The 48,791-nt window shown below is 38.8% G+C and carries 46 protein-coding genes, 2 tRNA genes and 2 pseudogenes (1 of these 50 only partly in view); 33 read left to right on the top strand and 17 right to left on the bottom strand.

Translation table 11 applies throughout. The annotated features are described in order from the left end of the window. The 3 genes and pseudogenes from C5469_RS16390 to C5469_RS16380 form a co-directional block, all read left to right on the top strand. Positions 1-467, top strand: a 467-nt coding sequence (locus tag C5469_RS16390; protein WP_479687572.1) for an endonuclease toxin domain-containing protein, incomplete at its 5' end; no start/stop codon positions are given. Beyond that, positions 467-973 carry a contact-dependent growth inhibition system immunity protein gene (locus C5469_RS16385; RefSeq protein WP_166308890.1) on the top strand — a complete coding sequence of 169 codons (507 nt, stop codon included), beginning with the start codon at positions 467-469 and terminating at the stop codon, positions 971-973. The genes C5469_RS16390 and C5469_RS16385, both read left to right, overlap by 1 nt. A gap of 163 nt (positions 974-1,136) precedes the next feature. Next, a pseudogene (locus tag C5469_RS16380) lies at positions 1,137-1,643 on the top strand (contact-dependent growth inhibition system immunity protein). Positions 1,644-1,974: 331 nt separating this feature from the next. On the opposite strand, the gene C5469_RS16375 reads toward C5469_RS16380, so the two are convergent. The 3 genes from C5469_RS16375 to C5469_RS16365 all read right to left on the bottom strand — a co-directional run bounded on the left by C5469_RS16375 (position 1,975) and on the right by C5469_RS16365 (position 4,059). Beyond that, positions 1,975-2,382 (bottom strand): type II toxin-antitoxin system VapC family toxin, encoded by a 408-nt coding sequence (locus tag C5469_RS16375; RefSeq protein WP_166308887.1) that lies wholly within the window; start codon positions 2,380-2,382, stop codon positions 1,975-1,977. Beyond that, positions 2,383-2,688, bottom strand: a complete 306-nt coding sequence (locus C5469_RS16370; protein ID WP_166308884.1) for a hypothetical protein — start codon at positions 2,686-2,688, stop codon at positions 2,383-2,385. A gap of 378 nt (positions 2,689-3,066) precedes the next feature. Further along, on the bottom strand, positions 3,067-4,059 hold the full coding sequence (locus tag C5469_RS16365; RefSeq protein WP_166308881.1) for a Gfo/Idh/MocA family protein: 993 nt from the start codon (positions 4,057-4,059) through the stop codon (positions 3,067-3,069). A 634-nt stretch (positions 4,060-4,693) separates the two neighbouring features. Between C5469_RS16365 and C5469_RS16360 the strand changes: the two genes are divergently transcribed. Both C5469_RS16360 and C5469_RS16355 read left to right on the top strand, forming a co-directional pair. Continuing rightward, positions 4,694-5,272 (top strand): hypothetical protein, encoded by a 579-nt coding sequence (locus C5469_RS16360; RefSeq protein ID WP_166308878.1) that lies wholly within the window; start codon positions 4,694-4,696, stop codon positions 5,270-5,272. A gap of 10 nt (positions 5,273-5,282) precedes the next feature. Continuing rightward, positions 5,283-5,660, top strand: a complete 378-nt coding sequence (locus C5469_RS16355) for a type II toxin-antitoxin system YafO family toxin (RefSeq protein WP_166308875.1) — start codon at positions 5,283-5,285, stop codon at positions 5,658-5,660. A gap of 187 nt (positions 5,661-5,847) precedes the next feature. On the opposite strand, the gene yfaE is transcribed toward C5469_RS16355, so the two are convergent. The 4 genes from yfaE to ubiG form a co-directional block, all read right to left on the bottom strand. After that, positions 5,848-6,114: a class I ribonucleotide reductase maintenance protein YfaE gene (gene yfaE / locus C5469_RS16350; protein WP_166308872.1), complete on the bottom strand. Its 267-nt coding sequence runs from the start codon at positions 6,112-6,114 to the stop codon at positions 5,848-5,850. After that, positions 6,114-7,244 carry a class Ia ribonucleoside-diphosphate reductase subunit beta gene (gene nrdB / locus C5469_RS16345; protein WP_166308869.1) on the bottom strand — a complete coding sequence of 377 codons (1,131 nt, stop codon included), beginning with the start codon at positions 7,242-7,244 and terminating at the stop codon, positions 6,114-6,116. The genes yfaE and nrdB overlap by 1 nt, the downstream gene beginning before the upstream one ends. Before the next feature lie 12 nt (positions 7,245-7,256). Next, positions 7,257-9,548, bottom strand: a complete 2,292-nt coding sequence (gene nrdA, locus C5469_RS16340; protein WP_166308866.1) for a class 1a ribonucleoside-diphosphate reductase subunit alpha — start codon at positions 9,546-9,548, stop codon at positions 7,257-7,259. A gap of 365 nt (positions 9,549-9,913) precedes the next feature. Then, on the bottom strand, positions 9,914-10,636 hold the full coding sequence (ubiG, locus tag C5469_RS16335; protein WP_166308863.1) for a bifunctional 2-polyprenyl-6-hydroxyphenol methylase/3-demethylubiquinol 3-O-methyltransferase UbiG: 723 nt from the start codon (positions 10,634-10,636) through the stop codon (positions 9,914-9,916). A gap of 155 nt (positions 10,637-10,791) precedes the next feature. Here ubiG and gyrA point away from each other — a divergent pair, with 155 nt between their 5' ends. After that, complete coding sequence (gene gyrA / locus C5469_RS16330; RefSeq protein ID WP_166308860.1) at positions 10,792-13,422, top strand: DNA topoisomerase (ATP-hydrolyzing) subunit A; 2,631 nt, start codon at positions 10,792-10,794, stop codon at positions 13,420-13,422. Between the two features lie 168 nt (positions 13,423-13,590). Then, positions 13,591-16,422 carry a two-component system sensor histidine kinase RcsC gene (gene rcsC, locus C5469_RS16325; protein WP_166308857.1) on the top strand — a complete coding sequence of 944 codons (2,832 nt, stop codon included), beginning with the start codon at positions 13,591-13,593 and terminating at the stop codon, positions 16,420-16,422. A gap of 68 nt (positions 16,423-16,490) precedes the next feature. On the opposite strand, the gene rcsB is transcribed toward rcsC, so the two are convergent. Both rcsB and rcsD read right to left on the bottom strand, forming a co-directional pair. Beyond that, the gene (rcsB, locus tag C5469_RS16320; protein ID WP_166308854.1) at positions 16,491-17,144 is read right to left on the bottom strand and encodes a response regulator transcription factor RcsB; all 654 of its coding nucleotides are present in this window, start codon (positions 17,142-17,144) and stop codon (positions 16,491-16,493) included. A 4-nt stretch (positions 17,145-17,148) separates the two neighbouring features. Then, a complete protein-coding gene (rcsD, locus tag C5469_RS16315) occupies positions 17,149-19,839 on the bottom strand; it encodes a phosphotransferase RcsD (protein WP_166308851.1) in 2,691 nt (896 codons plus the stop codon). 181 nt (positions 19,840-20,020) lie between these two features. Between rcsD and C5469_RS16310 the strand changes: the two genes are divergently transcribed. Next, positions 20,021-20,108, top strand: a tRNA-Ser gene (locus C5469_RS16310). Positions 20,109-20,518: 410 nt separating this feature from the next. Here C5469_RS16310 and C5469_RS16305 read toward each other — a convergent pair. Beyond that, positions 20,519-20,914, bottom strand: a complete 396-nt coding sequence (locus tag C5469_RS16305; RefSeq protein ID WP_166308848.1) for a Dabb family protein — start codon at positions 20,912-20,914, stop codon at positions 20,519-20,521. 387 nt (positions 20,915-21,301) lie between these two features. Between C5469_RS16305 and C5469_RS16300 the strand changes: the two genes are divergently transcribed. From C5469_RS16300 to C5469_RS16220, 18 genes are all read left to right on the top strand, one after another. Beyond that, positions 21,302-21,377, top strand: a tRNA-Thr gene (locus C5469_RS16300). Between the two features lie 1,229 nt (positions 21,378-22,606). Continuing rightward, positions 22,607-23,026, top strand: coding sequence for an antiterminator Q family protein (locus C5469_RS16295; protein ID WP_166308845.1), 420 nt, complete (start codon positions 22,607-22,609; stop codon positions 23,024-23,026). A 405-nt stretch (positions 23,027-23,431) separates the two neighbouring features. Then, complete coding sequence (locus tag C5469_RS16290; protein ID WP_422615865.1) at positions 23,432-23,980, top strand: phage neck terminator protein; 549 nt, start codon at positions 23,432-23,434, stop codon at positions 23,978-23,980. Positions 23,981-23,983: 3 nt separating this feature from the next. Next, positions 23,984-25,450: a DUF3383 domain-containing protein gene (locus tag C5469_RS16285; protein WP_207629093.1), complete on the top strand. Its 1,467-nt coding sequence runs from the start codon at positions 23,984-23,986 to the stop codon at positions 25,448-25,450. Positions 25,451-25,459: 9 nt separating this feature from the next. Further along, positions 25,460-25,900, top strand: a complete 441-nt coding sequence (locus C5469_RS16280) for a DUF3277 family protein (RefSeq protein ID WP_166308839.1) — start codon at positions 25,460-25,462, stop codon at positions 25,898-25,900. Positions 25,901-26,012: 112 nt separating this feature from the next. Next, entirely contained in the window at positions 26,013-26,423 is a 411-nt protein-coding gene (locus C5469_RS16275) for a phage tail assembly chaperone (protein ID WP_166308836.1), read from the top strand. Positions 26,424-26,500: 77 nt separating this feature from the next. Continuing rightward, positions 26,501-26,623: a DUF6889 family protein gene (locus tag C5469_RS24525; RefSeq protein WP_236637447.1), complete on the top strand. Its 123-nt coding sequence runs from the start codon at positions 26,501-26,503 to the stop codon at positions 26,621-26,623. Further along, positions 26,616-28,460 carry a hypothetical protein gene (locus C5469_RS16270; protein ID WP_166308833.1) on the top strand — a complete coding sequence of 615 codons (1,845 nt, stop codon included), beginning with the start codon at positions 26,616-26,618 and terminating at the stop codon, positions 28,458-28,460. Before C5469_RS24525 ends, C5469_RS16270 begins: the two co-directional genes overlap by 8 nt. 2 nt (positions 28,461-28,462) lie before the next feature. Further along, a complete protein-coding gene (locus tag C5469_RS16265) occupies positions 28,463-29,068 on the top strand; it encodes a phage baseplate protein (RefSeq protein WP_166308830.1) in 606 nt (201 codons plus the stop codon). After that, positions 29,053-29,358 (top strand): phage baseplate plug family protein, encoded by a 306-nt coding sequence (locus C5469_RS16260; protein WP_166308827.1) that lies wholly within the window; start codon positions 29,053-29,055, stop codon positions 29,356-29,358. Before C5469_RS16265 ends, C5469_RS16260 begins: the two co-directional genes overlap by 16 nt. Positions 29,359-29,453: 95 nt before the next feature. Then, complete coding sequence (locus C5469_RS16255) at positions 29,454-30,395, top strand: phage protein (protein WP_166308824.1); 942 nt, start codon at positions 29,454-29,456, stop codon at positions 30,393-30,395. After that, entirely contained in the window at positions 30,395-31,150 is a 756-nt protein-coding gene (locus tag C5469_RS16250; protein WP_166308821.1) for a phage baseplate assembly protein V, read from the top strand. Before C5469_RS16255 ends, C5469_RS16250 begins: the two co-directional genes overlap by 1 nt. After that, entirely contained in the window at positions 31,147-31,494 is a 348-nt protein-coding gene (locus C5469_RS16245) for a contractile injection system sheath initiator (RefSeq protein WP_166308818.1), read from the top strand. Before C5469_RS16250 ends, C5469_RS16245 begins: the two co-directional genes overlap by 4 nt. Further along, the gene (locus tag C5469_RS16240; protein WP_166308815.1) at positions 31,487-32,680 is read left to right on the top strand and encodes a baseplate J/gp47 family protein; all 1,194 of its coding nucleotides are present in this window, start codon (positions 31,487-31,489) and stop codon (positions 32,678-32,680) included. The genes C5469_RS16245 and C5469_RS16240 overlap by 8 nt, the downstream gene beginning before the upstream one ends. Beyond that, the gene (locus C5469_RS16235; protein WP_166308812.1) at positions 32,677-33,249 is read left to right on the top strand and encodes a DUF2612 domain-containing protein; all 573 of its coding nucleotides are present in this window, start codon (positions 32,677-32,679) and stop codon (positions 33,247-33,249) included. Before C5469_RS16240 ends, C5469_RS16235 begins: the two co-directional genes overlap by 4 nt. A 2-nt stretch (positions 33,250-33,251) precedes the next feature. Continuing rightward, positions 33,252-34,532, top strand: coding sequence for a tail fiber protein (locus tag C5469_RS16230; RefSeq protein WP_166308809.1), 1,281 nt, complete (start codon positions 33,252-33,254; stop codon positions 34,530-34,532). Between the two features lie 163 nt (positions 34,533-34,695). After that, a complete protein-coding gene (locus C5469_RS16225; RefSeq protein WP_166308806.1) occupies positions 34,696-35,457 on the top strand; it encodes a GNAT family protein in 762 nt (253 codons plus the stop codon). A 262-nt stretch (positions 35,458-35,719) separates the two neighbouring features. Further along, positions 35,720-36,004, top strand: coding sequence for a tail fiber assembly protein (locus C5469_RS16220; protein ID WP_339414563.1), 285 nt, complete (start codon positions 35,720-35,722; stop codon positions 36,002-36,004). A gap of 144 nt (positions 36,005-36,148) precedes the next feature. On the opposite strand, the gene C5469_RS16215 is transcribed toward C5469_RS16220, so the two are convergent. Next, positions 36,149-37,216: a glycosyltransferase gene (locus C5469_RS16215; protein WP_242689497.1), complete on the bottom strand. Its 1,068-nt coding sequence runs from the start codon at positions 37,214-37,216 to the stop codon at positions 36,149-36,151. Positions 37,217-37,983: 767 nt separating this feature from the next. Further along, positions 37,984-38,611 (bottom strand): annotated as a pseudogene (locus C5469_RS16210) (tail fiber assembly protein). Positions 38,612-38,824: 213 nt separating this feature from the next. Here C5469_RS16210 and C5469_RS23690 point away from each other — a divergent pair. Continuing rightward, positions 38,825-39,508 (top strand): hypothetical protein, encoded by a 684-nt coding sequence (locus C5469_RS23690; protein ID WP_242689496.1) that lies wholly within the window; start codon positions 38,825-38,827, stop codon positions 39,506-39,508. Then, positions 39,508-40,365 (top strand): phosphoethanolamine transferase, encoded by an 858-nt coding sequence (locus tag C5469_RS23685; RefSeq protein ID WP_242689495.1) that lies wholly within the window; start codon positions 39,508-39,510, stop codon positions 40,363-40,365. The genes C5469_RS23690 and C5469_RS23685 overlap by 1 nt, the downstream gene beginning before the upstream one ends. Positions 40,366-40,430: 65 nt before the next feature. Here the strand turns inward: C5469_RS23685 and C5469_RS24285 are convergent, their stop codons facing one another. Beyond that, positions 40,431-41,039, bottom strand: coding sequence for a hypothetical protein (locus C5469_RS24285; protein ID WP_166308621.1), 609 nt, complete (start codon positions 41,037-41,039; stop codon positions 40,431-40,433). A gap of 470 nt (positions 41,040-41,509) precedes the next feature. Between C5469_RS24285 and C5469_RS16195 the strand changes: the two genes are divergently transcribed. Then, on the top strand, positions 41,510-41,839 hold the full coding sequence (locus tag C5469_RS16195; protein ID WP_166308803.1) for a type II toxin-antitoxin system RelE/ParE family toxin: 330 nt from the start codon (positions 41,510-41,512) through the stop codon (positions 41,837-41,839). Continuing rightward, positions 41,820-42,098, top strand: a complete 279-nt coding sequence (locus C5469_RS16190; protein ID WP_207629091.1) for a helix-turn-helix domain-containing protein — start codon at positions 41,820-41,822, stop codon at positions 42,096-42,098. Before C5469_RS16195 ends, C5469_RS16190 begins: the two co-directional genes overlap by 20 nt. A gap of 605 nt (positions 42,099-42,703) precedes the next feature. On the opposite strand, the gene C5469_RS16180 is transcribed toward C5469_RS16190, so the two are convergent. After that, entirely contained in the window at positions 42,704-43,834 is a 1,131-nt protein-coding gene (locus C5469_RS16180; RefSeq protein ID WP_166308797.1) for a glycosyltransferase family 9 protein, read from the bottom strand. 104 nt (positions 43,835-43,938) lie between these two features. Here C5469_RS16180 and C5469_RS24520 point away from each other — a divergent pair, with 104 nt between their 5' ends. After that, positions 43,939-44,103, top strand: coding sequence for a tail fiber assembly protein (locus tag C5469_RS24520; RefSeq protein ID WP_422615864.1), 165 nt, complete (start codon positions 43,939-43,941; stop codon positions 44,101-44,103). A gap of 405 nt (positions 44,104-44,508) precedes the next feature. Here the strand turns inward: C5469_RS24520 and C5469_RS16170 are convergent, their stop codons facing one another. The 3 genes from C5469_RS16170 to C5469_RS16160 all read right to left on the bottom strand — a co-directional run bounded on the left by C5469_RS16170 (position 44,509) and on the right by C5469_RS16160 (position 46,988). Continuing rightward, the gene (locus C5469_RS16170; protein ID WP_166308794.1) at positions 44,509-45,204 is read right to left on the bottom strand and encodes a class I SAM-dependent methyltransferase; all 696 of its coding nucleotides are present in this window, start codon (positions 45,202-45,204) and stop codon (positions 44,509-44,511) included. 1,148 nt (positions 45,205-46,352) lie between these two features. Then, the gene (locus tag C5469_RS16165; RefSeq protein WP_166308791.1) at positions 46,353-46,781 is read right to left on the bottom strand and encodes a type II toxin-antitoxin system HicB family antitoxin; all 429 of its coding nucleotides are present in this window, start codon (positions 46,779-46,781) and stop codon (positions 46,353-46,355) included. Positions 46,782-46,805: 24 nt separating this feature from the next. Further along, entirely contained in the window at positions 46,806-46,988 is a 183-nt protein-coding gene (locus C5469_RS16160) for a type II toxin-antitoxin system HicA family toxin (protein ID WP_046397638.1), read from the bottom strand. A 642-nt stretch (positions 46,989-47,630) separates the two neighbouring features. Here C5469_RS16160 and C5469_RS16150 point away from each other — a divergent pair. Together C5469_RS16150 and C5469_RS16145 are read left to right on the top strand one after the other, a co-directional pair. After that, positions 47,631-48,680: a phage tail protein gene (locus C5469_RS16150; RefSeq protein ID WP_339414562.1), complete on the top strand. Its 1,050-nt coding sequence runs from the start codon at positions 47,631-47,633 to the stop codon at positions 48,678-48,680. Beyond that, positions 48,680-48,791, top strand: the 5' portion of a protein-coding gene (locus C5469_RS16145) for a tail fiber assembly protein (protein ID WP_166308788.1). Its footprint extends 515 nt past the window's final position; only the first 112 of its 627 coding nucleotides appear in the window; it begins with the start codon at positions 48,680-48,682; its stop codon lies beyond the right edge, outside the window. The genes C5469_RS16150 and C5469_RS16145 overlap by 1 nt, the downstream gene beginning before the upstream one ends.

The raw sequence follows: 48,791 nt of genomic DNA, 5'->3' as shown, positions 1-48,791 counted from the left end.
ACCCAACAGTAGACATCCGTCATGTGTATCGGGTAGAAAAAGATGGTAGTAAAACTCAAATGGCATGGGGAGAAGGTAACTATAAGCAGGGGTATCCTTTTGAGGATTTTGTTGCTACGCAGATGCCAAAAGGTACTCGGTTGCCAGAGAATTTCAAAACTTTTGATTTTTATGATCCTGCTACACGTACAGCTATTAGTGTTAAAACTGTAGATACACGTACACCAGCAAGGATAAAAGATCCCAAGCAGATATATACGTCAATGAAAGGGAATATTGATTCAGCGGCAGATTTCCAAGGGTACATTAAAGATGGTAAAGAGGTAACATCTTCGATAATTTCACAACGAGAAATTCGTATTGCTGTACCGAAGACAACAACAGTAGAGCAGTGGGAGCAGATTAACCGGGCAATAGTCTATGGTGCAGAAAAAAGTATTAATGTCAAAATTACGGCGGTGAAATAATGAGCGAAAATTTCAAGCAAGGGTTAAATGCAAGAGTTAAATTTAATGGTGATTTCTATTCAATACAAACCTATTCAGGCAATGGATTATTGGGAGCAGATCCCTCAGGAAGTAACTATTTATTACAGCCAATTGTATCTGATCAAGAGTTGGGAAAGGCTGTGCTTGATGCTTTATCAAAAAGCAGACTAATCCCATTGGATAAGTATGGGGATTATTTTGATCATGATGCAAATGCTGAACAGTATAATAATTGGATCACCGAAATGATGGGATCTTATGATTACCGTTCAAAACGGCAGTTATTTAAGAAAATGTTAAGCTGTGGTATCTGTATGCTTGATGGTCAAATAACGATCCGGCCATCCCGCCATGAAAAATTGGAAGGCTGGTCTGAAGATGGTATTTCTGAATCTGATTATGTCGTAATCCCGGCGGATAGTTCTCCTGAGGAAGTGGGTGCAGCATTACGACTGGCTTTTTCACGTTGTAGAAGTTATGTTTGACGATAAGGTAACAGTTTATTTTTGCATTGATTATTCATGATCTTTGATTCATAGAGTTAATTAAGGTGGACACGTAATCACTATTATGTGTCCACTGATTATCTCAAGAAGATTTAAATAGTTATTAAATGAACCTTACCGCTAAAACTACAGTGGTGAAATAATGAGTGAAATTTTTGAATGATGGAAAAATGCCAGATGCGTATTTAATGGTGATTTTTACTCAGTAACAACTTATTCCGGTTATCGTTCGCTTAATTTAGATCCTTTAGGAGGTAACCATATGTTGCCTCCCGATACTTCTGATGAAGAATTAGGTGCTGTGGTCTTTAATGCTCTTTCTAAAAGTCGATTTATTCCCTATGAGAGTCTTGGTGATTTTTTAGATAATGAAAAGAGAAAGGAACGATATGATCAGTGGGTTATAGAGATTATGGGATTTCATCGATATCGTTCAAGACGCCAGCTTTTTAAAAAAATGCATAACTGTGGAATACAATTGCTGGATGGAAATATCACAATCCGTCCTACAGGTCATGAGAAACTTGAGCTTTGGACAGGAAAAGGCATTGTCGAATCTGATTATGTCATCATTCCGGCAGATAGTTCTCCTGAGGAAGTGGGTGCGGCATTACGATTGGCTTTTTCACGTTGTAGAAGTTATGTTTGATTAAAGATCCTAGGTTTTATTTCGTAACTGATCATAGCGATATTTATTATATAAAATAATTGGTAAACAGAATATATGGTATTGTTTTGTTAAGCATAAACCTTATGAATAGTAAAATTGTTTTAGTTGACAAACATGGTAACCTAATTACAACAGCTCTAGGAAGAATAAAATAAAATTGATAGATTTGTTAATAGAAAAAGTATCGTCAACAGTTGCTTCAATCAAGAAAATTATTGTTTTCTGGTGATAATTTTGAGTTACTTTCACTTTTGTATGAAGTGACACCAGAGATCTCACAAATAAAATTCCCCTAAATTGGGGAATTCTGCTATTTGTTGCTCAAAAGCTTAATTGAGGAGTCGTTGAATTGTGTCAATATCTTGTCATCATTCGTAATTAGGGTCATTCCCTCATATTTGGTTTGGGCAACCAACATTAAATCAAAAGGGTCTTTGTGCTCGACTAATGGCAGATAGTAATAGCTGATTGAATGCTCAACTGTCACATTCAATGGAATAAAACCAACTGTATTTTTTGCTGCGTCTGCTACTATTTTTGGCTCGTAATCAAAGTCATTTTTTCCAAGTCTTTTTTTTATCGCTATTTCTTGAATAGTCGCTGCACTAAAATAAATCTCATTGTCAGGATCTCTCAAAATATCAAGTACTTCGTCTGATAATTTTTTAGGTTCAATCAAATACCAAAGAAGAATATGTGTATCTAAGAGAAAGCTCATTTACTTGTCCTCTTCTCCAAACATAGTCTGAATTTCGAGGTCATATTTGGAAAAATCTTCTTCTGTCGGTACTGACATTTTTCCTACCAATACACCAATTGGTCTGAGTTTCTTTGAGGATTTGCCGAGAACGCCGATTGGTCTTTTCCCAGGAATTTTAGGATGTTTAGACACTGTTCTTACCTGAGCCATGTCACTCCCGATTTTTTTACCACTTTTTTTAATAACAACAGTTTGGCCTTCTCTGACCGCTGTTCTCAGACTTTCGGGAAGATCTGTAATATTGATTCTTGTCATAGCGCTCATATAGCCTCCTATAATTAAACACTTGACTTTAATTAATTTCTTAGGAAATGTTAATCTAGATCAGTTCAATAAATATAGCAACTCTATTTATCAGGTATCTGCTTGATAGAGAGTTAGGTAATAATTACTAGGTAACTGTTTACTTACATGTGGTATAGAGGCTTACCAACGGAATACCTTGCACAAGTTGGGGAGCCCTAAGGATAACTACAGCTTGCCGATAATATCGAAGACGAAATTATAGCTAAATGGAATATCTTCAAATTAATTAAAAAGAAGTTAATAAAGGATTTAAGATCATTTATTAACTTCCGATATTTTTAATGAATTCATATATATTTGATTTTTATTTTCTCCTAAGAGCTGATTTATTCATTTTTAATTCTTCATTCTATAATCTTTTAATACCTGGTCTATTACCCAACTGGTTCGTGAACCTGATTCTCCCGTTGATGGGCAAAATCCTTTTTCTTGTAATTCATTAATTATCGTATTAATTAATGGCATTTCTATATTTACCGGATTATCAATATTAAATTGGTGTAATTTATTATTCTGGTCATAATATGAAATGGCTGAATTTCCAAAGGTGGAAAAAGATATTTTTCCTTTGTCGCCAATTATTTCAACATTATCATGTCTGGAATTCGATGCAAAATTCCATATACCCACACCTTGAATATTATTTTCAAACATAAATGACATTGATACGCAATCTTCCGCAGAATAAATATTTCCTTGCGAGTTTGCATGCCCTTTAACGGAAATAATTCTTCCTAAAAGAAAGTCTAATATATCCAGAGTATGGCATGCTAAATCCACAAATAACCCACCACCGGAAATTTCTGGTTTAACAACCCAAGGTAAATGATGAGGGTCCTGATAGCAGGGTTCTATCTCTCTATAAAGTATGCAATTTACTATTCTTGGTGTTCCTATCGCGCCTGATTCAATTAATTCTTTGATTTTTAAAAATCTCGGTAATGCTCTCCTGTAATAAGCAACAAATAATGGGACATTTTGAGATTTACAAGTCGCTATCATTTCATTACATTCTTCGAATGTTAATGCCATAGGTTTTTCTACATATATCGCTTTACCCGCTTTAGCTGCTAAAATAGTATATTCTTTATGAGTAGAGGGTGGTGTTGCAATATATACGGCATCAATGTCTTTATCATTAATCAGTGAGTTCGCATCAGAATACCATTTAGGTACATGATGTCTTTTAGCAAAATCTTCTGCTAAATTAGCGTTACGCCTCATTACTGCAACTAATTCAGAATTATCTAATTTATAAAAAGCAGGGCCGCTTTTTACTTCAGTAACATCACCACAACCAATAATTCCCCATTTTATTGTTTTTTTCATTTTTATTTTCCTAATATATTTGTATTGAATTGTTTATTAATAAAATATTGATGAAGATTATAGTTTAAATCTGGTTTATCATATTTTTTATCTCGAATGTTCATGTATATAACATGCTTTCTATTTTTGAAGCAAGTAAGTTGATATGATTTTTACCCAATATTAATTCAGACGATTTCAATGGGGCTATTTTTTACGGTAGTTGTTTTGCGCTAATCAGTCATCGTCTTTGATTGATATAGTCAATACCAGCCTGATGGAATGTGATTTAGTGAGCTTTTCGACCAGAGTATTTTTTTGTCACCAGAAATTTGGTGAATTGATCGCCGGATTTACAGCATTTATAATTGGTATACCGGGATGACCTTGATTAACATAAGCCCGTTCATAGCGGATCATTTTTTACCTTGAAAATGAGGTGGTCATATTTTTCATTTTACATAAGTTTATATTTGCCACTTTGGTTTATTTCACTGATAAATAGGCAATTTTTATGGTAAATATTGGATGGATGAATTTTTCAAACAGATCATTGAGTATTGCGACAGGAAAAAACCAGAATATCGACAAAATGATGAACACATGATTCAATAGAGCAGATATTCGATATTACTGTCATTGAGAGGGGGTATGTATGAGTAATAAAATCACATCTATGGCAGCAGCAATGGCTATCGCTATGGCCCCTGTACCTGCGGATAGCATAGGGTATCATGATGCTATCACTAGCGCTAAAAACACATTTATATTACAACAGGTTAATGATTCCATTGTTTTTCTTCCTATCGAAGAAGCAACCGCTTTTGTCGCGAGTATGGCTAATCGGATGCGATTCAATTTGAAAAACCTGCGATCCGAGTGGGAATCAAAGCGTATACCTATTGACGATAAAAGTATGTCAAGTTTTGCGAAGGACAACCTTCATTACTTAACTAAAAACATTATTATCTGCGCTAATTTTATTAAAGCTGCAAAAGTCGCGTTAACATCCGTTCCTGAAACCAGCACTGAGCTACGCAGCATGATTACGCGTTTTGGCCGGGCCTCTGCTGACCTGCGTTATACATTAGAAGAAATTATTGCTTTCGTTAAGAGTACTCATGTTCCTAATAAAGTATCAAGTGTAGGGTATGACATGGATAAAAATGCCGTTCATGAGCTTATTCGTGCCGAGCATACCGCTTTAGGTTTGGAAGTCCCAGCTTTCTACTAAAGGGGATGCGGTGATCCACGTTTCTATTCACAAAGATATCGAAATCCCCACGGTAGCCCGGCAATATGCGAAAATTTTGCAGGATTGGAAAAATGGCGGATCTCTTCCGGCTATTTTTGGTGATGAAGGGCGCTGGGAAGACCATGCATCTTTATGTCAATCTTATGTTTTTAAAATCCACATCAAACTGCCTGGTGAAACGCCTTGGCCTGGTCATTTACCGCCCGCTGCACGAAAATCTAACAGTTATTTAGTTTATACGCGGCACTGGTGTGACCAGTCAAAATATCAAATCATTAGTATCATGAGTCCTAATGCCCATGAGCTGGCTCGGACATCGTTTCTCGTTGTGTTGGTTGGCCGCGCCGAAAATTTTCAAAACACCTGAAATATTGTTGAAACTAAAAAACCCGTATTTTCAGCGGGTTTTTGTTTAGTGTGCTGGGCATGTTCAGCAGCTCGGGGGCGAAAGTTCCCTGTCCAGCCTGATGGTGGCGAAGGACTAGTGAAGCGCAAAGACATCATTTCTTGCAGAGCTTGAGCGTAGGGCTGAGGAGTTCCATTCTACTTGAATATTAAAGCTCAATCTCAATATCACTGAGTGGATGACAGCAGCAGGGCAGAATTTCACCTTCATTGACAAAAGCCAGTGGCTTACGCGGATAGCCGACTTTACCTTTTACCAATCTGACACGGCAGGAGCCGCAATAACCTTCACGGCACTGGTATTCAGCCTGTACTTTGCCTTGTTCAAGCGCTTCCAGCAGACTGTTATGCAGCTCAGGAGAGCTGTGAATATGATAACCCTGCATACCATGCAGGGTTACTTTATAGCTTGTCATCAGAGTTCAAAATCACTCAGGTCGTCAGGGTTAACTTCAGCATCAATCTGACCAACCAGATAGGAACTGACTTCAACTTCTTGTGGTGCTACTTGAACGTTATCGGATACCAGCCAGGAATTGATCCACGGAATCGGGTTAGAACGCGTTTCAAATGGCAGTTTTAGCCCGACAGCCTGCATACGAATATTGGTGATGTACTCAACGTATTGACACAAAATATCTCTGTTCAAACCAATCATCGAACCTTCGCTAAACAGATAATCTGCCCACTCTTTTTCTTGCTCCGCAGCTTGAACAAACAGGTCATAACACTGTTGTTCACATTCATTAGCAATTTCTGCCATCTCCGGGTCATCCTGACCAGAGCGCAACAGGTTCAGCATATGCTGAGTACCTGTCAGATGTAGTGCTTCGTCGCGGGCGATCAGTTTGATGATTTTCGCGTTACCTTCCATGAGCTCACGTTCTGCAAAAGCAAATGAACAAGCAAAGCTAACGTAGAAGCGGATTGCTTCCAGCGCGTTAACGCTCATCAGGCACAGATATAACTGCTTTTTCAGTTCACGCAGGCTGACAGTGATGGTTTTACCTGCAATTTGATGTGTCCCTTCACCAAATAACTGATAATTATTGGTCATCTCAATCAGATCATCGTAATAAGCGGAAATATCTTTTGCGCGCTTGAGAATCTCTTCGTTGGTGACAATATCATCAAACACGACAGCCGGATCGTTAACGATATTACGGATGATGTGAGTATAAGAACGTGAGTGAATAGTCTCAGAGAAAGACCAGGTTTCAACCCATGTCTCCAGCTCAGGGATGGAGATCAACGGTAAAAACGCCACGTTCGGGCTGCGGCCCTGAATAGAGTCCAGCAGCGTTTGGTATTTCAGGTTACTGATAAAAATATGCTTTTCATGGTCCGGTAGCGCATTGTAGTCAATGCGGTCACGGGACACGTCAACTTCTTCTGGACGCCAGAAGAAAGAGAGCTGTTTTTCGATCAATTTCTCGAAAATTGGATATTTTTGCTGGTCAAAACGGGCTACGTTTACCGGCTGACCAAAAAACATCGGTTCTTTTAACTGGTCGTTTTTTACTTGTGAAAAGGTGGTATAGGCCATAACTTCCTCAAATTAAATCTTACATGCGCCGCTTTCACAATCGGAATCAGCAGATTCCACGACTTCTTCCAGGTCATCCTGAACGTCTTCCGCACCATCACGTGTATTGTGGTAATACAGCGTCTTCACACCATATTTGTAAGCGAGCAACAAATCTTTCAGCAACTGATTCATTGGCACTTTTCCGCTAGGGAAACGTGTTGGATCATAGTTGGTATTGGCAGAAATCGACTGGTCGATAAATTTTTGCATGATACCAACCAACTGCAAGTAGCCGTCATTGCCAGGCATTTGCCACAGTAATTCATAAGCCCCTTTTAGGTACTCATATTCTGGAACAACCTGACGCAAAATCCCGTCTTTCGATGCTTTGATACTGATATAACCACGAGGTGGTTCAATACCATTGGTGGCGTTAGAAATCTGCGAAGAGGTCTCTGATGGCATCAAAGAGGATAACGTTGAGTTACGCAGACCATATTGTTTGATATCGCTACGCAATGTTTCCCAGTCATAGTGAAGCGGTTCATTGGTCAGTGTATCCAGCGCTTTTTTATAGGTATCGATAGGCAGGATACCTTGAGAATAGGTTGTTTCTTTAAACCATGGGCAAGCGCCTTGCTCTTTCGCCAATTCATTAGAGGCTTTCAATAGGTAATATTGGATAGCTTCAAATGTTTTGTGAGTCAGGTTATTAGCGCTGCCATCTGAATAACGGACACCGTGTTTTGCCAGATAGTAAGCATAGTTGATAACACCAATACCTAAAGTACGGCGACCCATAGCCCCTTGTTTTGCTGCAAGGATTGGATAATCTTGATAATCGAGCAGAGCATCAAGCGCGCGAACAGCCAGAGCGGCCAATTCTTCCAGCTCATCAAGATTTTCAATTGCACCCAGGTTGAATGCAGACAGTGTACACAACGCAATTTCACCATTTTTATCATTGATATCATTTAATGGCTTAGTTGGCAGTGCAATTTCCAAACACAGATTTGACTGGCGCACAGGTGCAACCGATGGATCAAATGGGCTGTGAGTGTTGCAATGATCTACGTTTTGAATATAGATACGGCCAGTAGAAGCACGTTCCTGCATCATCAGGGAGAATAGATCAACGGCTTTCAGACGTTGCTGACGGATATTACTGTCTTGCTCATACTTGGTGTACAGACGCTCAAATTCATCTTGATCAGTAAAGAATGCATCATATAACCCTGGGACGTCGGACGGGCTAAATAGTGTAATATCTTCACCTTTGATCAGGCGTTCATACATCAATTTGTTAAGCTGTACGCCATAGTCCATATGACGGACACGGTTTCCTTCAACACCACGGTTGTTTTTCAGTACCAGCAGACTTTCAACTTCCAGATGCCACAGCGGATAGAACAGTGTAGCTGCGCCGCCACGAACGCCACCCTGAGAACAGGATTTTACCGCTGTCTGGAAATGCTTATAGAACGGAATACAACCTGTATGGAATGCTTCACCATTACGGATCGGGCTGCCTAGTGCACGAATACGACCAGCGTTGATGCCAATACCTGCACGTTGGGAAACATATTTCACAATGGCGCTGGAAGTCGCATTAATGGAATCCAGACTGTCACCACATTCAATCAGCACGCAAGAACTGAATTGACGGGTAGGGGTACGAACACCGGCCATAATAGGGGTAGGCAGCGAAATTTTAAAAGTGGAAACCGCGTCGTAAAAGCGGCGGATATAGCCCAAACGTGTTTCTTTCGGATAACTGGAGAACAGGCATGCTGCGACCAAAATATAAAGAAACTGGGCGCTTTCATAAATTTCACCAGTAACGCGATTCTGAACTAGGTATTTACCTTCAAGCTGTTTGACCGCGGCGTAAGAAAAGTTCATATCGCGCCAGTGATCAATAAACTCGTCCATTTGCTCGAATTCTTCTTTCGAGTAGTCTGCAAGCAAGTGTTTGTCATATTTGCCCATTTCCACCATACGGGATACATGATCGTACAGTGCAGGTGGCTCAAATTGACCATAGGCTTTTTTACGCAAATTGAAAATTGCCAGGCGGGCTGCCAGATACTGATAGTCAGGTGCATCACCAGAAATAAGGTCAGCGGCAGCTTTAATCATCGTCTCATGAATATCTGAGGTTTTGATACTATCGTAAAATTGGATCTGGGAACGCAGTTCTACTTGTGATACCGAGACATTTTTCAGGCCATCGGCTGCCCAGGCAACAACCCGGTGGATTTTATCAAGGTCAATTCGTTCTTTGTGGCCATCACGCTTTGTTACTAGCAGACTATGGTTCATGGACAGGCATACCTTACATTTACTTTCAGACTCACTCCCACCTGCTTTGTGTCTTCAGTCAGACCAAAACGTAACTCCCTCAATGGTGAAGAAACCAACGAGAGAGTAGTGGTAATGGAATGTTAAGGAACACAATATGTAGGGGGTGCACTAAATAATGACAACAAGATAATGTTAAAACCAGCTTTTATCAAGTGTACAAAAACACGGATTTTTGTGGATAACTTGAGGACTAAATTTATCAAAAAGCCGGAAGCCTGCATCATTACTAGCAGTTGACCTGACAGAAATACGAGTAAACCTAAGTAAAAAAATTCTTGAAAATATGATTCATTTGTCGATTTATTAATCTGTCAATGAATATGTCAGACATATTGAGTATGCAGCATATAATTAATGTCTACATTGTGACCAAGGCTAAATTTATCCGTCAGCGGATTATAATGCAGACCAATGATATGCCGTTCTTTCAGGGGAGTTCTGTCAATCCAGCCTATCAACTCTGATGGACGGATAAATTTCTTCGCATCATGGGTTCCTTTCGGCACCATTTTCAGAATATATTCTGCGCCAATCACCGCCATGAGCCAGGCTTTCTTGTTGCGGTTAATGGTAGAGAAAAAGACATGTCCACCTGGTTTTACTAACTGAGCACAGGCTCGAACAACCGATTGAGGGTCTGGTACATGTTCCAGCATTTCCATACAGGTGACGATATCATAAGCCTGTGGATATTTTTCTGCGTGACTTTCTACCGTTTCCTGTACATAAGTAACTGGGATACCTGATTCAAGGGCGTGCAGCCGGGCAACTTGAAGCGGCTCTGTTCCCATATCAAGCCCGGTCACTTCGGCACCTTCACGGGCCATACTTTCTGACAAGATGCCACCACCACAGCCCACATCTAAGACTTTTTTACCGAAGATACCCTCGGAACGTTGCAAAATATAATTCAGGCGTAGTGGATTAATACGGTGTAGTGGCTGAAATTCACCTTCCAGATCCCACCAGCGGGAAGCAACTGCTTCAAATTTTTTTATTTCTTGTTGATCAACATTGTTTGTCGTGGAGGGGGTTTTGGTGTTCATCGACGGTTGTTGCTCCTTAAACTTTCTTTACAGATGGCTGGTAACAGTATACACGGCTTAATTTTTAAATACCCGTATCTGATTTTTATAAAACTGTTGATTTGTGGTATAGTTCTAAACCTTTGAATCCGGAATTATGAGGGATAGTGGGCTCCATGAGCGACATTGCCAGAGAAATCACGCCGGTCAATATCGAAGAAGAGCTGAAAAGCTCGTATTTGGATTATGCAATGTCTGTTATTGTCGGGCGTGCACTACCAGATGTTCGAGACGGACTGAAGCCAGTACATCGTCGCGTACTTTTCGCAATGAGTGTGCTGGGAAATGATTGGAATAAACCCTATAAGAAGTCTGCCCGTGTTGTCGGAGACGTTATCGGTAAATACCACCCACATGGGGATGGCGCAGTCTACGATACGATTGTTCGTATGGCTCAGCCGTTTTCCCTGCGCTATATGTTGGTTGATGGTCAGGGTAACTTTGGGTCAGTCGATGGTGACTCAGCCGCAGCTATGCGTTACACCGAAGTGCGTATGGCGAAAATTGCCCATGAGCTGCTGGCGGATCTGGAAAAAGAAACCGTCGATTTTGTGCCGAACTATGATGGTACCGAGCAGATCCCGGAAGTCATGCCAGCTAAAGTACCCAATCTGCTGATCAACGGTTCTTCCGGTATCGCAGTGGGTATGGCAACGAACATTCCTCCTCATAACTTATCCGAAGTTATTGATGGCTGTCTGGCTTATATTGATGATGAAAACATCAGCATTGAAGGGCTGATGCAGTATATTCCTGGCCCGGATTTCCCGACTGCTGCGATCATTAATGGTCGTCGGGGTATTCAGGAGGCTTATCGGACTGGTCGCGGCAAAATTTATATCCGTGCCCGTGCTGAAATTGAAGTTAACGAGAAAAATGGCCGTGAAACTATTCTGGTACACGAGATCCCTTATCAAGTTAACAAAGCTCGCCTGATTGAAAAAATTGCCGAACTGGTGAAGGAAAAGCGCATTGAAGGGATTAGTGCTCTTCGTGACGAATCTGATAAGGACGGCATGCGTATTGTTATCGAAGTGAAACGCGATGCTGTGGGTGAAGTGGTTTTGAATAACCTTTATTCCCTGACTCAGCTTCAGGTTTCTTTCGGTATCAACATGGTGGCGCTGCATCAGGGACAGCCAAAACTGCTGAATCTGAAAGACATTATTTCTGCATTTATATGCCACCGCCGCGAAGTAGTCACTCGTCGTACAATCTTTGAATTACGTAAAGCTCGTGAACGTGCCCATATTCTTGAGGCATTGGCTGTGGCGCTGGCGAATATCGATCCTATTATCGGACTGATTCGTCGTGCACCGACGCCAGCCGAGGCAAAAGCGGCGTTAGTTGCTCAGCCATGGATATTAGGCAATGTTGCTTCCATGCTGGAACGTGCTGGTGATGATGCCGCTCGCCCTGAATGGCTGGAATCACAATATGGCGTGCATGACGGTAAATATTATCTGACCGAACAACAGGCTCAAGCCATTCTGGATCTGCGTTTGCAGAAACTGACCGGCTTGGAGCATGAAAAACTGTTGGATGAATATCGTGAATTGCTGACGTTAATCGGTGAGTTGCTGTTTATTCTGGAGAACCCATATCGTTTGATGGAAGTGATCCGTGAAGAGTTGTTGGCAGTCAAAGCGCAATATAATGATGCCCGCCGCACTGAGATCACTGAAAATACCGCTGACATCAATATTGAAGATCTGATTAATCAGGAAGATGTTGTTGTCACGCTGTCACATCAAGGGTATGTCAAATATCAGCCGTTATCTGACTATGAAGCGCAGCGCCGTGGTGGTAAAGGTAAATCCGCAGCGCGTATTAAAGAAGAAGATTTTATTGACAAGTTGTTGGTTGCCAATACTCACGATACGATCCTCTGCTTCTCCAGCCGTGGCCGCCTGTACTGGATGAAGGTTTATCAATTACCGGAGGCTAGCCGTGGTGCGCGTGGTCGTCCGATTGTTAACCTGTTGCCGTTAGAGCAAAATGAGAGAATTACGGCGATTCTGCCGGTGCGTGAATATGAAGATGGGCTGTATGTCTTTATGGCTACTGCCAGCGGGACAGTGAAGAAAACCGCGTTACAGGATTTTAGCCGTCCACGTAGTGCTGGTATTCTTGCGGTTAACCTCAACGAAGGTGATGAACTGATAGGCGTTGACCTGACTGATGGCAGTAATGAAGTCATGCTGTTTTCTGCTGAAGGGAAAGTTGTTCGCTTTGAAGAGGGCGCTGTTCGTGCAATGGGACGTACAGCCACCGGAGTACGCGGTATTAAGCTCAATGGTAAAGACAAAGTTGTTTCTCTGATTATCCCGCGTGGAGAAGGAGAGATCCTGACAGTGACTGAAAACGGTTACGGTAAACGTACGGCTGAAAATGAGTATCCAATTAAATCCCGAGCAACTCAGGGGGTTATCTCAATTAAGGTCAGCGAGCGTAATGGTAATGTGGTCGGCGCAATTCAAGTTGAGCCAACTGATCAGATTATGATGATTACCGATGCCGGTACATTGGTACGTACAAGGGTGTCTGAAGTCAGTGTTGTTGGCCGGAATACTCAGGGTGTAACACTGATCCGTACTGCTCAAGATGAGAAAGTTGTTGGCTTACAGCGGGTTGCAGAACCTGAAGATGATGAAGATGAGTTGGTAGAAGAAGGGGAAGGATTGGAAAGCGACAATACCAATTCACCTGATGCTGATAGTGGCAGAGAATCGGCTGATCTGGTTTAAGTGAAAATATTTTTTCACTCAATTAAGGAACAGGTACTTCGGTACCTGTTCCTTCAGGCGATTTTTATTAAATTAGAATTATAACAGATGATTCTTTGTAATTCTTAAGCTCTGGTATATCCTGTAATTCATTACGTTGAATGATGTTTGTTTTTATCAGGTAGCCTTTTGAGATATCTTTCTTCTTTTCGTACAACGCTGAAAATATCCCGTTATCTTTTCCGGGTAATTGGTTTGATGTTGTGGGCATTAGGAGCTTTGTTAACGGCTTTTTACCTGGTTAATATTTTTAATGAAGTAAAATCTGACATCCGGCAAGAATATAATGCTAATTATGATTCTACCCTCTCTTATGTGCGTCATACAGCCAGTATTCTGCGCGATATCCAATATATGACAGAGAAGCATTTACTGAATTCCAATGAAAAAAAGAGTGCAGTTTTTGATTTTCCACATAATAACCCAGCTTTTTCTTATTATCCTTTAAACCAAAGCGCTGACTGCCATACCTTTCGTAAAAACACCCATAGTTACTTAAATTCATTGAATAATCTTATCTTTTATTGGAAAGATAATCTTGCGGCTCCTCAGGGTTTGAACCAGGTTTTTCTGGTGGGTACGCAAAGCATGTGTATGGTGAATTTTTCTATTCGTAATACTACGACTGAGCTTGATACGCTGAAAAAAATAGTCTATGAAAACTCACGTAGACTTATTAGTCTGAAAGAGCAAGGTAAAGAACGAAATGTTTATTGGGTTATGCCTGGTGCAAGATCGGATAGCGGCCATCTCTATGTGTTGGCACCGGTATATGTAAACGGTCAGATGGTTGCCATGATAGGAATTGAACAGTTCATCAGATTAGATACTTTTATTCAAAGGCAAGATCGTCCGATTTCAATAACATTGTTAAATCGTAGTAATCAACCCGTGTTGCACTATCCGGCAAATGATGACTACAAACTTGATTATGATGATTATCAGTTGGCAGCGCCTTATTTTGGCTATGATGATAACTTCACTGATTTATTGTTAAAACGCCGGTTAATTCCATCTTCATTCAGTATAATTTACGCGCTTCCACTGAAAAATATTTTTGAAGGTTTTAAGATACAGATTATTAGCAGCATTGTGCTTAATGTGCTATCTGCTTTTGTCATCATTATCTTGGTATATCTGTTTGAGCGGAAAATGTTTGTTCCGGCGGAAGAAAATGCGATTCGTTTGGAGGAACACGAGCAGTTTAATCATAAAATTGTCGCTTCAGCTCCTGTTGGGATCAGTATATTGCGGGTAAGCGATGGCAGTAATATTTTGAGTAATGAATTGGCTCATAATTATTTGAAAATGCTGACCCATGAAGATCGGGAACGTATTATTCATATTATTTGTGATAGAACCAGCAGCTATGTTGACGTAGTAACCAGTAATAACAATCATCTGCAAATCAGCTTTGTTCATTCCCGTTACAGGAATGAAGAAGTGGCAATTTGTGTATTGGTTGACATCAGTGTTCGTGTACGGATGGAAAAATCATTACAGGAAATGGCATTGGCATCAGAGCAGGCTAGCTATTCTAAGTCGATGTTTTTGGCGACTGTTAGCCACGAATTGAGAACACCTCTTTACGGAATTATTGGCAACCTGGAGTTATTACAATCCCATTCATTACCAGCTGAATCAGTCCGTTTATTATCAACGATGGATAACTCTTCAGCTTTGTTACTGAAAATTATCAGCGACATCCTAGATTTCTCAAAGATTGAATCTAAACAGCTTAAAATTGAACCTAAAGAATTTTCTTGTCAGGAAGTTATCTCTCACGTTATTTCCAACTATCTGCCATTAGTTACGAAAAAGTCGTTGAGCTTATATTGCTATGTCGAACCGGATGTACCGGATTATATCCGCAATGATCCCGTTCGATTACAACAGGTTATATCTAATCTGTTGAATAATGCGATTAAATTCACTGATACTGGATGTGTGGCTATACATGTGGTAGTTGATAGGGATTACTTGTATGTCAGAGTAAAGGATACAGGCGTAGGAATTTCTGATAAGGAGCTTATTCAGTTATTTGATCCGTTTTTCCAGATAATGCCAAATACTGAAAGTTCATCTCAAGGAACGGGCCTTGGTTTAGCGATTTGTGAAAAACTTATCAACTTGATGGATGGTGATATTGAAGTCATTTCACAGCCACAGATAGGCAGTATGTTTTCTATCCGTTTACCTTTATACGGTGCGAAATATATACCAAAAATCCAGCTAATTAATGAGTATCAGCAAAAAGTTATACTGGCTATACGTAATCTTTATCTGGAAGATTTTTTACAGCGTTTTCTGATTTATCATGGTTTACAAATTGTTTTATATCATGGGCAAAATACAGATAGCAGTGAAATTATTATCAGTGACTTCTCTGATGCTGTTATTACACCTATATATGCTTATATTGAATTATCGACGGCCTATATTGGCTCACCAGAACAAATCAGAGAAAACTATTGGTTACATAATACTTACTATTTGCATGATTTAACTACACTTATTGATAGGCTAATTTCACCGGGTAATAATGAAGTATTGAATACAGCACTGCCTGTCTTGCAGGCAAGTACTGAGCTTAATACTATGATGGTTTTGGTAGTAGACGATCATCCTATCAATCGTTATTTATTGACTGATCAGTTGAAATCTATTGGTTTTCAGACGGCGATGGCGAATGACGGATTGGATGCATTGGAATATTTGAAGAAAGGATACGTTGATATCATTCTGACAGATGTCAATATGCCTAACATGGATGGTTATGCGCTGACAACGCATTTACGGAATAAAGGGTGTGAGTTGCCGATTATTGGTATTACAGCAAATGCTCTGGCAGAAGAAAAGCAGCGCTGCATTGATGCTGGGATGAATGATTGTTTATCTAAGCCTGTTTCCCTTGCTACTCTTAAACAGGCACTAACAGAGGTCAGGAGTATTAGCGCTTAAAATAATGCCTGGTACCATAATAGTCCCAGGCATCAGAACTCGTTTCATATTAAAATAACGGACCGCATTTAATGAACATTATCATTGGCATTGATAGCTACAGAAGCAAGATAATTAAGTAGTGCAATATCGTTATTCACACCGAGTTTTACCATTGCCGATTTTTTCTGACTGCTGATAGTTTTGACACTACGATTTAGCTTTTTCGCAATGTCCGTTACCAGAAAACCTTGGGCAAACAGGCGTAGCACTTCACTTTCTTTCTGTGATAATGGTTTGTCACCGTAGCGGGTTTTCGTTACTTTTTTCAACAGCTCAGAAACGCTCTCCGGCATAAATCTTTCCCCTTGTTTCAGGGCAGTCAATACGTCAGATAAATCTGTTGGTGCTCCTTGTTTTAAGACGACTCCTTCGATATCAAGTTCGAGTACAGCACTTAAAATGGCTGGGTTATTGTTCATGGTTAGAACAATGATTGATAGCCTGGGGTAATGGCGTTTGATGTATTTAATCAAATTGATTCCATCACCATATATGTCTCCAGGCATGGACAAATCAGTGATCAGTACATTTGCTTTAATACAAGACAGATTGTTGATCAATGTAGTAGAGTCTTCAGACTCAGCGACGACGTTGATCCATTCGAGTCGTTCAAGTGATTTACGGATGCCAAACAGAACAATTGGATGGTCATCAGCAATAATGATGTTAAGGTTATTCATCTTATTAGTTACCTTGCTGCAATAGCCTTGTGATGAAAAAATCAATGTGGCTAATGCTATTTTTAATCTCTATTTCGCTACTGCTTGTTATGTGTTGTTCCAGTGTTTCGCAAGAAGATTTGAGGAATTCTAAGTCTAACATAGCAAAGACACCTTTTAGGCGATGGGCTGTTTGCGAAAGTGATATCAAATCATGTTGCTCGATATCAGTATACAGTTTATTAATATCTATCGGTACTGTCTCGATAAATAATTGCTGATAATCGCTATCTGCCAGCTGTTTTCGGTAACTGCTTATAACATTTTCAGTATCGTAATCAGTGTCTTCATTGTTAAATGGTGACATTTCTGAATTTTCATTAAATTCGTTAAAACTGAAGTTTCTCTCAATTAATAACGAAATGGCATTGATAACCGCTTCGCTCAGATTGTAGTTACATCTAATATAGTCAGGTGTCATCTGCTCAAAGCCAGCAAGATCACCAACCAACAATATAGTAGATCTGGCGGAATCATACGGCTTATCTGTCAATATGATATCGTAATCTCTACTGATATTTTCTTTCTTTTTATCAAAGTAAGCAGCACCATAATGTCTTAGGTAATTTTGTATGATCTTACGGATTTCTGTATTGCTAATATCCAGTAAAGCGGTAATATCTTCCAGTAGCGGTGGGCATTGGTCTTGATCGATTATCAGTGGCAAACTGATGGTGTAATGTGTACCAAGGTTAGGTTTGCTGTTTATAGTAAAATGACCACTGAGTTTTCGACATAATTGGTCACAGAGATAGAAGGTCAGCCCTGAATTGGACTGATATTTATCTCCAACCGCTTTGTTTAGAAATGGATAATTCAAATTTGCCAAATCGTTTGAATTCAGCCCGGCTCCGGTATCTATAACTTCGATCTGAATTTGATCTTTGTATTTCTGAGAATAATTAACTATGAGTGATATTTTCCCATAAGATGTAATCGTGATTGCATAGTTAACTAACATCAGGATAATTTTACTGATAACAGAGCCATCGCCAATAAATATGGATTCAGGGTTAATATTACAGTGATAATAATAATTTAATCCCTTGTTATTTATTTTTGATAACACTTTTTTAAAAATATCGTCTAACATGTGTGATAATGAAAATGACTCACTTTTTGCTTGCCAGTCACCTAATTCCAATTCATTCAGAAATGAGATATTCTCGACCCAGCCGGATATATATTCGGATTTAGTTAATAAATTATTGACGATATGATCACTATTTTCCTCTATAGGGATTTGTTTTAGTTGGTAAGCAATATTATTTAATTCCTTTATTGGCTGTTTCAGCTCTGAGCTAATGTTTGTTAGCATAAAACGTCGGGCTTGTACGCTCTTATCATGTTCGAGATGTGCAAGTTGTAAACGCTTGTTAATCAATGCTTCCTGGTCTTTATCTTGCAATAAAAATAGATAAGTTTCTGGCAACAGGTGGATGTTGTGCACTTTAATTTCATAGACTGAATCGTCAATTGATGTTTGGATGACACCATGATGTTGCTTTGCCATCATCTTAATTTTGTTTAAGTCGATATCAGGCAATAGATGATCAGCAATTTTATTACTCATGATTATCTGATTTGTCGAGAAATCATAAATCAGTAAACCAATTGGGATATTGGAGATAATATCGTTACTTAACGCATCCTTGACTTGTAGCTCGTGGTTCATAAGAGCATTTGGGGTAATATATTTTTTACGAATGTAAATAAGCCCACCCAGAGACAGAATAATAAATATTGAATCTGCCAGCAGTAGCCAGATGTTTTTGTACAACAAATCGATCAGCAAATCTTTGAGCGATACCCGATACAGTAATTTGTATTTCGTGCCACTGAGTGGTTGAGAGAATTCGAGCCAGAAACCATTTTGTGAGATATTCGCTTTATTAGTTTCATCGGGGTTTTGTTCGTCGTTAGATAGTAAGCTGAAGTTTGCTGCTCCCATATCGATAGGAAGGAGATGGCTAATAGGTAAATCAAAAGCGATAACGGTCGCCAATTGACCTGGTGAGTTGAATGTTGCCCTGTAAGTGTAGAAATAGAGATTCTCGCCACTTAGCTTACGGATTGATGAAATATTTTCCCGTTCATCTAAAGCGGTAGACTGCATCAGCATCTCTGAACGTTTCGATTCTGCTGTAAGTGTCAGATAACTTTCTTTAAATCTTAATTCTGGTTTAAGAATAGAGTGAGTTGTTATTAAAAACAGATTGTTATCTTTACCGTTCAGATAGTACATAGAGTTGTATTCATTGCGGGCGCCCCACAAAATCTCTATATAATTGGAAAGACGTTGTGCCAACGCTGCACTTGTAGTGTTATGGTGACCAAAAATAATAGCGTCGATAGCCTGATAACGACTTTCAAGCCAATAAACATCAGGTCGTAGCTTCATCGGTGAAACAGGCCCCTGTAGTTTAAAAGGTGAGATATTAGCTTGTTCAAAGATAGAATTAGCATGGTAACGATAATCTTCTATCTGCAATACCATTTTGGTTGCAACACTATTTAGCGCGTACTTTTTTCCCATCAGCCAGGCGTTGAAGTAGTTATAGCTATATAAAAATAGGGAAACAAAAAGCAGGGCAATGAACAAGCCATAGTAACGGTTTATGGTTGATGAATTGATTGAAGATTGTCTGTTATACATGCGTTAGGTAAAAACCTTAGTCATTGTTTGGCTATGATTTAGCGAGAAGGTTAATTTTAACAGGATAAGAGCTTGGAATGGTATTGTAGATTGAGGATTGAGCGAATAGTAAAAAAATCACAGATTTTTTGCGATAAAGACTAGACATATGATCCTACTATAGAGCATAATCTCGCGCCATGGAAGGATGGCCGAGCGGTCGAAGGCAGCGGTCTTGAAAACCGCCGATGGGAAACCATCCTAGAGTTCGAATCTCTATCCTTCCGCCAAATACTAACCTTATGCATGTTTTTATGCATAAGGTTTTTTCGTTCCAGAGTATCGTTCTGAATGCACTAAGATCACTTAGCTCTCGCTCAGTTCCTATGAAAAACCACCAGATTATAAACCCATCTATACCCGTTATCTTTCAAGTTGCCTCTTTGTTTGCTTTTAAAGCGTAGTTTGTAACTAGATGATATCAAACGGTGATTAATCCATTTTAATGATAGTAAATAGCCATTCATAATTTGACTTTATTGCCTTTAAACAATCCTTATAGAGTAGCGTTCTATTTTTCACATAGGCTGTTAATTACTGAATCCTAATTTATAAAGTATGCTTTTTAGTGAGGCTCTAAGGGGGAGCAAAGCGAATGACTCCTTATGTACTAACCACCATGCTTTTATGTAGGCTTTGGTTAAACTCCATATAACTTTCCTATTAATTGGGTTAAATTAATTAACTTATTTATATCTATAATAATATCTGAAACCGTCCATGTGCTTATTTCTTTCCAGAGTACCACACCTTTTACATGGTCGGGATGATGTATATATGTATCTAAATCTTGATAACTTTTAAAGTAACCAATTAAACTAAAATCAACGGATTTTTTTCTATCTGCAATACTATGATCACGAATACTACGATCACAAATATTACGACCACAAAACCAACCTTTTATTTCACTTATCTCATTTATATGATTTAAAGTTACTCTCTCTGCTAATATGGCTTTTTCGCTATCCCAGTTTATTCCGTCTTTGAAGGTAAAAAAAACTTGATGTGCAATTAAATAGTTCTTTTCCGGCATGATTCACCTCATAGTTAATATTTCAATCTATAATGACTTATAGAAATAATATGAATTAAACCCAACCTTAGAGCATCGAAGAACTTTATTTTTTGATCTAAATAGCACATTGCATTTATAGCAGTCAACTATTTCTGGGTGGTAATAAATTGAAGAGAAGTGAAAAGGTAGTTGTCTGGGTAGTACCTTCAGTTTTTGCACAATCTTATAGTGGTTGTCTCTGTGTCAGGGTGTTGTTTGGGATAGCGATATGTCATCAATGATCAGATTTTGATGTCAGGGTTTATGGTGTTTTGAATATGTCTAAAAAAATCTATTATTTATGCTTGATTGTTTGCATCAGGTTGTAATACACTTTGCTCGCTTTCGGGGGCTACCCTGGAGTACGCCGGCTTAGCTCAGTTGGTAGAGCAACTGACTTGTAATCAGTAGGTCACCAGTTCGACTCCGGTAGCCGGCACCAAATCACATAAGAAGCCGTTATCTTTTCAGAAGATAACGGCTTTTTTCATGTTTATCTCACAAAATAACTGTTTTTATATACAGCTAATTTTATCACTTTCCATGGCGATCTTTTTATCAGAATGGATATCAGTGCGAAACTCATTGTCAGGCAGGTAAAAATGAAATAGTTGGATCGGAAATGAAGAAATGCGGATTTTTAGTTATTGTAGATTTATCCCTGTTTGTAGAAACTGACGGAAAAATATTGATGCTCGTGGTGTCATTTTTTTAGCATGAAGACATGCTTACTATCGATGTGTATCCATCTATATCGTCTGTAGAGAGTCAGGAAATAGAGATCAGACAGGGTAAAAGATAGCAGCAGGTATTGACGTTGTAAGATCGTGTTAGGCAAAAATAGTTTCATACCAGTAAAATACTTTTTCCGAACTGCCGGTTAAATCGCATGAGTTTAAAAAACTCGTTGGTTAAAAAGGGGTTATTTCTGACAATGTTAAAACTTTCTGCATAGATATTTACCTGATAATCGGTAATTTACTGTTAGCAACATTAATCCTATTTCTGTCTTAAAAATTTTTTCAAATCTGGTTGAGATATTTCGAACACTGTTAGTCAAATCCTACATTTGCGCCGATTTGTCGCTTATCGTTATGTAAACAGTATGATCTCTGTACCTTTGTTATAGGTGTAGAGGACATTTTTAATCGTCATTTTTCTATAGATTTCAGAGTTGATCCAAAGTATTTTTTACACTTTAATATCCATGAGATAAAAATTTTGTGCTACTTTTTATTTAATGTATTTTTTATCTGATAATAAAAAGGGGTTGTTATGTTGTCTGAAAATTCTTGTAAAATAATAAAATCCATTAGCTTTGCTTTAGCCGTTTTAAGTGCTGAACCTTTTAAGGTGAGGTGCATTACAGGATCAGGTAAAATTTATATGAGAAATACTTAGATGAGGATGATAAGTGCTTTATAACTAGTTGTATTAACCAAGATATTATATTTTCCTCTGAGATTAAGCTTGGAAGGAATAGAAGTTAGGTAAGATTTATATTTAATAGATCAAGTAAGAAGATGTATTTAGACGATATAGTTAAGCAACAAAGAAACGCAAGAAATAGAGCATGGGAAATTTGTTATAACGCCGAATGCATGGATGCATGAGACCATTACGAAAATAATTTTTACTACTATTCGTTACTAAAAATTAAGGTAAAAACGTATGCGCAATATTCAACAAGTTCTAGAGCGTTGGGGCGGTTGGGCTGATGATGCCACTGGTGTTAATTGGCCGCCGATCGCTGCTGGGTTTAAGGGGTTGATTACGTCAACTCGTCCATCGCGACCTTCCTGCTGCGATAATGATGGTTTGATCATTGATGCCTGTATAGCAAGGCTTCAGACGGTAGATAAGTCTGAAGAGATTGAAGTTTTATTTATGTACTATGCTTTGGGTCTTTCCAAACGATCGATAGCTCGTTTAATTGAAGTATCAGATATTGAAGTACGTTCCCGGTTGCAGAAGGGCGAAAGCTTTGTACAGGGATGTTTAGCTATGCTTGATATCACGTTAGAAATGGATAATGAAATACAAGAGTGCAAAAAGCTTGCGCGTACGCAAAAAGCTATGGTAGTGTATTAACCAGTTAAAATTGCGAATAAGCGCAGAAACTAATAAGCCTCGGTATTTTTATCGGGGCTTTTTTCATGTAGAAAATCGGGAAAATAACGCTTAATTCATCAAGTTCAATTGAAAAAATTAAAGTTATTCAAGAGACGATGTGATATGGATAAATGTCTTAAAGTATCGGTTGTTACACACTGATAGATAAGTGAAAATTTAAATAATCATTGTAAAGGCTGCACTTTGTTGCGGCCTTTTTCGTATTTGCCGCCGCGAATCACTTACGCATATTTTTTTACCTTCTTTGCGGTCGGTATCCTTGTTAAATCAATCATAACCTGGTGTTGGAAACTAAGCCTTCATAGAGGGCTTGGTTTATTCAGCTACATTGCGAGTTATTGCTGTTTGATGGAGGTATTTTTGATGAGCAACGGTAGTGATAAAGCTGGTTGGTTAACGCCTGTCACTCCTGGGCCTGAGTACGATGATGAGCTGGAACACACACTGCACCATTGGGTGTGTGGTGTTTCTGGTTTGCCTGACGATAAAGTGCGTTCCCGATGGACATCATCACCATCACCATCACCACCGTTATCGGAAGATGATGGATGTGATTTTGGCATTACGGGTTTTATTTCAGACGTGTCTCCGGTTTTTGAGAACCAAACCGACGAAAGTACTGAATTATGGCGTTATGAAGAAATCGAGTGTTTGATTTCGTTTTATGGCCCGAACTGCCAACGGTACGGTGCTTGTTTTCGTGATGGACTGGCGGTCAGTCAGAACAATGACGAATTAGGGCGTTTCGGTCTTTCAGTGGGCAAATATACCCGGCTAACTTTTTTACCTGAGCTTATCAATAATCAGTGGGTGCGTCGTTATGATATGACGATCACCTTGCGGCGAAAAGTGGTGCGTGAATACGGTGTTAAATCACTGGTGGAAGCGCCTGTCAAATTCTTTGGAGATTAAATTATGCAGGGTTTACCTGTTTCAAACATTATCAATGTCACGTTGAATATGGCTCCTCATGCGGCTCAGGCTCGGAACTTTGGTGCGTTACTGATCGTCGGTGTAAGCAACGTGATCAACACTCATGAGCGTTTACGCCGGTATTCTGATATCGATGGCGTAGGGGCAGACTTCGGTATGGATACGCCAGAGTACCAGGCCGCAGCGCTTTATTACTCCCAGTCACCACGTCCTGTCGATTTATATATTGGCCGCTGGGCTAAAGGCAATGTCGTATCCTCTTTGCAGGGGGCGGTATTAACCAAGCAACAGCAAATACTGAGTAAATTTACTGCCGTCACAAATGGTTCTTTTAAGTTAACGCTTAACGGTAAAGAGGTGATATGCAGTGACATCGATTTTAGTAAAGAGACAAATCTTAATGGTGTTGCCCAACGGGTAGCGGAAAAGCTGAAAGATTGTTCAGTGACATATGATAGTTCATCTGCACGTTTCACCGTGGCACCAAATTCTGCGGGCGCTATTGGTTATGTTTCACAGGCTAGTGGAACGTACATTGGTGATTTACTAAAACTAGATGGAGAATCTGGCGCTACGGTTATCGAACCAACCAAAGCAGAAACGATTGCTGAGGCAGTGGCAACATTGGGGGTTGCGTCTAGTGGCTGGTATGGGCTGGTTATCGCTGACGACACGCTGACAGACGAAGATATTCTGTCTGTTGCTGACTACATTGAATCGGCATCTGTTTCTCGAATCTATGGGCATACCGTGCAAAAAACAGCGGTATTGGATGCTGATGTTGATACTGATATCGGATCAAAACTGAAAGAGGGAAATTATCAGCGCGCGTTCTGGCAATATTCAACGGGTAAACCTTATATTGTGGCTTCTCTGATGGGGCGTATGTTTACTGTCAATTTCAACGGTAACAACACCACCATTACCCTGAAATTTAAACAGGAACCTGCGGTTACCGCGGAAAGTCTCACTGCAACCCAAGCCAATGTTTTGAAAAAGAAAAACGGCAACGTTTTCGTTAAATACAACAATGATACCGCCATTATTCAGGAAGGCGTTATGGCAAACGGTGATTTCATTGATGAACGTCACGGTCTGGACTGGTTGCAGAACTATGTTCAGAACAATCTTTATAACTTGCTTTACACCAGTACCAGCAAAATTCCCCAAACTGATGAAGGTGTCACACGCCTAATTACCAATGTTGAACAGTCACTTGCCCAAGCGGTGACGAATGGATTGATCGCTCATGGAGTATGGGGCGGTGATCCGATTGGTGCGCTGAACACCGGAGCAACATTGACAAAAGGTTATTACGTCTACGCTCCACCAATTGCGACACAGGCACAGGCTGACAGGGAAGCCAGAAAAGCACCGGTTATTCAGTGCGCTATCAAATTAGCGGGAGCTGTTCATTACGCTGATGTCATTATTAATGTAAACAGATAAGGATTAAAAATGGCTACGTATTCTTTTCTTGATGTCTCTGCTTCTATTACAGGGGTAGGGGGTTCTTTTGATCTTGGTAACGGCGCGGCTCTCTCTGATGAGGGCATCGTAGTGACGATGTCAGAAAGCAAAAACACCATGACCACAGGTGCAGATGGTGAAGTTATGCATTCATTGCACGCCACCAAATCTGGAACCATTACGGTTAACTTGCTTAAGACCAGCCCGGTAAATGCAAAACTGAACGCTATGCTTAGTGCACAATCGCTTTCATCGGCAGCGTGGGGTAATAACGTGATTGTTATTCGGAACAAACAGAGTAATGACATTGCGGTTGCACGTTCTGTTGCTTTTCAGAAACAGCCGGACTTACAGAATGCGAAAGCAGGTAGTACGGTTGCCTGGGTGTTTGATTGTGGAAAAATAGACATCATGTTAGGCACATTCTAACAAGTTTACTTTATAAACGCTGAAACTAGCCGGAGCATTTGTTTGCATGTTCATAATCAGGCTTATGCTTCGGTAGCTTGGGCGGTTTTGGGCTAAGTTTTAAGGGGTGCTTATGGAATTTGAAATTGACGGTAAAAAATATCGCAGTGGCAAACTGAACGCTTTTCAGCAACAGGATCTGGCAGTGGCCTTGTCTCCAGCTATTCCTGCACTTGGACCACTGATGAAAAAGATCGTCGCAGACAGAAATGATGATAGCGCGACCAGCTTTGAAGGACTGATTCCCTATTTGATTGAATCCATTAATGCACTGGGCAAATCTAACCGACATGAAATTAATGATATTTGCTTATCAATAGTTTCCCGTGAACAGAGTGGCATATGGAGCAAGATTTATGAACCTGATGGTCAGGTATTGATGTTCGATGACATCAATGGTTTGGAACTGCTTAAAATTGTAGGTTTTATTATCCGAGATTCATTGGGAAATTTTTTTCACGCCCTATCAGAGAGCGAAGTGTAATCCCAGGACAACCTAGTTTAAATTTTGAAACTCTCCCGAAAGGGCGTGATTATCTGTTACGCCCGGTCATTGCGGGCATGTGCCGTTATGAATCATTAAAAGATGGCGTTCTTGACCTGGCTGATATTGCATTGATGAATGATGCCCTTGATGTTAAATCGGAAAATGAGGCCATGATAGAGAGGTGGCGAAATGAGTAATGACGCTGAAACAATGAGAGATTTCCTGGTATCACTTAAGTTTGATGTTGACGAGGTGGGACAGCGTAAATTTATGACTGTTATCACCGAAGTAACAGTCAATGTTCTCAAAATGAGGGCGGAAATTGAAGATGCAACATCAGCAGTAGCTAATTTTATCGCTCAAATAGCTAACGGGCTGGACAAACTCTACGGACAGTTACAGAAAACAGGTCCAACGATTGAAAAAATTAAACCTATTGATGAGGGAGTTAGTCAGGCGGCAGGAAGTGGAAGTGTAGAAAGATTTCTACCGAAGATTGATGTTTTGTCCCATGCCAATGGCGGCCATGTTAATACTGCTTCTTTGATAACATCAATGAGTGAGCCGCTATTAAAAGCCACGATGGGATGTGCCAATCAAAACACCAACACACTTGATAGTGATGACATATTTAATGCGATTGAGGAATTAGTTAAATGGTTAAACAAAGGGGAAGCTTCAGCGAACGGCTTATTGAAAACACTGAATGAATTATGGAAATTCACAGGAAGAAAAATTACGCTGGGAATATTATTCGACCTTAATAATCGATTAAATGCATTACAAGAAGAAGCAAGGAAAAATCACGAAACTGTGGGTGAAACCATACAGCGGCGGCAAAAAGAACGTGAAGCAAATAAGAAACCACTGTTAACGTTTGATCAACTTAATAGTTGGATGTCAACTCATGGGCTTTATATGGCTTCTGACTTGACACCGTTTTTTAGCAAAGATAATTATGAAAAATACCAGAAACAACTTGATGGTAGTAAGCCTATCATTGATAAAGGTCACAGTCAGAAAGTTGCTGATATTCCCAAATATCAAAAACAGCTTGATGGCGGTAAGCCTGTAATTGATAAAGATCACCGCCAGAAAGTTGCCGATATTCCCAGAAAAGTATCAGGCCAATCAAGTAAAGCGAAAAAGAAACGCAAGAATAAGCCACTTAATAAAGACCATCTTAAAGCGGGTATTGCTAAGCAGCCTGATGCTCATCACAGTTTACATGCAGTTAATCAGTCGATGGATATTTTGAACAGTGAGCTTACAGAAACAAGACTAAAGAAACTAATGTCTTCCAGAGGGGCTAGGAATAACAACCCGTTAAATATGAACTTTGCGCGTCAGAGAGGGGCAGTCCGTGAGGACAGCCCTGGACACAGATTTGCTAAGTTTCCGGATGCATATAGTGGATTAAAGGCCACCGCTCATCAGTTGAGGCGTTATTTTAGTGGCAAGACTACAGGAAAAAAACTACAAACCATTGCCAGTATTATCCCGACATGGGCGCCATCAAAAGATGGTAATAAGACTAAAGCATACATTGCCAGCGTGTCTAAAATGATGAACGTTTCTAAGGATGCATTCCTTGATTTAACCGATCCTGACGTGATGCAAAGGTTGATTGATAGCATGATGGTTGTGGAGATTGGCGGTAATCCCTATTCACCAGAATTTATTAGGGCGGCGATTCTCGGATTGCCACCGCCAGAGAATAAACCTTTTGGCTTAACCAGACATCTAAATAATGTAGCTAATTATTGGAAAAATATTTCCATTGATCCTCATATGATTAGCGGTGCCATGACGAATATCAACAGTATGATCAATCATCAGGGAGTGACTCACAATTTCCTGCTTCGTTCGCCGATTCCTGCCGGCAATAATAATATGCAGGGGATAGGGGAAGTAAATTATCATATTGAGATTAATGGCGTTGAATCCCCTAGAGAAGCGGCAAGACTTACTGGAGAAACGGTAGAACGTACTCACAGTATGTTACTGCGAAATATGCAAACACAGGTGAGATAACAATGGATATATTATCGGTTATGTTTTCTCAACAAACGAGAAAAATAGGTGCCATTGTACCGAGTGTCATTATTTCAGAAACACATACGGATACATCCAATATAACGGATCATCCGGTCCAACAGGGGGCGACAATTAGTGATCATGCTTATGACAGCCCATCAGAAGTGAGAATGGAGTTAGGTTTTGCGGGTGGTGGTTCGCTGCTTGATGCTATTGATACCACAAAGGTATTTGATATTTCTAGCGGGTTAAGCCTTGGAGACAGCCCGCGCGCGGTGTATCAACAATTACTTGATCTTAGGGCATCACATAAACCTTTTGATGTCGCAACAGGGAAACGCCTATATAAAAATATGTTGATTAGGGATATAACTGTCACAACGGATAAAACCAGTGAAAATGTCCTATCAGTGATTTTAAACCTGCGTGAAATTATTATTGTTGAAACATCAACGGAGCAAGCAGCGCCTGCTGAAAATATGGAACATCCTGAAGATACGGCACCTGTGATTAATGTGGGAACCAAAGTCACGGTGAAGCCGTCATTACCACGAGTTATTCTTGATTATATTATAGAGCGGGGTAAAAAATGGCTGGGATTGTAGAAATTCCTTTATCACCGATAAACCAGCAATTCGATGTTCAATTGGATGGTGTTAACTATAAAATGAGCTTAATTTGGCGTGATATGGCAGGTTGGATTCTGGATATTATGACACCGGACAGTGAGCCAATAGTCACTGGTTTGCCGCTAGTATTTGGGATCAACTTGCTTGAACAATATCGTCATCTTGGCTTTAACGGTTCATTAATTTTTTATGGTGATATAAATCAGGAAAAACCTTTCAGGAATAATCTTGGTAAAGAGGATAAATTATATTTTGTAATAAATTAACTTGATGAAAATAAGGATAATGTACTTATTTAATAATAATTTATTACGCATGCCGCTTAATTGCGGTTCTTTTGTTTCTGCTAATTAGGTGAATTATGACAAAACAATGGATAAGAGAATGTCACCTTATCGTTGTCGACGAAAAGGGCGAAAAAGTAGACTTATCAAACCTGAAAATCATATTTGATATTAAAATAGCGGAATCTTCCTATCCTGCTACAGGTATTTTTACAATATATAACCTTAATGACGCAACCAGTAATAAATTACGCAAAAATGAGTTTAAAGCGATTAAATTTGTGGCAGGATACAAAGGGAACTCAGGACAAATATTTTCAGGTCAAATCCAGTACACTCATATAAAGAGAGATAGCCCAACGGATACTTGCGTTGTTATTCAGGCGGCAGACGGAGATGAACCACACAATTACGCGACAGTGAATACCACCATTGCGGCTGGATATTCGCAAGCAGATTTAGATCACTTACTGATGCGTGATATTGCCAAATATGGCATTACCGCTGGCCTGCGTGCTGAATTCAGAAAATCAGCATCACCCAGAGGAAAAGTGCTTTTTGGTATGCACCGCAATGCAGTTTCTGACCTGGCAAAACAATGTGACGCTAACTGGCGCTATGAAGATAACCAGTTACATATTGTGCCCAAAAATAAGTACTTAACTGAAGCGGTTGTACTCACATTAAAAACGGGTCTGATTGGTATGCCTGAACAGACTATCGGATCAGGTATTAACGTCACATGTTTAATTAATCCGAATATTCGCCCTGGCACATTAATCCGGCTGGATAACCGCTCAATCCAGCCTGCTAATCTCTCTACTGGTGAAACGTCTGAACCTGGGGATCATGAGAAGCCAGCAACGTTGGATGCTGACGGTGATTACATTGTCTTCAATGTAAATTATATCGGCGACACCCGCGAAACTGAGTGGTACATGAAAATGATGTGTATCGCTAAAAGCGATCACACACTGCTGAATCAATCAACTGGCAACAACGGTAAGGCAGACAACTGATGATAAATACTGACGAACGACTAAATAGACCCGAAGCGGTCTTTTTTTCTATGCAAGAAGCGATTAGCGCCGGATTGTATGTCTCTCTGCCCTGCATTATTCAATCATTTGATGCTAATGCGGTAACAGTTACAGCACAACCGGCTATCAGATGGAAAATCAGGAAAAAGGACGGAGAACTGGAATCAGTCTCCTTACCGCTGTTAGTGGATGTCCCCGTTATATTCCCAAGGGGCGGTGGCGTGACACTAACATTCCCGGTAAAAGCCGGTGATGAATGTCTGGTCGTGTTTGCTGATCGTTGCATTGATTACTGGTGGCAATCGGGAGGCGTACAAGAACCGGTAGATCCCCGACAGCACAACCTATCCGATGGATTTGCGCTTATTGGTCCGCAATCACAGCAACAGAAAATAGCTGGTATTAGCACAAATACCGCACAGCTGAGGAGCGATGATGGTGTGGCTTATATCGAACTTGATCCTGATAGCCATAACGTCACCGTTATCACACCGGCAAAACTTACTGCCACCGCAAATGGTGGTACCGAAATTACATCACCTGAAATCATCCTGAACGGCAACGTCACTATTAACGGCAACTTATCGCAGGGAATGGGGGCTGGTGGTGGTACTGCAACCCTGCAAGGCCCTGTTACTGTGAACAACGATGTGACCGCAGCAGGAATTAGCCTTAAAAACCATGTCCATAGTGGTGTGCAATTGGGTGGAAGCAACACGGGGAAACCCCAATGAGATACAGAAAAGAAATTGATAACGACTATGTATTTGGTCGTGGTGAAGCGAGTTTTCTGATTAATTCACCGGAAGCGGTTGCACAGGCAGTGAAAACACGTCTGATGCTGCGCAGTGGCGAATGGTTTCTTGATAATCAAGAGGGAACCGATTACGACCAAGTGCTAGGTAAAGGCACATCGGGTTTTTATGACTTGGTCATCAGACAGCGAATCCTGCAAACGCAAGGTGTATCAAACATTATCCACTATCGCAGTGAAAGAAACCCCAACACAAGAAAAATCACCATTACAGCCACGATTGACACGATTTATGGACAGACAGGAGTAACTGCTGATGTATGAAAATATTATCAACACAATGTTACCTGCCATTAATAAAAACGGGATCAACGCCCCTGATTATCAAACTATTTTAAATGGTTGGAAGACGATATTCAGGGATATCTACGGAGAAGATATTTACATTGAATCTGACAGCAAAGACGGTGTTTTTTTATCGTTGATTGCTTATGTGGTTCACGGTTGTAACAACGCATTCATTGCCTCTTATAACTCATTCAGCCCGGCAACAGCGGTAGGTGAAGGGCTTTCTCGTAATGTCAAAATCAACGGCATTACCAGAAAAAGCCCCAGTAATTCGACGGTAGATGTTTTAATAACGGGTCGAGCGGGTACCATTATCCGCAATGCCTCTGTGCGGGATGATATAGGAAATATCTGGTCACTACCGGATGAAGTCACTATGGACATGCATGGACAGGCTACTGTAACGGCTGTATGTCAAAAAACGGGCGCTATTGGCGCACTACCTCACACGATTAATCAGATTGCTACGCCAACATTGGGTTGGCAAACAGTAACAAACCCTGTTGCTGCTACACTGGGTCGGGGTGTTGAAACCGATGCAGAACTGAGAATACGACAAGCGGTTTCAGTTGCTCTACCTTCGAGAGCTATTATGGATGGACTTATTGGAGCTATTGCCAATCTGCATGGTGTTTCACGCTATCAGGGATATGACAACGACACGGATGAAACCGATAAAAACGGCATACCGGCGCACAGTATTGCGATTGTCATTGATGGAGGAGACTCGAAAGAAATTGCTCAAACTATTTTGATAAAGAAAACGCCGGGCATACCGACATTTGGCACCACCTCTGAAATTGTCACGGATAACACTGGCAATAAAAAAACGATTAACTTCTATCGTCCAACGCTGGTACCAATTTATATTGAAGTTCAGATTAAACCTTTTATTGGATACACCTCGGACATTGGAAATAATATTCGGACAGAAGTATCTAACTATATCAACTCACTTTATATTGGTGATGGGATATATGTTACTCGTTTATTTGTACCGGCAAACTTATGTAATAAAAACGGCAGCCAGACATATGAAGTGTTGTCTGTGGTGGCAGGTAAATCAGCATCAACAACAGGAGCGGCGAACATCAATATTGCCTTTAATGAAGCACCGACCTGTTCACCTGAAAATATTAAAATAGTGACGGTGCTCGAATGAATAAATATATGAAGCTGATTCCGGCTTACCACATGGAAGGTAAAAAATACGTCAGAATGCTTGAAGCTGTTACTGACATATTCAACGGGAATGCGTCTACAACTAATTTACTGATTAGCAGTTTTGATCTTGATAAAGCGGAGGGAAAACAGCTTGATATCATTGGAGAATGGGTAGGAAGAAATCGAATGATTCAAACTCCCATTGAATACTATTACTTCTCCTTTGATATTCCTGAATTGGGATTTGACAGTGGCAAGTGGAAAGGGCGGTTTGATAGTGATAAAAGTTACGTCAAGTTGGATGATGATAATTATCGGATAGTGATCAAAGCTAAAATAGGCGCAAACAACTGGGATGGAACGGCTGAATCACTTAATAACATCCTGAGTTTTATTCATTCAAATAACAACATATCCATATCTTTTGAAGATAACCTGGATATGTCATTTACCGTGACGGTGAGAGGTAAAGTAATTAGTAGCATCACTAAGGAAATCATCCATCAAGGTTATCTCTCGATTAAACCTATGGGGATAACGGTTAATTACCATATTGTGGAGGGTTAGAAATGGCGAAAAATGATTTTAAGGCATTTGCGACGGGTGAAAACGCGAATACCTTATCGCAAGAAGAATACGAGAATGCTGATTTTATTGAAGAGGGATTTAAATCGGGAATTGCCAGGAGTGAGCGATTAAATAAAGTTTGGCGACAATCTTCAATCATTGCAGCTGTAATTGGGAAATATATTGCAGAGAAAACGGGCGAGGATGTTATTGATGATGGTGATTTAGAAAAACTCACCCAACAGTTAGATTTGGCATTAAAACAAAAAATTACCACGGAAATCCCGGCTGCTTCGCTTACGCAGAAAGGCATATCGCAACTCAACAGCGCGACAAATTCTGACAGAGAAGATCAGGCGGCAACACCTAAAGCTGTGCATGACGTTAGAAAAATCGCAGAGGGAAAATTAAGTGGCGTTCCTGATGCATCGTTGACTCAAAAAGGGATAGTGCAACTAAGTAATCAAGTTGCTGATGCAGGGAACACGGTACCGACCTCATCATTAATGCATGCCGTATGGAATGAATTAAATAAATCAATCGATGGAGCTAACACTAACGCGACAAATGCAAACAACAATGCAACAAGTGCAAATAATAATGCCAACAATAGACTGGCAAAAAACCAAAATGGAGCAGATATCCCCAATAAAAGTGAGTTTATAAAAAACCTTGGTTTAGCGGAAACGGTGGCGTTGGCTAAGAATGCGTTTCCAAAATCGGGGGGTGTTGTAAATGGGAATGTGGATGCCACGGGATATGTGAAATCTGGAGACGGTGCGGATGTTGTATCTAGCCAAGATATATGGGCGAAAAGATACATTTATGAGTCTGGCTTACGTGTTTATAGTCCGAATAATAAACCCACAGCAGGAGATGTGGGGGCATATACAAAAGGGGAATCGGATGGACGATATCAACCGCATGGCAACTACCAATCTGCCGGGAACTATGCGGTTAGGGGGGAATGCTATACCAGAGGGGAGAGTGATAATAGATACTTACAAACAAAAGTTACTAATTGGAAGCCTTTGTATAATGGAGGCGACTTACCTTGGGATGGAGTTAATATCGATGAAGATATCAGAGGAAAAATTATATGGGTTCAAGCTAATGATCAATGGAACTCGTTTTGTATGCCGCCAGTAGATGATATGCCAATGTGGTGCGGTCATTCAGATAATAACTGGTGTGCTATTAAAACATCTAATAACGGAAAAAGGATACATAGAGCTGCCGGAAAGGGCAACACAAGTATAAGGCAAGTTTATGTTGCTAGATAGCATGTAGTGACCTATGATAAATCTAATTTATTACTAATTAGGGTTATATAATGTTTGGTTGGAAGAGCGCTAATTTCGATAATTATAGGGACGCTTACGAACTGTATGGGGGGGGATTTCTACCTCCCCTGAAGTGCTTCAATTTTTACATTGTAGATTTAACTTGAACGAAAAGTATTTCGTTAAAACAGATAATAATGGCAACATACTAGCGTCAATATGTGTTTGGGATTCTAATTACTTAGCCGGTGATCCCAATATATGCCAAAAGATATCTAATCCTTATCCTGTTTGTTCATATGAAATTATAGTTCCAAGCAAATCAGATTATAGATATATATTACCATTTAAATCAAAATTTTTATCGCATAAGAATTCCAGAAATGTTTTTAATAGTTCTCATACATTGAATGCCAGTCGTGAAATATGTTTTGTGAAGAATATGTCAGGTAAAACAAGAAACACACGTAATAGAGAGCTAAATCGTTTTTTGAAAAATGGTGGGAGTTTTATTAATATTCGTGACATAACGACAGATGAGTTTGTTGATATTTACGATGAATTGTTTTTTATGAGACGAAAGAGTCATATTGATAAAGTAGCTATAAAAGAGTTGCTGGATGAAATTCCATCGTTGAAATTTGGAAGCATCCTTTTTTGGAATAATAGCCCAGTTGCAGTCCAGTTCGTTATAAAAAAACAGTGCGTCAATTGGATTAACTTTGATTTTATTAATACTGGTAGGGATATGAGCTTTAAAGATGACTCAATTGGAACAATTGCAATGTGGGTTAATGTTAAAGATGCTATAGCTCTTTCAGAGGAGAAAGGGGTTGAGATGAGGTTTAGCTTTGGGCGTCCTACATTTGACTACAAAGAGCGTTGGTGTAAAAGAGAAAAATTATACAGAGTTATCACCCTTTAGATGTTTCCCCTAGTTCCCATCAACAGAATTAGGGGAGAGGTGTTACCTGTGAGCTCTCTGACTTCAACTGACAGTTCATTTTTAAGCTCTCATTTTCTCAACAAGAGTCTCATAAAGCGTTTTACCTTTCAAACCACCGTGTGTCTGTGATAGTTGTAAAATACCTCCCATATCAACCAATTTAGCTTCTAATATAGTTCAGTAATTGGTAAAACTCTGGTTTGTCGGAAACGGTGGAGTTGGTGAATAGTGCGTATCCAAAATCGGGCAGTGTTGTAAACGGGAATATCGATGGGATGGCTCGAAATGGGTGACTGACGAAGCAGCAATAAAAGATAGTGAGATTGAGCAGGCAGAACAATTGCGAGACACACTGAGCAAACAAGCTAATGAAACCATCACGTTGCTCCAATATGCTGTTGATGCTGAATTGGCATCGGAAGAAGAACAGGCACTGTTGCCTGAATGGAAAAAGTATGTGGTCTTACTGAGCCGGATTGATGTTTCATTAGCCCCTAATATTAAATGGCCTGAAATACCAGAATGATAACAATAAGGGCTGCTTATGCAGCCCGATGACAATAATAAGACAGTTTAGTATTACTCCGGAATCATCTTGATTTTTCATTGTTTTCTGATAAAAAAGTTTTAAACATAGGGAACTGAAAAAGTGTTAGTTAAGCTCTAGTATTTAAGAAATATTCAGTGCAGATTCAATTCTGCTCAAATAATTATCATCATAGAATTTTTCTATCGCATTTTTTATATCAATACTGTTAGGTAGTGGTTTTCCATTAACAATATCTTGTAATAGATTTACCAATACATCAGGTCTATCAACAGGATATAGAGTTCCATTCATAGAGTTTTGAATAATATCTGATGGACCTGTTTTGCAGTCAGAACTGACACAATAAATACCATAGGAATTAGCTTCACCAAGTACCATTGGTAAGCCTTCATGTGTTGATGTGAGTAATAGCGCGGTTACTTCTTTTATATTATTGACAATGTAGTCCCAGGGATTCTCTTGCCAGCCATGCCATAAAATTTTTTGCTCTATATTTAAATTAACTGCTAATGATTGTAGAATGCTTATATCACCTCCTGATCCCAAGATATGTAATTCCCAGTTTCCTTTAATTTGTGAAAGAGCATGGAACATACTTTGCAAATTTTTCCCCTTGTTTGCAACGATTCTTCCTGCATAGATAAATCTCGATATATTTTGAGGACGAGTAATAGTTATTGGTGTTCTTGATATTGGGTTAAAAATTGTATGTATTTTATTATCAGGAACTCCCATATTAATCAGATAATTGGTATTACCAGTACTAATGGACAAGTGGTAATCTGCTTTGAGTGTAAATATTGCTTTATACGCGGAATATAGGGAAAGGTGAACCCAAGAGAATATAGGTATTTTTGTGAATGAAATTTTCCTAGCCAAGTTGGATATGTAACAACCCCGTGTAGAAATGGCAATAATCAAATCAGGACTCTCTTGCTTGATGTACCTTGAGAATTGAAACGCAAAATGAATTCGGCGAAGTGTCGGATTCCTGATTTCCGAAAAGATACGTTTAAACTTTATTCCTTTTAGCCAGGTGTCATTAGAAGCATTCTTATTTTCTTTGAAAAAGATAAAACTAATATCTACATTATCTTTAGAGAGTAAAGAAACGCACTTCTTACAAACAGTCTCTGTGCCACCAAAACCACCAAGTTCATAGCCCACAATAATTATTTTTTTCATCATGATTTTACCTCCATAAAGGATAGATCTATAAAAAATAGCAGACTCGTTTAGCAATAGGGAAGTGAAAAGCACAGTGAATACTTCTCTTATTTTTAAACAAGAACTTGAAGCTATGTGAGTGAAAAAGCAAAAAATTAAAGAGAGCAACAACTGGTAGTAGTCTGATTAGATGGTTTTTTATGAGTTTCATATCTAAATATCAATAGTAAATATAACAATAGTAAAGATAGTTTAACCTCAAAAAACAAGAGATGCTGAGATTCAATCTCTACATCTATTTAAACTTTCTATGGATACCATACAATATATTTCTCATCATGTGAATCAGAATTTTCTGGTGTTTTTGTAAACCAGAATACTTATAATTTAGAAGAACAAATAGAATATAGAAGTATCACTAAGATATAACAGTAACGAGAGAAAGTAAGATAGCTCTTAAGACTAAAAATCAAGGTGTAAAACTACTTTAACATTGGGGAATGCCTGTTTTCATAAACAATCTATGATTTTCTTGGCTGTTCAAAAAACATGAGTTGTAGCAGGGTGCTAATAGCCAGGTAATCCTCCTAAAATAGGGCTCTTTACATGTAAGCTCACAGTATGAAATGAGGGGAAATACCCCCTCATTTATTTGTATTATCATCTGGCATACATTGTATAGTATATGGTGAAAAAAGGAGATTACTACTGTACTATTGCAAATGATAATATTTATTCTTTAAATTCATCATTGTAATTTGGTCATAAGAACTCGTATGGCCCTATTCTTATTCCGGCTGCTCCGGCCATTCAATATTAGGAGCTTGTGAAATATCAACCCGGCTCAACATCACTCTGTATTTCTTCCATTTCAGTAGAGCTGCTTTTTCAGCTTCGGTGGCCATGTCTAAGTCAACGGTATCTTGCAGCAATGCAACCGTTTCATTCGCATTCTGACTCAATGCTGCACGTTGCTGTTCTGCCTGTTCAATTTGACTGACTTTTTGGGCTTTAGTATCAGTTACCCATTTTTCACCATCCCAGGTATCAAAATCAGTGGCCGGTTGCTTGAATGTTAATGTTTCTGGCAATTTACCCAGCTCAGTGATTTCACATTTTTGGCGGTTTTGTGTGTCATAAGCTATTTTTCCACGGATAGTCAGGCACAATTTCCCAACAGCGTTTATCTTCACTGCGGCGAACGGCCACACCATGGGATTTAGGGAGTTCTGGCGCATCGGGATAAGCACCGGCTGAAATACTGACACCCAGCATGAGATATTCAATATCAGCGTTGGTAAATTCTCTTGTCATCTGATTAGTGTGATAAACCTTTATCCAGCCTGCTTGAGTGGCTAATCCATCTTTACCTAATACGGCTGTTTCATGTTCTAAAGAGTATTTCTGTTCTGTCATTATGCTGCTCTCACTATGTAGTTAAATGCGATGTTGCGGGTGTAGCGCGCTACATAGGTTTTGATATCTCTTTTGTATTTTTATTGAGCATTCAAAGAGTTGTTTTCACCCATAATAACCACATTAAAAATATGAGATCTGGCCATATTGTGGAGATAGTGAGCAAAAGAAGGTATAATAATGCATAATTTATTTTTTATAAAATGAGATAACATGAAATTAATTGATCGTAGATATTATAAATATATTTTAGCTATAGTTATTGGATTAGGTTTAACTTATCTACTAAACCCTTTCATCTTTCAAAAAGATTCCAGCATACCTCACTTATCAACTTTTTCATTGTTATTATCGATTTTCCTTTTAATTAAGGAAAAAAACAAGATCCTAAACAGTATTGGAGGTATACTCCTTTTCTTTCTTCTCATCCAAATAAATTATTCTCTTATTTTTGGCGAAAGAATATCAGTATCAGTTCTTGATTCATTTGTTGAGACGAATAAAAAAGAATCATTATCTATGGTCAGTCATTTATTTTTCATAATGTTATTGCCAACAATAATGGTAACAATAGCTTTATTTTACTTAATAATTAAGAAGACAAGAAATATTCATTATCACGTATCATTTAAAGCATTACCTGTATTTGTTTTTTTTACTACATTTTATCTTAGTGCTTCTGCTATAGATAAGCAATTATTATCAGACATTAGAGAGGATGATAAAACAGTTGGGCGATTTATAAGAGACAGATATCCCGCTGTCATTGGGGATCTTGCTTATTTGTATATTTCCAGAAATTCAAATGATAAGTATGCAGATATAAGTGAAATAAATAAATTCAACGATTCAATAATAGGCAAGAAAATAATGATATTGACACTATTATTTTTATAATGGGTGAATCATCATTATCAACTCATTATAGTGCATATGGATATAAGTTAAATACGACACCAAACATGAATAATATATTTTCTTCTAATGGAGGATGTATAATTAATAACGCACATTCTAGCGCGCCAATAACAAGAAACTCTATTTCTATGTCTCTTGCATTTCATACACCTGAAAGTGAAGAAAACTTATTTAAAAACAAATCAATAATAGAAATGGCTAAATCAAACGGCTATAAGACCTATTGGTTGGGGTCGCAAGAGCTGGATGGGCTTCACTCATCCAAATACGGATTTATCGCAAAAAAATCCGATATAATAAAACTCACAAACTATAAAGATGACAATCTAAGCGCTCTATTACATAACGTTCTTTCAGATAACGAAGAAAAAAGATTCATCGTAATTCATTTACATGGTAGCCATATGCCTTATAAGAATTACGATAACGATGATAAGTTAGCACTACCTAATTCTGATAAGTATGACTTAACTATCCACTATACAGATAGAGTCATAAAGAATATATATGATGTCATTAACAAAAAAAACATCAATTACTCACTGATATATACTTCCGATCATGGAGAAATAATCAATAAAGGACATGGTTATCAAAAAGGCAGAGAGCAATATCTCGTGCCTTTCATGTACAAATCAAATAACAACCGATATAATTGTCAATTTATAGAGTCATTCAAAAATAAAGATGGCTATTTAAGTGGGTTAATGAATAAGTATATATTATCAGAACTCATAGGCTACGATATTGAACCATCAATCCTTAATAAGGAAAGAAACAATGACAGGGTGTTAACAGCAGATGAATCTATTTTACCGTTTTCACAGATAGAATGAGATAAGATATAAGATTACGACCACTTATTTAGTGTGGTCGTAAGTTATATTTTATTTTTTATTTCCTATTTTGACAATATCACTTGGTTCATTATTTGTGCCCCATTCTGCCATCTCAATGTCGAAGGTGGTATAAATTCAATTCTACCCCACCAATTCCCAGGCCATTGAGTGGAAAATACTCTTTGATTAACAGGTACTTCCAATGGCAACCATTGACCAGAAGTAGTTCTGATATAGACTAAACAACCCGCTATACTTTCTGTGCATACCATATCTCCTTGGTCTTGTACTCTGCCATTCCAAACGACTATTTCCTGAGTTCTGCGAGTGCCAGCATCTTTTTGTAGATACCTACCATCAGACTCCCCTCTGGTATAACACTCCCCCCTAACTGCATAGTTCCCCGTAGGCTGATAGTTCCCGGCAGATTGGTAGTTGCCATGCGGTTGATATCGTCCATCCGATTCCCCTTTTGTATATGCCCCCACATCTCCTGCTGTGGGTTTATTATTCGGACTATAAACACGTAAGCCAGACTCATAAATGTATCTTTTCGCCCATATATCTTGGCTAGATACAACATCCGCACCGTCTCCAGATTTCACATATCCCGTGGCATCCACATTCCCATTTACAACACCCCCCGATTTTGGAAACGCATTCTTAGCCAACGCCACCGTTTCCACTAAACCAATGTTTCTTGTAATCCATTAATTCAACACCATTCTTGCCAAGGCAGCTTTTTAAAGCATTAAACGAAGCTAGATATGGTAAAAATCGAGTAGATTTACATGTCAACAAATAACCAAAATGAAGATTTAGCAAAAAATGCATTAACCATGAATAAATTACGAACAAGTTTTGGCTAATAAATTAGCGGGTTTGCATGGCTCATTTGCTCAAATCTTCAAGATCTAAATCGAGTTGGTAAGTACGATGTAGAACTATTGTCTTTTTCCTAATTCGCTAAATTCCCCCCATGGGTTTTCACTTCACAGGATTAACGCTATTGAGACAATAGGTATCGGTTTCTGTTTTTGTTGCTGGTCATCTCATAATGGTTTCTGTACATTTTTTCACAAAATTAGCCTTTGAGGAAATTTAGCTTAAATGCTAATATTAATTTCAGGGGGATGAAAGAGTGTTTAGAGTTATCTATCATGATGAGGCAGTTAAGGAAGCCGATAACTTACCGAAACTTATAAAAGTGAAGTATGATCGGCTAGTTAAAAAATTAGAGGAAAACCCGCGGCTCCTGCGGGAACCGAACACAAAGCCGCTTGGTGATGGGCTTTACGAGATCCGCACAATGAGCGGTGACATAGCTCGCGGCATTTGGGTTTATGAAGTTGGTAGCAAGATCTATATGCTTCGCATTTTCATTAAGAAAACCCAAAAGACGCCAAAAAGCGAAATCGAGCTAGCTAAGCGCAGACTGGAGGAAATCAAACATGAAATTAAAAACTCATGACGAATTACATGCTGAATGGATGAAAGATCCGGAATACCGGGCTGCATACGAAGCAGAAGAACGAAAAGAAAAATTACAAGCGTTGCTAGCTGAATGGCGTAATAATGCAGGTATTACACGCGCTCAAGTGGCAGAACGTATGGGAGTTAAGCCACCGACAGTTTCTCGCATGGAAAGCAATATTAACAAAGCCAGCATAGATACTCTTGCGCGTTATGCCCGCGCTTGTGGTATCGAAAAACCCAAGATAACGCTTTAACTTTCGTCCGATCTACCCGGTATCTTTATCATATAATTTGATTAAGATACCGGACGAAACGTGAAAAGATTTACTTGATTGTCATCAATATTGAATAATGTTTTCTATAGCAACTGACCTCCACATCTCTACCAACCATTTTAGATTTTAAAACGGTATTTTTGCTGCCATATAGGGAGTCAGACTCAGATTTAGTATATGACAGACCCGTAGGAGCATAGTACCTGGCTGGCTGGTAATTACCGCGAGGTTGATAATTTCTGTCAACTTCATCCAACCACGCCGACACGTGTCCATTGAATCTTGCATTATCTGAGTCTATCAATAAAAGACCACTGCCTTTTGGTTGAAATCGTCTATCGTATTCACCTGCGATATATATACCAAGTTCTCCCGTTGGCGGCTTATTTATCGAACTATATACCCGGTATCCTGGGATTTCCCCAATAACGGCAAGTTTTACTGACTTTATTACTCTCTTCAGCATGAGCCAACATTTTGAGCTTTCTTCTAACTTCCTGTTCTTATTTCTTGCTCATATTAACCTCAACTAATACCTGTTAAATATACATAAAACCATCAGCCGAGGTCTAAAAATTCACATGTTAGTCGAAGTCAGAGATCTGACAATTAATATGTCTTCTATTGAGTAATATATTATTAACTTCAGATATCACTATGTCGGGAGATATAACATCCATTATATGAGTATGTTTTTTATAATTTATAGCTAATGAGGAGCCTATTATTATTCTATGAATCTCAGGATCTTGATGTGGTCCTGTGGAGAATGGATTTGCAGTAACAAATAAACTAATCGTGGGTACTTTTAGTGCAATAGCTATATGCATAGGACCTGTATCACCAGTAACAAGCAAGTCGAGTTCGTTTATTGTTTGCGTTAATTCTACTAATGTTGTTTTTCCTATTAATTGACTAATTCTACAATGAAACTCACTTGGCAATAATTTAATAAATTCTTGTTGTAAATATACGTCATTAGGTGATCCCACCAACACTATTTGTGTAGTACGATCATTGTTTAAAATATGAGATGCAACCTGAAAAAAATTTCTTACAGGCCAACAACGTTCAGATGACGATGCCCCCATTTGAAAACCAATAGATAGATGATCTTTTTTAATAGAATTAATATGACATGGAACACGCATTTCAATACTGGATTTAGATGCTACTTCACAACCTAATATTTTGACTAATTCTAATTTTCTCTGAATGAGATGACCTCTAAATGATTCAACGTAATTGGTTAGCCATTTTTCAATTAATTTATTTTCAAAATAATTATCTCTAAAAATAAACTTGGCACCAGACATTATGGCACTTAAATAGTCATATGGAGCATGAGAGTGAAGTATAATTGCCAAGTCAGGTTTGCCTGATTCTCTTATCTTTTTTAAAAGTGCTGGGACATGATTTATTCTATTGCTCCATGAAATAACCTTATCCCAATCATTTCCACTCTTTAAAAATGACTCTAGTTCTGGATGGCAAATTAATGTAATGAATGCATTCTTAAATCTATTCCTTATGGCATGTATTGCAGGGGTATTCATTAAGAAATCACCCAGCGCTGTAGTAGAATAAATTATTATATATGAAAAATTTTTTTCCTCTAACTCATTAAAGTTATCCCTGGATTTTTCAAAATTTTCGCTTTTGGTATAAACTCGTAAAAATAAATCAACAGCTTTATATTTCAAGTACTTCTTCATCTAACATACTCACTTAATGCTATAATTTATTGATCGTATTATGCCCAATTTTCTTCTTTGATACAATGATATATTCCCATCTCTTCCTACATCTCATCAGAGCAATGAAGCAAAACAACAGAAAGCAGAACTGCTACAACAAGCAAATGAAACACTTTCAATTGTTACAGGACTCTGTTGATTTGGAGGTCGCTACCGATGCAGAGAAAACCGCTCTACTTGAGTGGAAAAAATATCGTGTGTTACTCACTCGTGTAGATGCTTTATAAGCGTATGATTTTGTATAGGAATGGAAGAAATATAGAGTGATGTTGAGCCGGGTTGATATTTCACAAGCTCCCAATATTGAATGGCCGGAACAACCGAAATAAGAACAGGATCATACGTTCACTGCACCCCAAAAGCTGAATATCCAGCTGATAAAGGTGAGGTTATTATGACCAAATTACAATGATGAATTTAAGGAATAAATAGAATTTCAAAGTGTGAAAAACTTTTTTCTTTCCCTCTCAAGGGGAGACATTAATACTACAACTGTAAATAAATATTATCATTTGCAATAGTACAGTAGTAATCTCATTTTTTCACTATAAAATATACAGCGTGTGCCAAATGCTAATAAATGAGGGGATATTTCCCCTCATTCCATACTATGAGATTGAATATAAATAATTCTATTTTTTGGCTACGCCAATTATAATATAGTTCCATTTTTTAGGAACTATTTTTGAAAATATAAATCGGTCAAAAAAATTTAATATTTTTCTTTGTTTTTCTGTTCTTCCAAAACAGGAAATAAATCCTGTAGTGATATATTCAACACTTGAAAATTGGTGTAAAAATTCATTCATATCGTCTATTGTTATATATCTCCATTCATCGCCCCATTGGATAAACTTAGATCTTAATATCTTATGTGCAGGAGATGCTGATAGATTTTCAGCGAACCAATATTCTCCTCCTTTTTTTAAAGATTTATATATTTCTGATATGGCAATTTTTTGATTTCCAGCATTATTATTACGCCCTATACCTCCGATAACTGATTTAGAAAGCACAATATCTAATTCATTTTCATATGGTATATCTAGCGCATTGATATTTTTATATACAATAAAATCACTAAGATTGTAGTCTTTATGTTTTTGGTAGGCTTTTTTATTTGGACCACCGAGATCTGAGCAAATTACTTTAGCGCCATTGAGTGCGGCCCATAATGATAAACCACCATTATGACTACCAATTTCCAAAACTTTAGCATCCTCTAAACTTATTTTTCCTTTCGAAAGCCAAAAACATAAACATTTAGACCAACTATTAATATCCCATTCAATGATATCGTGTAAGGTAGAGCGTGAAATATTTTTCATTATATTACACCTAACGTTGATTTATTTCGGGCCAATTCCCGATATGAGGATAGGTAGAACTAAATCCCTGAAAGCCATACATCAGACCTATAGGGGCGTAAATGAGAGTGACGATACCAAGAAATAAAATAAGAACTTTACGAATCTCCATTATAATCTCGTTTAGTAATAAGAAAGTGGATAATAGCACATACGCTGCTATTTTTAAGCTACAACCCAAAATCATATGAATTAAAAGGCAAAAGATACAGAGTGTAATAGCCAGTAATATATTGATTATATGGTTTTTTTTCATATTTATTATCAATAAGGTATCATGCAATCGTAGAAATTAGTTTGATTATCTAAAATAAACTGAAATTTATTTTTTATCTGGTCAACTTCTCCATTAGTACTATGTTGTATATTCTTCTATTACAAAATTTAGGGTAATCTAATATCTCAGTAAATCAGAATATTATAAATAGATAAACCTTTAATACTCTTTAGTAACCCAGCGATTAGCTACTTCACTATCAATTACGTAAGAGCCTGATAATATTCCTGAAAGTCTTTACTAAAAAGGAAGAATCAGTTGGATATTTCAAACCCTGATGACATTAAATTATTACTTTAAGGTGTAGCGTTAGCTCTCCATGTGGAGCATTTAATACATCATGATGATTTTAGTCCAAGAGTGAAATCTTGGAAAGGTTTGACTGTGATCTACCGAACAAATAGGTCACCAGTAGTAGATTCTGGCTACGTAATAGAGTAAAACAAAAATGCTGAAAAAATGGCGGTATCTTTATATCTTATTAAACTCAATCTGGATTAAAACCCTGTACTTAATGTTAATAAAATAAAAATGTTAGGATATTTTTGGTACTTTGATGGACTTCTCGAAAATTTCGTAACAGACGATTTACGACAAAAATTGGCTAGGCCAAGAGTACTCTAAAAATATCATCTGACAACTAGAAAAGTTATAAGAACACAAGATGTCGATAAATTTCCGTAGAAAACGTTTAAATTACTTTCCATGTGAGAAACAGTTGGTGTCTTTTGAGTTTTCTTAATAAAAAAGTGCGCTTATAACTCGGACTTTGCATCCATACGGCATCAATTGAATGCTTTTTAGCGCTATGGTGCATCCATGCACCATAGTGTTATCTAAGTTCATGTCTTGCTGCTTCAGCTAAAAAGTGGCTTCTATCTCGATATTGTGTTGGGCTTTCTTTGACTCGATTATCAATACGCTGAATGAGCGTATCGGGTAATGAGATATTAATACGCTGTTGCTTTCCAGAAAATTCAGATAAATCAACATCAATAACAAACCAACTGTCAATATATTGATATTCTGTGTTTTTTGTATAGACCAGATAGCCAGGGTCCTGAATTTGTTCAATACCACTACTGTTTGCGACCATATATTCAACTGTTAACAAGATAGCTTCACGCGCCATTGGCGCAATGCCTTCTTTATTATCAGCAGCAGAGAAACAACCGTAATCTTCGGTACACAACGCAGGAATAACCAAGCCATACGCGGTGTTTTCATCTTTCGGAAACTCAACACCTACTGAGAAAAACATGATGACCTCCAAAGTCGGCGGGGATTAAATCCCCGCCATTTTCTTTATAGATTTGACTGTGCCAATAGGCAGATCTTTTTTGGGATGCGGGACCGGGAACGTCTTTCCGGTTATAGGTGACCACCAAATTTGGTGACTACCTCCGTTATGCCTTCTAAGTTCACACCCAGCAGCAGTCAGCTCTTTTATCAGGTCAGTTGATTTCATATATCCTCCCAACCCGATATCACAATACACACACATACACACAAAGTAAATTTATTTATCTCAAGTAAACGATGTCGAAAAAATGGCTAAGAGAATTTGCTAATGCGTGATGTTGTAAAATATGGCATTACAGCAGATTTACGCTTGGAATTCTGGGGGGCAAAATCCCCAGAGGGAAATTGTATTACTTGGAATAGTCATTCTCCCATTTTTTATGGAGGTTAAAAGTAGAATTCAAGCAGGCGGATTCGGCTAATAAGTGCATTTTTTCAAAAAGGCGGTCAATTGCTATAGAAAACATTTGTCTCAATAGCATTAATCCTGTGAAGTGAAAACCCATGGGGGGAATTTAGCGAATTAGGAAAAAGACAATAGTTCTATATCATACTTACCAACTCGATTTAGATCTTGAAGATTTGAGCAAATGAGCCATGCAAACCCGCTAATTTATTAGCCAAAACTTGTTCGTAATTTATTCATGGTTAATGCATTTTTTGCTAAATCTTCATTTTGGTTATTTGTTGACATGTAAATCTACTCGATTTTTACCATATCTAGCTTCGTTTAATGCTTTAAAAAGCTGCCTTGGCAAGAATGGTGTTGAATTAATGGATTACAAGAAACATTGGTTTAGTGGAAACGGTGAATAAGGCGGATGGTGCGGTGCCGAGCAGCCGGAAAGTGAACGGTAAGGCGTTGAGTGGGGATATCAGTTTAAGTGCGGGGGATGTGGGGGCATATCCCAGGCTGAGATCAATTGATGAAATACCAACGCTGGGATATAACGGCCCGTTCCGTGGTGGAGCATCTGTCAATTATGCAAAAGGAGTTAGCGTTGGTGATAGCGACTACGGACAGATCTGGGTTGACTCTAGTGGGCGACTATTTGCACAATTTTCAAATAATAATGGAGATAGACTGGGGGGAGAATGTGTTTATACGAGCGATATTGTTGTTCAAAAGGCTAATAATTCGGTGCCGAGTAGTCGGAAGATTAATGGCAAGGCGTTGAGTAAAGATGTCAGTTTGAATGCGGGGGATGTGGGGGCATTTCCTTCTGTTGCTAAAATTACAACTATTCCTACCGGATCATATGTGGGGCCATTTGGCTGTAGAGATGAAGGGGGTTGGGCTAAAGGAGTCAATATCGGCATTGCGGGTAGTGATGTCGGACAAATATACATTACTCCGACTGGAGATCTATTCTCATATTTTTTAAATAGCAACGGGAATGTAAGCGGCGGTATTGTTAATACTTTCCCTGTGGGCTCCCCCATTCCATGGCCGCAACTCACTTCCCCATCTGGTTACCTTACGTGCAATGGTCAAACGTTTAATAAATCTTTATACCCAAAGTTAGCAGAAGCTTATCCTGCCGGTAGAGTACCTGATTTACGCGGTGAATTTATCCGTGGTTGGGACGATGGGCGCGGTGTTGATTCAGGGCGTGTATGCGGGTCATGGCAGGGGGACGCAATTCGTAATATTACCGGCGATTTTGGTAATCCAACAACAGAAAGCGGTGGCGGTGCATCTGGTGTATTCAGTTACACATATCGACCGGGTGGGCGTGCGCAGGGCGCTGGGGGCGGCTCTGTATCGTTTACATTTGACGCATCACGTGTCGTCCCAACAGCTAACGAAAATAGACCCCGCAATGTCGCATTTAATTACATAGTGAGAGCAGCATAATGACAGAACAAAAATATTCTTTAGAACCGGAAACAGCCATATTAGGTAAAGATGGATTAGCCACTCAAGCAGGCTGGATAAAGGTTTATCACACTAATCAAATGACAAGAG

The organism is Photorhabdus cinerea, from assembly GCF_011189575.1.
GTDB classification, from domain to species: Bacteria; Pseudomonadota; Gammaproteobacteria; order Enterobacterales; family Enterobacteriaceae; genus Photorhabdus; species Photorhabdus cinerea.
The sequence above is the reverse complement of the archived record's forward strand: the minus strand, read 5'-3'. Positions and strand labels throughout refer to the sequence as shown.

Bases quoted from the DNA above. Each gene is read 5' to 3' on its own strand.
- rcsB (WP_166308854.1), bottom strand. From the start codon at position 17,144: ATGAATAACCTTAACATCATTATTGCTGATGACCATCCAATTGTTCTG.
- C5469_RS16385 (WP_166308890.1), top strand. From the start codon at position 467: ATGAGCGAAAATTTCAAGCAAGGGTTAAATGCAAGAGTTAAATTTAAT.
- C5469_RS16235 (WP_166308812.1), top strand. From the start codon at position 32,677: ATGAATAAATATATGAAGCTGATTCCGGCTTACCACATGGAAGGTAAA.
- C5469_RS16285 (WP_207629093.1), top strand. From the start codon at position 23,984: ATGCAGGGTTTACCTGTTTCAAACATTATCAATGTCACGTTGAATATG.
- C5469_RS16375 (WP_166308887.1), bottom strand. From the start codon at position 2,382: ATGAGCTTTCTCTTAGATACACATATTCTTCTTTGGTATTTGATTGAA.
- C5469_RS16170 (WP_166308794.1), bottom strand. From the start codon at position 45,204: ATGAAAAATATTTCACGCTCTACCTTACACGATATCATTGAATGGGAT.
- C5469_RS16365 (WP_166308881.1), bottom strand. From the start codon at position 4,059: ATGAAAAAAACAATAAAATGGGGAATTATTGGTTGTGGTGATGTTACT.
- C5469_RS23685 (WP_242689495.1), top strand. From the start codon at position 39,508: ATGGGTGAATCATCATTATCAACTCATTATAGTGCATATGGATATAAG.
- yfaE (WP_166308872.1), bottom strand. From the start codon at position 6,114: ATGACAAGCTATAAAGTAACCCTGCATGGTATGCAGGGTTATCATATT.
- C5469_RS16245 (WP_166308818.1), top strand. From the start codon at position 31,147: ATGAGATACAGAAAAGAAATTGATAACGACTATGTATTTGGTCGTGGT.
- C5469_RS16305 (WP_166308848.1), bottom strand. From the start codon at position 20,914: ATGCCGGAAAAGAACTATTTAATTGCACATCAAGTTTTTTTTACCTTC.
- C5469_RS16275 (WP_166308836.1), top strand. From the start codon at position 26,013: ATGGAATTTGAAATTGACGGTAAAAAATATCGCAGTGGCAAACTGAAC.
- C5469_RS16165 (WP_166308791.1), bottom strand. From the start codon at position 46,781: ATGTTTTTCTCAGTAGGTGTTGAGTTTCCGAAAGATGAAAACACCGCG.
- C5469_RS16180 (WP_166308797.1), bottom strand. From the start codon at position 43,834: ATGAAGAAGTACTTGAAATATAAAGCTGTTGATTTATTTTTACGAGTT.
- C5469_RS16295 (WP_166308845.1), top strand. From the start codon at position 22,607: ATGCGCAATATTCAACAAGTTCTAGAGCGTTGGGGCGGTTGGGCTGAT.
- C5469_RS16255 (WP_166308824.1), top strand. From the start codon at position 29,454: ATGACAAAACAATGGATAAGAGAATGTCACCTTATCGTTGTCGACGAA.
- C5469_RS16160 (WP_046397638.1), bottom strand. From the start codon at position 46,988: ATGAAATCAACTGACCTGATAAAAGAGCTGACTGCTGCTGGGTGTGAA.
- ubiG (WP_166308863.1), bottom strand. From the start codon at position 10,636: ATGAACACCAAAACCCCCTCCACGACAAACAATGTTGATCAACAAGAA.
- gyrA (WP_166308860.1), top strand. From the start codon at position 10,792: ATGAGCGACATTGCCAGAGAAATCACGCCGGTCAATATCGAAGAAGAG.
- C5469_RS16265 (WP_166308830.1), top strand. From the start codon at position 28,463: ATGGATATATTATCGGTTATGTTTTCTCAACAAACGAGAAAAATAGGT.
- C5469_RS24520 (WP_422615864.1), top strand. From the start codon at position 43,939: ATGAAGCAAAACAACAGAAAGCAGAACTGCTACAACAAGCAAATGAAA.
- rcsD (WP_166308851.1), bottom strand. From the start codon at position 19,839: ATGTATAACAGACAATCTTCAATCAATTCATCAACCATAAACCGTTAC.
- nrdA (WP_166308866.1), bottom strand. From the start codon at position 9,548: ATGAACCATAGTCTGCTAGTAACAAAGCGTGATGGCCACAAAGAACGA.
- C5469_RS16280 (WP_166308839.1), top strand. From the start codon at position 25,460: ATGGCTACGTATTCTTTTCTTGATGTCTCTGCTTCTATTACAGGGGTA.
- C5469_RS16290 (WP_422615865.1), top strand. From the start codon at position 23,432: ATGAGCAACGGTAGTGATAAAGCTGGTTGGTTAACGCCTGTCACTCCT.
- C5469_RS16240 (WP_166308815.1), top strand. From the start codon at position 31,487: ATGTATGAAAATATTATCAACACAATGTTACCTGCCATTAATAAAAAC.
- C5469_RS16215 (WP_242689497.1), bottom strand. From the start codon at position 37,216: ATGATGAAAAAAATAATTATTGTGGGCTATGAACTTGGTGGTTTTGGT.
- C5469_RS16260 (WP_166308827.1), top strand. From the start codon at position 29,053: ATGGCTGGGATTGTAGAAATTCCTTTATCACCGATAAACCAGCAATTC.
- C5469_RS16190 (WP_207629091.1), top strand. From the start codon at position 41,820: ATGAAATTAAAAACTCATGACGAATTACATGCTGAATGGATGAAAGAT.
- C5469_RS16230 (WP_166308809.1), top strand. From the start codon at position 33,252: ATGGCGAAAAATGATTTTAAGGCATTTGCGACGGGTGAAAACGCGAAT.
- nrdB (WP_166308869.1), bottom strand. From the start codon at position 7,244: ATGGCCTATACCACCTTTTCACAAGTAAAAAACGACCAGTTAAAAGAA.
- C5469_RS24525 (WP_236637447.1), top strand. From the start codon at position 26,501: ATGTGCCGTTATGAATCATTAAAAGATGGCGTTCTTGACCTGGCTGAT.
- C5469_RS23690 (WP_242689496.1), top strand. From the start codon at position 38,825: ATGAAATTAATTGATCGTAGATATTATAAATATATTTTAGCTATAGTT.
- C5469_RS16250 (WP_166308821.1), top strand. From the start codon at position 30,395: ATGATAAATACTGACGAACGACTAAATAGACCCGAAGCGGTCTTTTTT.
- C5469_RS16360 (WP_166308878.1), top strand. From the start codon at position 4,694: ATGAGTAATAAAATCACATCTATGGCAGCAGCAATGGCTATCGCTATG.
- C5469_RS16370 (WP_166308884.1), bottom strand. From the start codon at position 2,688: ATGAGCGCTATGACAAGAATCAATATTACAGATCTTCCCGAAAGTCTG.
- C5469_RS16270 (WP_166308833.1), top strand. From the start codon at position 26,616: ATGAGTAATGACGCTGAAACAATGAGAGATTTCCTGGTATCACTTAAG.